Origin of the sequence: Pseudomonas chlororaphis subsp. chlororaphis (assembly GCF_003945765.1) — a bacterium.
GTDB classification, from domain to species: Bacteria; Pseudomonadota; Gammaproteobacteria; order Pseudomonadales; family Pseudomonadaceae; genus Aquipseudomonas; species Aquipseudomonas chlororaphis.
On record NZ_CP027712.1, the window covers coordinates 3,118,245 to 3,175,915 of the forward strand.

At 62.4% G+C, this 57,671-nt stretch carries 33 protein-coding genes and 2 pseudogenes (1 of these 35 only partly in view); 26 read left to right on the top strand and 9 right to left on the bottom strand.

What is annotated here, in order from left to right; all coding sequences use genetic code 11:
• Positions 1 to 256: 256 nt before the first annotated feature.
• The 7 genes from gspE to C4K27_RS14490 all read left to right on the top strand — a co-directional run bounded on the left by gspE (position 257) and on the right by C4K27_RS14490 (position 32,807).
• Positions 257 to 1,678, top strand: coding sequence for a type II secretion system ATPase GspE (gene gspE / locus C4K27_RS14460; RefSeq protein WP_007928981.1), 1,422 nt, complete (start codon positions 257 to 259; stop codon positions 1,676 to 1,678).
• Positions 1,678 to 2,889: a type II secretion system inner membrane protein GspF gene (gspF, locus tag C4K27_RS14465; protein ID WP_053260963.1), complete on the top strand. Its 1,212-nt coding sequence runs from the start codon at positions 1,678 to 1,680 to the stop codon at positions 2,887 to 2,889. The genes gspE and gspF overlap by 1 nt, the downstream gene beginning before the upstream one ends.
• 447 nt (positions 2,890 to 3,336) lie before the next feature.
• A complete protein-coding gene (locus C4K27_RS14470; RefSeq protein ID WP_053260964.1) occupies positions 3,337 to 4,503 on the top strand; it encodes a substrate-binding domain-containing protein in 1,167 nt (388 codons plus the stop codon).
• Positions 4,504 to 4,716: 213 nt separating this feature from the next.
• Positions 4,717 to 17,421: a filamentous hemagglutinin family protein gene (locus C4K27_RS14475; protein ID WP_053260965.1), complete on the top strand. Its 12,705-nt coding sequence runs from the start codon at positions 4,717 to 4,719 to the stop codon at positions 17,419 to 17,421.
• Positions 17,422 to 17,669: 248 nt separating this feature from the next.
• Positions 17,670 to 19,376, top strand: a complete 1,707-nt coding sequence (locus C4K27_RS14480; RefSeq protein WP_125738026.1) for a ShlB/FhaC/HecB family hemolysin secretion/activation protein — start codon at positions 17,670 to 17,672, stop codon at positions 19,374 to 19,376.
• Between the two features lie 25 nt (positions 19,377 to 19,401).
• On the top strand, positions 19,402 to 32,484 hold the full coding sequence (locus C4K27_RS14485) for a hemagglutinin repeat-containing protein (protein WP_125738028.1): 13,083 nt from the start codon (positions 19,402 to 19,404) through the stop codon (positions 32,482 to 32,484).
• 5 nt (positions 32,485 to 32,489) lie between these two features.
• Positions 32,490 to 32,807: a hypothetical protein gene (locus tag C4K27_RS14490; protein ID WP_053260987.1), complete on the top strand. Its 318-nt coding sequence runs from the start codon at positions 32,490 to 32,492 to the stop codon at positions 32,805 to 32,807.
• Positions 32,808 to 32,999: 192 nt separating this feature from the next.
• On the opposite strand, the gene C4K27_RS14495 is transcribed toward C4K27_RS14490, so the two are convergent.
• Entirely contained in the window at positions 33,000 to 33,254 is a 255-nt protein-coding gene (locus tag C4K27_RS14495; RefSeq protein ID WP_081002275.1) for a hypothetical protein, read from the bottom strand.
• A gap of 463 nt (positions 33,255 to 33,717) precedes the next feature.
• Positions 33,718 to 34,320 (bottom strand): GNAT family N-acetyltransferase, encoded by a 603-nt coding sequence (locus tag C4K27_RS14500; RefSeq protein ID WP_053261578.1) that lies wholly within the window; start codon positions 34,318 to 34,320, stop codon positions 33,718 to 33,720.
• Between the two features lie 291 nt (positions 34,321 to 34,611).
• Between C4K27_RS14500 and C4K27_RS31745 the strand changes: the two are divergent.
• The 5 genes and pseudogenes from C4K27_RS31745 to C4K27_RS14530 form a co-directional block, all read left to right on the top strand.
• A pseudogene (locus C4K27_RS31745) lies at positions 34,612 to 34,834 on the top strand (transposase); the annotation flags it as partial.
• Between the two features lie 120 nt (positions 34,835 to 34,954).
• Complete coding sequence (locus tag C4K27_RS31465) at positions 34,955 to 35,431, top strand: hypothetical protein (RefSeq protein ID WP_238437343.1); 477 nt, start codon at positions 34,955 to 34,957, stop codon at positions 35,429 to 35,431.
• A gap of 7 nt (positions 35,432 to 35,438) precedes the next feature.
• Entirely contained in the window at positions 35,439 to 36,071 is a 633-nt protein-coding gene (locus tag C4K27_RS14520) for a hypothetical protein (RefSeq protein WP_053260989.1), read from the top strand.
• A 150-nt stretch (positions 36,072 to 36,221) separates the two neighbouring features.
• Positions 36,222 to 36,611: a cysteine peptidase family C39 domain-containing protein gene (locus C4K27_RS14525; protein ID WP_081002276.1), complete on the top strand. Its 390-nt coding sequence runs from the start codon at positions 36,222 to 36,224 to the stop codon at positions 36,609 to 36,611.
• On the top strand, positions 36,608 to 36,964 hold the full coding sequence (locus tag C4K27_RS14530) for a hypothetical protein (RefSeq protein WP_053260990.1): 357 nt from the start codon (positions 36,608 to 36,610) through the stop codon (positions 36,962 to 36,964). Before C4K27_RS14525 ends, C4K27_RS14530 begins: the two co-directional genes overlap by 4 nt.
• Before the next feature lie 65 nt (positions 36,965 to 37,029).
• Here C4K27_RS14530 and C4K27_RS14535 read toward each other — a convergent pair whose 3' ends face one another.
• Both C4K27_RS14535 and C4K27_RS14545 read right to left on the bottom strand, forming a co-directional pair.
• On the bottom strand, positions 37,030 to 37,302 hold the full coding sequence (locus C4K27_RS14535; RefSeq protein ID WP_053260991.1) for a hypothetical protein: 273 nt from the start codon (positions 37,300 to 37,302) through the stop codon (positions 37,030 to 37,032).
• A gap of 522 nt (positions 37,303 to 37,824) precedes the next feature.
• On the bottom strand, positions 37,825 to 38,427 hold the full coding sequence (locus tag C4K27_RS14545; RefSeq protein ID WP_053260992.1) for a GNAT family N-acetyltransferase: 603 nt from the start codon (positions 38,425 to 38,427) through the stop codon (positions 37,825 to 37,827).
• Positions 38,428 to 38,704: 277 nt separating this feature from the next.
• On the opposite strand from C4K27_RS14545, the gene C4K27_RS14550 reads away from it, so the two are divergent.
• The 11 genes from C4K27_RS14550 (at position 38,705) to C4K27_RS14600 (ending at position 49,760) form a co-directional block, all read left to right on the top strand.
• Positions 38,705 to 39,316 carry a transposase gene (locus C4K27_RS14550; RefSeq protein WP_007928988.1) on the top strand — a complete coding sequence of 204 codons (612 nt, stop codon included), beginning with the start codon at positions 38,705 to 38,707 and terminating at the stop codon, positions 39,314 to 39,316.
• A gap of 122 nt (positions 39,317 to 39,438) precedes the next feature.
• Positions 39,439 to 41,052, top strand: a complete 1,614-nt coding sequence (locus C4K27_RS14555; RefSeq protein WP_394325645.1) for a ShlB/FhaC/HecB family hemolysin secretion/activation protein — start codon at positions 39,439 to 39,441, stop codon at positions 41,050 to 41,052.
• A gap of 20 nt (positions 41,053 to 41,072) precedes the next feature.
• Positions 41,073 to 42,902, top strand: a complete 1,830-nt coding sequence (locus tag C4K27_RS14560) for a DUF2341 domain-containing protein (RefSeq protein ID WP_053260993.1) — start codon at positions 41,073 to 41,075, stop codon at positions 42,900 to 42,902.
• A gap of 11 nt (positions 42,903 to 42,913) precedes the next feature.
• Entirely contained in the window at positions 42,914 to 43,339 is a 426-nt protein-coding gene (locus tag C4K27_RS14565) for an ExbD/TolR family protein (RefSeq protein WP_007928991.1), read from the top strand.
• 3 nt (positions 43,340 to 43,342) lie between these two features.
• Positions 43,343 to 44,050, top strand: a complete 708-nt coding sequence (locus C4K27_RS14570) for an energy transducer TonB family protein (protein ID WP_053260994.1) — start codon at positions 43,343 to 43,345, stop codon at positions 44,048 to 44,050.
• A gap of 43 nt (positions 44,051 to 44,093) precedes the next feature.
• Positions 44,094 to 45,788 carry a putative porin gene (locus C4K27_RS14575; protein ID WP_053260995.1) on the top strand — a complete coding sequence of 565 codons (1,695 nt, stop codon included), beginning with the start codon at positions 44,094 to 44,096 and terminating at the stop codon, positions 45,786 to 45,788.
• Between the two features lie 34 nt (positions 45,789 to 45,822).
• Positions 45,823 to 46,485, top strand: a complete 663-nt coding sequence (locus tag C4K27_RS14580; RefSeq protein WP_053260996.1) for a hypothetical protein — start codon at positions 45,823 to 45,825, stop codon at positions 46,483 to 46,485.
• A gap of 20 nt (positions 46,486 to 46,505) precedes the next feature.
• Positions 46,506 to 47,042: a YbjN domain-containing protein gene (locus C4K27_RS14585; RefSeq protein WP_053260997.1), complete on the top strand. Its 537-nt coding sequence runs from the start codon at positions 46,506 to 46,508 to the stop codon at positions 47,040 to 47,042.
• A complete protein-coding gene (locus C4K27_RS14590) occupies positions 47,039 to 47,992 on the top strand; it encodes a peptidylprolyl isomerase (protein WP_053260998.1) in 954 nt (317 codons plus the stop codon). Before C4K27_RS14585 ends, C4K27_RS14590 begins: the two co-directional genes overlap by 4 nt.
• Before the next feature lie 92 nt (positions 47,993 to 48,084).
• Positions 48,085 to 49,080 carry a LysR substrate-binding domain-containing protein gene (locus C4K27_RS14595; protein ID WP_053260999.1) on the top strand — a complete coding sequence of 332 codons (996 nt, stop codon included), beginning with the start codon at positions 48,085 to 48,087 and terminating at the stop codon, positions 49,078 to 49,080.
• 161 nt (positions 49,081 to 49,241) lie between these two features.
• A complete protein-coding gene (locus C4K27_RS14600) occupies positions 49,242 to 49,760 on the top strand; it encodes a GNAT family N-acetyltransferase (protein ID WP_053261000.1) in 519 nt (172 codons plus the stop codon).
• Between the two features lie 124 nt (positions 49,761 to 49,884).
• On the opposite strand, the gene C4K27_RS14605 is transcribed toward C4K27_RS14600, so the two are convergent.
• Entirely contained in the window at positions 49,885 to 50,586 is a 702-nt protein-coding gene (locus C4K27_RS14605) for an aspartate/glutamate racemase family protein (RefSeq protein WP_053261001.1), read from the bottom strand.
• Between the two features lie 79 nt (positions 50,587 to 50,665).
• Between C4K27_RS14605 and C4K27_RS14610 the strand changes: the two genes are divergently transcribed.
• A complete protein-coding gene (locus C4K27_RS14610; RefSeq protein WP_053261002.1) occupies positions 50,666 to 51,472 on the top strand; it encodes a helix-turn-helix domain-containing protein in 807 nt (268 codons plus the stop codon).
• Between the two features lie 69 nt (positions 51,473 to 51,541).
• A complete protein-coding gene (locus C4K27_RS14615) occupies positions 51,542 to 52,033 on the top strand; it encodes a hypothetical protein (protein WP_053261580.1) in 492 nt (163 codons plus the stop codon).
• A 10-nt stretch (positions 52,034 to 52,043) separates the two neighbouring features.
• Here C4K27_RS14615 and C4K27_RS14620 read toward each other — a convergent pair whose 3' ends face one another.
• The 4 genes and pseudogenes from C4K27_RS14620 to ccoN all read right to left on the bottom strand — a co-directional run bounded on the left by C4K27_RS14620 (position 52,044) and on the right by ccoN (position 55,604).
• On the bottom strand, positions 52,044 to 52,439 hold the full coding sequence (locus C4K27_RS14620; RefSeq protein WP_007930255.1) for a hypothetical protein: 396 nt from the start codon (positions 52,437 to 52,439) through the stop codon (positions 52,044 to 52,046).
• Positions 52,440 to 53,455: 1,016 nt separating this feature from the next.
• Positions 53,456 to 53,770 (bottom strand): annotated as a pseudogene (locus C4K27_RS31470) (PAAR domain-containing protein); the annotation flags it as partial.
• Positions 53,771 to 53,876: 106 nt separating this feature from the next.
• Positions 53,877 to 54,104: a hypothetical protein gene (locus tag C4K27_RS14635; protein ID WP_007930252.1), complete on the bottom strand. Its 228-nt coding sequence runs from the start codon at positions 54,102 to 54,104 to the stop codon at positions 53,877 to 53,879.
• Between the two features lie 72 nt (positions 54,105 to 54,176).
• A complete protein-coding gene (ccoN, locus tag C4K27_RS14640) occupies positions 54,177 to 55,604 on the bottom strand; it encodes a cytochrome-c oxidase, cbb3-type subunit I (RefSeq protein ID WP_009043678.1) in 1,428 nt (475 codons plus the stop codon).
• Positions 55,605 to 56,086: 482 nt separating this feature from the next.
• Between ccoN and C4K27_RS14650 the strand changes: the two genes are divergently transcribed.
• Positions 56,087 to 57,671, top strand: the 5' portion of a protein-coding gene (locus C4K27_RS14650; protein ID WP_053261003.1) for a nitrite reductase NirA. The gene runs 89 nt beyond the window's last position; only the first 1,585 of its 1,674 coding nucleotides appear in the window; the start codon lies at positions 56,087 to 56,089; its stop codon lies off the right edge, out of view.

Below are 57,671 nucleotides of genomic sequence, written 5' to 3' on the forward strand. Positions count from 1 at the left end.
CGGCCCACGGAGCAGGACCGGAGCGAGGGAATCCGAGCCTTAGCGAGGACCGGACGCTGGGGGCAAGAGCCTTTGGTTACTTTGGGCTTTTCAAAGTGACTCGCCGTAAGGGCGAAACCCTAGGTGGCCGTTACCGCAGCAACGGATATGTACCCCGACCCCGCCGTAAGGGCGGAACCGCCAGCCGCCGTGACCGCAGTAACGGATATGTACACGGTCAAGGCCAAGCCCACGGCCAAGCCCAGGAGTTACTCCCATGAACCCCCAACTCCCTTACGCCTGGGCCAAATCCCAACGCATCCTCCTGCGCCATGGCGAGGAGGGCGCCGTACTCCTGGTCTGCCCCTCGACCCCCGGCTGGTCGATCAGCGAAGCGCGTCGCCAGTTCGGCCCGGCGCGGCTGGAGCGGGTGCGCGACGAAGAACTCGACGGCCTGCTGGCCAGCGCCTATTCCGACACCGGCAGTGCCGCCGCGGTGGTCGGCGCCGCCGAGAACGAGGTCGACCTCGACCGTCTGATGCAGGACATCCCGGAAATCACCGACCTGCTGGACACCCAGGACGGCGCGCCGGTGATCCGCATGATCAACGCCTTGCTGACCCAGGCCGCGCGGGACGAGGCCAGCGATATCCATATCGAGCCCTATGAAAGCCATTCGGTGGTGCGCTACCGGGTCGACGGCACGCTGCGCGACGTGGTCTCGCCGCGCAAGGCCCTGCATGGCGCGCTAGTGTCGCGGATCAAGATCATGGCCCAGCTCGACATCGCCGAAAAACGCCTGCCCCAGGACGGCCGCATCGCCTTGCGCGTGGCCGGGCGGCCCATCGATATCCGCGTGTCCACGGTGCCCACCGGGCACGGCGAACGGGTGGTGATGCGTCTGCTGGATAAACAGGCCGGGCGCCTGCAACTGGAAACCTTAGGCATGGACCCCCAGGTGCTGGGCAAGCTCGACCACCTGATCCGCCAGCCCCACGGCATCGTGCTGGTCACCGGCCCCACCGGCAGCGGCAAGACCACCAGCCTCTACGCCGCCCTGGCACGGCTGGACGCCAGCACCAGCAATATCCTCACCGTCGAGGACCCGGTGGAGTACGACCTGCCGGGCATCAGCCAGATCCAGGTCAACGCCAAGATCGACATGACCTTCGCCCTGGCCCTGCGCGCGATCCTGCGCCAGGACCCGGACATCATCATGATCGGCGAGATCCGTGACCTGGAAACCGCACAGATCGCCGTGCAGGCTTCGCTCACCGGCCACCTGGTGCTGGCGACCCTGCACACCAACGACGCGGTGTCGGCGGTCAACCGCCTGATCGACATGGGCGTCGAGCCGTTCCTGCTGGCCTCGTCGATGCTCGGGGTGCTGGCCCAGCGCCTGGTGCGACGGCTGTGCCCGCACTGCAAGGAAGAAGACCCGACCGCCCCCGGCACCTGGCGCCCGGTGGGCTGCCCGGCCTGCAACCAGGTCGGCTACAGCGGACGCACCGGCATTCACGAACTGTTCTGCATCGACGACGACATTCGCAGCCTGATCCACCAGGGCGCCGACGAACAGGCGCTGCGCGCCGCCGCACGGCGCGCCGGGATGTTGAGCATGCGCGAGGACGGCGAGCGCTGGGTGCGCAGCGGCGCCACCGCCCCTGAAGAAATCCTGCGCGTAACCCGGGACGCCTGATGAACCGTTATCGCTACGAAGCCGCCGACGCCCTCGGCAAGATCGAGTCCGGGCACCTGGAAGCCGACAGCCAGAGCGCTGCTTTCGGCGTGCTGCGCAGCCGTGGGCTGACGGCGCTGATGGTGCAGGTCGAGAGCAACACGCCCAAGGCCGGTGGCGGGAGCCTGTTCAGCGCCAAGCTGTCGGACAACGACCTGGCCTGGGCCACCCGCCAGCTGGCCAGCCTGCTGGGCGCCAGCCTGCCGCTGGAGGCGGCGCTGAGCGCCACGGTCGAACAAGCGGAAAAAAAGCACATCGCCCAGACCCTCAGCGCGGTGCGCGCCGATGTGCGTAGCGGCATGCGCCTGGCCGAAGCCCTGGCGGCGCGGCCACGGGACTTCCCGGATATCTACCGGGCGCTGATCGCCGCCGGCGAAGAGTCGGGCGACCTGGCCCAGGTCATGGAGCGCCTGGCCGACTACATCGAGGAGCGCAACACCCTGCGCGGCAAGATCCTCACCGCCTTCATCTACCCCGGCGTGGTCGGGCTGGTCTCGGTGGGCATCGTGATCTTCCTGCTCAGCTACGTGGTGCCCCAGGTGGTCAGCGCCTTCTCCCAGGCGCGCCAGGATCTGCCGGGGCTGACCCTGGCGATGCTCAACGCCAGCGACTTCATCCGCGCCTGGGGCTGGTTGTGTTTCGGCGTGCTGGCCGGCGGCTTCTGGAGCTGGCGTATATACCTGCGCAACCCCCAGGCCCGCTTGAACTGGCACAGCCGGGTGCTGCGCCTGCCGCTGATCGGGCGTTTCGTGCTGGGCCTGAACACCGCGCGCTTCGCCTCGACCCTGGCGATCCTCGGCGGAGCCGGGGTGCCGCTGCTGCGCGCCCTGGAAGCGGCGCGCCAGACCCTGTCCAACGACCGCCTGAGCCAGAGCGTCAGCGACGCCACCGCCAAGGTCCGCGAAGGCGTCAACCTGGCCGCCGCGCTGCGGGTGGAAAAAGTCTTCCCGCCGGTGCTGATCCACCTGATCGCCAGCGGCGAAAAAACCGGCGCCCTGCCACCCATGCTCGAACGCGCCGCGCAAACCCTGTCCCGCGACATCGAACGCCGCGCCATGGGCATGACCGCCTTGCTCGAACCACTGATGATCGTGGTCATGGGCGGGGTGGTGCTGGTGATCGTCATGGCGGTGCTGCTGCCGATCATCGAGATCAATCAGCTGGTGCAATAAAGGTGCATGGATTCGCGGGCTTCTGTAGGAGCGAAGCTTGCTCGCGATGGCCTCAGCCCCGACAACTTTTTTGCGCGGCAATCACCCACCCGAGCGCCGAATCCGCCGAACTCGGGTTCCTCGTTCTGTCATGCACAACCACCCCCAGCGCCCCCAACCCAAGACCCGCGCCGCGCCTGGCCAAGAGCTGGCAAAAGGCCCCGCGACACCTCGCTGTCACCTGCGCTGAAAAGCCCGCGCCAGGGCCCTCGAACACCCGAGAAAGTTTTTGAAAATCAAGGCCTTTCTCCCGAGGTTTTTTCCTTTATCTGTCACCGGAAACTGCGAACTTCTTAGCCATGGCCTCACCCCGCACAACGCTCTCAGAGCAGGGCAGAGGATCTGAGCGCCATGGCGTCATGCAAGAACCATTGACCTCCGTATACACACGACGAAAGGAGATTCTTCATGTTTAAGCGCACTATGATCGCAGCTTCCATGGCTGTAGCGGCTCTGGCTTCGGCCCAATCGATGGCGGCTGTTGTGGGTGGCGGCGCCACTCTGCCACAGAGCCTGTACGGCACCACTGCCGGTACCGGCATCCTGGCTTCCTCGACTCCTGGCTTCAACCCGTACATCGGCGTGGGCAGCGGTGCAGGCAAGCAGGCTTTCTTCAACAATGATTCCACCAAGTTCAACCTGGCCTCGGGCATCAACGTCGACTACGCCGGTAGCGACTCGATCGTGAGCTCGGCTGAACTTACCGCTTACAACAACAGCGCTGACAAGGGTCGTGCCACTTTCGGTCCTTTGATTCAGATCCCGGCCGAAGCCACTTCGGTGACCGTGCCTTACCACGTCACTGGCCTGACCACGCTGAATCTCACCAGCGCTCAGTTGGCCGATATCTTCTCGGGCAAAATTACAAACTGGAAAAACGTGGTCTCCGGCGGTGTGGCCGGTCCTGACTTGCCAATCAAGGTTGTCTATCGCACCGACGGCAGTGGCACCACCGAGATCTTCACCACTCACCTGAAGGCTGTGAAACCTGCTTCGGTACCTGCCGCCAGCAACAGTTTCGTCACCGCGGTAGGCTTCAACCCTGCCACCAACCCCCCAGCCGGCTCCACTTACATTGGCGCTTCCGGCAGCGGTGCCGTGGCGACAGCGGTAGCCAACAATGACGGCGCCATTGGTTACGTCAGCCCTGACTTCGCCGAGTTCAACAATGCTGCCAAGGTGGCCACAGTCAATGGTTTCCTGCCAACTGAAGTCAACGTGCAAATCACCCTCGATACTGAGTTGCCACCTACCAACCCAGCCAGCGGCAAGAACCCAGCCAACCCTCTGGATTGGGTACCGACCTTCCCCAACCCAAGCACCGGCTACCCAATCGTTGGCTACACCAACCTGATTTTCAGCCAGTGCTACAAGGACGCCGGTGACAACCTGCGTATCCGCAACTTCCTCAATGCCCACTACACCGGTGTCAACAACACTACCGTGTCGAGCCACTCCTTCATCCCACTGTCGGCTGCCTGGCAGAGCGCTGTGCACAACACTTTCTATAACACCGCCAGCGCCCAGCGTGTCGGTAACACCAACGTCTGCAACGGCATTGGTCGTCCGGCCTGATACCCCGCCATCGGCAGGGTTCGTGTAACAGCCGGCAATGGCTCAAGCCATTGCCGGCTTTCTCGTTTCCGCCTGTTGTCGCGTAGATGAACTTTGCATGACAAGAGTTCGGTCGTGCCTGCCCATAACCGCCTTAGCAGTAATCCCGCGAATGTTTTGGCGGCAACCGTCGTACCCGCCATTCGCCCGAACCGTAAGAAGGACTCGCAAGTGATGCGCTCTGAGCCGAATCTGTCTGTTTCCCGACTCATCAACGCCTCTGCTGCCAATGGACAGCCGGTGTTGCGACTCAAGCCGCTGGCGCATGCCATTGCCTTGTTGATGCTTGCCGGCACGGCCCAGGCGGCGCAGCCCCAGGCTTTCAGTTCGGGCTGGTTCGGGGCCATGGGCGCGAACCAGGGCGCCGGCGCGGCACATCCATCGGTGGCGCAGCCGGCCGGTACGCCACCGCCTCTGGCACAACAGCAGCGGGTCAGCAGTCAGCTGCAACGCTCTATGAGCAATCTCAATAACACCGTGGCCGCCATCGCCGCCCAGCAGGCCGCGCAAGCGGCCGGGCGCGCGGCGGCGCTGACTGCGCCGCAGACCCTGCACAACGGCCTGGGGGGCAATGGCCTGAATGTGCTGGTCGGGGCCGACGGCAAGCCGCTGTTCGTCAATGCCGAGGGGCCGGTGCAGACCGATGCCAACGGCAAGGCGCTGGTGTCGATCAAACAGACCGCCGACAAAGCGATCCTCAACTGGGAAACCTTCAACATCGGCCGTGACACCACCGTTGAGTTCCAGCAAAACGCCGATTGGGCCGCGCTCAACCGCGTCAACAACAGCACCTCGCCGAGCCAGATCCAGGGTGCGCTCAAGGCCGACGGCACGGTGATGATCCTCAACCGTAACGGCGTGGTGTTCAGCGGCAGCAGCCAGATCAATGTGCGCAACCTGGTGGCGGCAGCCACCAGCATCAGCGACGAGCAGTTCAACAACCGTGGGCTGTTCAGCGCCAGCGACAGCGCGCCGACGTTCAGCGACGCCGCTGGCAAGGTGCTGGTGGAGCAGGGCGCATTGCTCCAGACCCACACGCCAGGTTCTTCCACCTCCAGCGGCGGTTATGTGCTGTTGCTGGGCAAGGAAGTGGATAACGCGGGCAGCATCAATACCCCACGGGGCCAGACCGCTCTGGTCGCCGGCGACAGCTTTGTGATCAAGAAAGGCTACAGCACCGACGGCAACCCGACCTCGACCACCCGTGGTAACGAGGTCGTCGCTTCAGGCGGCGGCAAGGTCAGCAACCATGGCTCGATCCTGGCGGCGACCGGCGACATCACCCTGAGCGCCCAGGAGGTGCTGCAACAAGGCCTGGCCCTGAGCAGCACCTCGGTGGACGCCCGTGGCACCCTGCACCTGAATGCCCGGGGCAGCGACGCCAAGGTCACCCTGGGCGAGGGCAGTACCAGCGCGATCCTGATCGACAGCAGCACGGCCCTGGACAGCCAGCGGGACGGGTTGCTGACGCCAGCCTTGAACCAGGCTGGAAACGCGACGCCGGCCGATACCTATCGTCGCGACCAGTCACTGGTGGAGATCGTCAGCGGCGGCAGCGTGGACTTCCAGAGCGGTTCGATCACCCTGGCCACCGGCGGCCAGGTCGCGGTGAATGCCGGGCAGCGCAGCCTGGTGCGCGACGGTGCGGTGATCGATGTGTCGGGGGCGGTGGGCGTCAAGGTGGCGATGGAGTCCAACAGCGTCAAGGTCAATATCCAGGGTAACGAGCAGCGTGACGCCTCGGTCAACCGCGACAGCAAGAACCTCAACAACAACGATGTCTGGGTCGATGCCCGCGAGCTGGTGCTGGTCCCGGCGGGGACCAACGGCTACGCCACGGATCGCTGGTACACCGCTGGCGGCTTACTGGAGGTGGGCGGTTATCTGGGCACCCAGCCGCACAACGTCGGCGAATGGATGGCCCAGGGTGGCAGCGTACGTCTGAGCGGTAATGAGGTAGTGACTCAGCAGGGTTCGCAGATCAACCTCTCCGGCGGCACCCTGGACGTGCAGGACGGGATGATCCAGCAGACCTGGCTGCGGGCCGCCGATGGCCGGCTGATCGACTTGTCCAGGGCTCCGGGTGACATTCTCTACAGCGGGCTCTACAAGGGCTTCGAAGAACACAGCGTGCGCTGGGGCCAGACCGAGTATCACTACAACCCGTTGATCGCCCCCCGCGAGCGTTTCGAACAAGGCTACAGCGTGGGTCGAGACGCCGGCCGCCTGGAAGTCAGCACTCGCAATGCGGTACTCGAAGGGCAGATCGTCGGTGATACCTTCCAGGGCGATCGCCAGACTCAGGCCCCACGCCCGGGGCTCGATGGCTACCAGCAGGGACAAAACGCCGTGGCCCGGGGCGGGCAGTTGGTGGTGGGGGCTTATGTGCCTTACTACGTCAAGGACAGCGCCAGCCTGCAGTACGCCCTGAGTGCCGATGCCAATACCGTCAAGCAAGTGGTGCTGGGGCAGGCCGCGGCGATAGCCAATGGGCTGGACCTGGACACTGTTCTGCCCGATGAGCGCAAGGGCACCTTGTGGCTCGACACCGAGCAGCTCAACGGCTTCCAGCTCAGCAGCATCAAGGTCGCCGCCACCGGCAGCATTCTGGTTGATGGTGCGCTGCAGGTCAGTCCCGGCGGAGATATCACCCTGTATGGGCCACAGGTGCAGGTTGATGCCGACCTGACAGCCCATGGCGGCAGTCTCGCCCTGGGCAATGTGCTGCAGCAGATCACCAGCAATGGCAAGCTCGACACCACCCTGGCGGCGACGGGGGGCAAGCGCGCGACGCTGACAGTTGGCAGTGGCGTCCGGCTGGACGCCAGCGGCCTGTGGAGCAACCTGTTGCTGGACCCCGCCGATGGCAGTCGCTTGCCTTACCTCAATGGCGGCAGCGTCTCGCTGCGCAGCAGCGCTGATGTCGCACTGGAGAGCGGCAGTCTGATCGACGTGTCGTCGGGCGCGGCGCTGATGAGCGACGGCAAGACCCGCGCCGGCAAGGGCGGCAATGTCACCCTGGCGGCCAATGCCAACAGCGCGGCGGCTATCGGTACGCTCGCTTTGGACGGTGAGTTGCGCGGCTATGGCGTGAACGGTGGCGGCACCTTGAGCCTGCAGAGCGGCAAGGTGCTGATTGGTGAGCGCGCCGCCGACACTGCTGCCGACACCCTGGTGCTGGCCCCGCAGTTCTTCGACAAAGGCTTCGCCGCGTATGACATCACCGGCAATCAGGGGCTGAAGGTGGCCGACGGGGCACAGGTCGAGGTGACCCAACCGGTGTATCTGTTGGGCGATCAGGCCAGGAGTATGGCAACGGGCGCGGACCTGACCTCTGTGCTGGAGCGCTGGCTACCGGAGCTTTACCAGGAAGACCCGATCAAATCCGTACTCGGCCAGCGCCAGGGCGCGAGCATCAACCTGCGGGCCGGCACCTTGCGTTCGAGCGCGGCGGACATGGACAGTACCCAGCTGGTGGTGGGTAAGGGATCGGCCATCAGTGTCGATCCGGGCCAGTCGATCACCTTGGGCAGCATCGGTCAGTTGACCGTGGACGGTGCATTGAATGCCTGGGGCGGCGCCATCACCTTGAGCGGTATCTCGGTTGCGCCGGATGTGGCCGAAGCCGTCGAGAGCGCCGGTCATGGCCGCTCGATCTGGGTGGGGGAACAGGCGGTGCTCGATGTCGCCGCGCGGGCGGCTACCGCGACCGATGCCCTGCGGCGTCGCTACGGGAAGGTGGACGCGGGTGGCAGCATCGTGATCGGCGGGCAAATCGATCCGCAGACCGGTATCGCCAGCGCGGCCAATCAATTCGTGGTGGTGCGTGAAGGCGCGCGCCTGGAGGCTTCCGGCGCCCAGGCCATGGTCGATGTGGCGGGTCAAGGGCCGGTGGCGATTGCCAGCGGCGGCGGCAGTATTTCCCTGGCGTCGAACAATGGCTTGTACCTGGACGGCAGTTTCAACGCCCACGCTGGTGGCAGCGGCGCGGCGGGCGGCTCACTGAATGTGGCGCTGGAGACACCGCTCTACCGCACCAATGCGTCGCAGCGGGTGCGCCAGGCGCGGGAGATGGTGGTTGGCCAGAACAGCGCCGACAGCTTGCTGCCCGGCGGCGCCGGTCCCGAAGCCGCGCAAGGCGCCCTTACCTATGGTCATGCCCGGCTGGGGCTGGACAAGGTCCAGGTGGGCGGTTTCGATAACCTGTCGCTGCTCAGCAATGGCCTGATCAGTTTCGACGGCGCGCTGTCGCTGGTCCTGGGGCAGAGCCTGCAGTTGTATGCCGGCGCCCTGGCGTTGAACGATGGCGCCGCGACCGGTTCGCGGGTGCAACTGGCCGCGCCTTATGTACGCCTGGCGGGTGTCGGCGCGGTGGATGCACCTGATCGCTCGATGCGCCCTACAGTGCAGGGTGGGGTTTCGACCCAGGCTTCGACGGGCAGCCTGTTGGTCACGGCGGGTAACGTACTGGACATCCGCGATGGCGTGAGTATCGGTGCCCACGGCACCACCGCCAGCGGCCTGAGCCAGGCCATAGACCGCCGTGCCTTCGATGACACGCAACTGATCAGCCAGGGCGACCTGCGCTTCCTGGCCAGCACCGTCAATACGCGCAACACCAACCTGAGCACCCAGGCCGACCTGCGGCTGGCCGCTGTGCAGATCTACCCGGCCACCGGCGCGGTGGCGCAGGTGCTTGCGGGTTATCGGGGCAATGGCCTGGACTACGACCCGGACCGCACCCTGAGTATCGGGCGCACCGGCAGCGCCAATCCGGCGCAACCCTATTCGGTGTTCGGCAAACTGACCCTCGGCGCGTCGGTCATCGAGCAGGGCGGGGTGCTGCGGGCGCCCCTGGGCAATATTTCCCTAGGCACCCAGGAGGGGATATTGCGTTACACCAAACAACTCAGCCTGCTGCCGGGCAGCCTGACGTCGGTCAGCGCCGCGGGCCTGACCTTGCCCTATGGCGGCACGGTGGACGGCGTGACCTGGCGTTTCGACGGTCAGCAAGTGGACTTGCTGGGCGTGGGCGGCACCAGCTCCAACGCCAACCTGGTGGTGGGCGCGCAACTGCTGGGGCAGTCGATCGCGGTGCAGCAGGGCGCGGTACTGGACCTCTCCGGCGGCGGCCAACTGCTGGGTGCGGCATTCGTGTCCGGGCGCGGCGGTTCGACCGATGCGCGCTACAACCCGTTGGTGCAGTTCGGCGCCGATGGCCGCTTTACCTTACCGGGGCTGGATACCAACCCGGTGTACGCCATCGTGCCCGGGGTCCAGGCAGGCGTCGCCCCCAGTGGCGGCGAGGCGGGTGCGACAACACCCCTGGTGGGCCAGCAGATCAGCATCGACGCGGGCGTCCCCGGCTTGCCGGCGGGCACCTACACCTTGTTGCCGTCGACCTATGCCTTGCTGCCGGGGGCGTTCCGGGTCGAGATCAATGGCTTGGCCGCGCCATTCGGCGCGACCGGGCTGACCCGTGGGGCTGCCATGAGCAACGGTTCCTGGTCCAGCGCGGGCCGGCTGTCCATTGCCCAGACCGGGATTCAGGATGCCTTGACCCGACAGGTGATCCTGACCCCGGCCGCGGTGCTGCGCAGTTACTCGCAATACAACGAAACCCCGTATGCCGATTTTGTCCGTAGCGATGCCGCGCGCCAGGGCGTGCCTCGCGCCGCGCTGGAGGCCGATGGCAAAACCCTGCGGGTCAGCCTGATCGCCGGCCGGAGCGGTGCCCCCAACGGCTTCGAGTTCGCCGGGGTAGCACGTTCGGCGGTGGCCGAAGGTGGTTTTGGCGCGAGCCTGGAGGTGATGTCCGGATTCAGCTCCAGCCCCATCGAGATTCTGCCGGCCGGTGCCACTGCCAGCGGCAACGGGGTGGCGTTCCATGCCGATGATCTGAACGCCATTGGCACGGCCCGCATGAGCATTGGCGGAGCGCCGACCGTGGTGTATGGCCAGGGCGGCAATTTTGTTGGCTTCGACGCGAACCGTGCCGCCGAGTCGGTGACGTTGCGCCAGGGCGCGACCTTGTCGGCCCCCGAAGTATTCCTCGTTTCCGGCCTGCCCAGTGGCGCGATTCAAATCGAGCAGGGCGCATCGATCAACACCCTGGGGCGTGGCGAAGCGGCTTACGACTCCACCGATGGTTTCATCTACCAACCCGGACTTCGCAGTGTGCTGGCCGTCTCCAATGGTGTGCTGCAAATGCTCGCGCCGACCGAGGGCGATATTTCCCGGGGGCCTGGCAGTATCTTGATAGGGGACTGTGCACAGGCTGCCTGTCAGGGCGAAACCACGCTGTACTCCCAAGGCACCATTGCCTTCGCCACCACCAACACCTTCAGGCTGGGCGACGCGGTGCGTTACGGTACCCGTCACCTGGCGCTGGCGGTCGGTGGGATCAATGTCGGCAGTCCAGAGGCGTTGGCCGCCGCCCAGGCGCGCAATGCACTGCCGTCGGGGTTGACCCTCAACCAGGACGTGATGAACCGCTTGCTGCGCGGCGATATCGCCAGTGGGGCGCCGGCCCTGGAAACCCTGTCGTTGACCGCCGGCCAGTCATTGAATTTCTACGGCAGCACCACCCTGAGCACCCTGGACGGCAACGGTCAGTCGATGCTCGACAATCTGATGCTCAGTACCCCGGCGATCTATGGCGCCGGCGCGGCCGGCGATGTGGCGCTGATCCAGACCGGCAACCTGATCTGGAACGGCGCCGCCGGTACGCCCGCCGCGGTGATCGCCAACGGTGCCGGCACCGGCAGCGGCACCCTGGAGATCCAGGCCCGGCGCATCGAATTCGGCTATGGCCCCAACACTCAGCCCGATCCTTTGGCCGACTACGCCCGCCTGGCCCTGGGCTTTGCCAACGTCAACCTCCGCGCCAGCGAGCGGCTGACCGCTAACCATAAGGGCAGCCTGGCGGTGTACCAGTCCCAGGGTGCCTATGAAGCCGGCAAGGGCTTCGCCTACAGTGGCGGCAACCTGAATATCAGCACACCGTTGCTCACCGGCGAGGCCGGTTCGGTCAATCGCCTCACGGCGGGGGGCGACCTGCGGTTGAGCCGCGCGCCGGGTCAGCAGGCGGCCTTGCCGGCCATCGACAGCCTTGGCGCTGAAGTGTTGCTGGCCGGCAGCAACGTCGAACTGGACAGCGCCGTGGTCCTGCCCAGCGGCAAGCTGACGGTCAATGCCGAGCATGCCTTGAACCTGACCGACAGCGCGCAGCTGGACCTGGCCGGGCGCCAGGTCACCTTCAACGAAGTCAGCCAATACAGCTGGGGCGGCGATGTGATTCTGCAAAGCCGCGAGGGCGATATCCGCCAGACGGCGGGATCGCGGATCGACCTGTCGGCCCGGAACAACCACGGCGGCAATCTGAAAGTGCTGGCGGTGGGCGAGGGTGGCGGTCAGGTGGACCTGCAAGGCGCGCTGCTCGGCGCCAGCAGCGGGTATTACGACGCCGGCGGCACCCTGGTGCCCTACAAGGCTGGCAGCGTCGATATCCGCGCGCAGACCCTGGGGGACTTCGCCGCGCTCAACCAGCGCCTCAACCAGGGCCAGGTATTCGGCGCCCGCAGCTTCCAGATCAAGCGCGGCGACCTGACCATCGGCAACGAACTCAAGGCCGGCGAAGTCAACGTGTCCGTGGACAACGGCCAGCTGACGGTGCTGGGCAGCATCGACGCCAGCGGCGAGCGGGTCGGCAGCATCCGCCTGGCCGCCAGCCAGGGCCTGACCCTGGGCGGCAGTGCCTTGCTCGATGCCCATGGCACGGCCCTACGGGTCGACAGCTACGGCAAGATCATCGACTCGCCGAACCGTGCGCTGGTCGAACTCAACTCTGGCCAGGGCCAATTGACCCTGGCCGACGGCGCACGCATCGACCTGCGCCATGGCACCTCGGTCGCTGCCGGTACGGCGCCTGGCCAGTACGACGGCCAGGCCCGCGGGACGCTGGAGCTCAATGCCCCGCGCCTGGATGCCAACGATCCGACCCTGGGCGATATCGCCATCGACGCCAGTGGCCGGCTGAACATCCTGGGGGCTCGCTCCATAGCAGTGAACGGCACCGCCCGTTACACCGATGCCCCCGAGGGCACGGCGCCGGCCGCCAGCGGTCGGCCGTACCAGGTGATCGATCAGGCCTACCTGGACGCCAAGCATCAGGACAGCCAGCGCTTTATCGACAATGCCCTGGACAATGCCAGCTTAATGAACGGCAAGCTGGCCGGTTTGAACAACGCCAGCTATGCCGACGCCTTCCACCTGCGCCCGGGGCTGGAGATCGTCACCCAGGGCGATCTGGTGATCAGTGGCGACCTTGACCTCTCCGGTTATCGCTATACCAGCGTCAACCCCCATGCGCAGAAAACCGCGGTGTATGGCTCGGGCGAGCCAGGCAATCTGGTGATTCGCGCGGGTGGCAACCTGGATATCTACGGCAGCATCAACGACGGTTTCGCACCGCCACCGCCGACCCCGGACGATTCCGGCTGGGTACTGACACCTGGTCGTCAGGCCTTTGGCGGCGACGTGGTGGTGCCGGGGCCGGGGGTGACGCTGGCTGACGGCAGCCTGTTCCCGCCCGGCAAGACCCTCAACTACGCGTTGCCGATCAAGCCGGTACGCCTGGCGCAGGGGACCGTGCTGCCGGTCGAGGCGACCCTGCAGGCCCCGCTGGAACTGCCGGCCGGCACCGTGCTGCAAGCAGCGGTGCGCGACAGCGCCGGCAATCAGGTGTATGCCGCCGGCACCCTGATCCGCGAGGCCGTGACCCTGGCCAGCGGCATGACCCTGGACGCTGGAACGCGACTGCCCCGTGCGGCCTCGCTGGGCGCCATGACCTGGCCGGCCGGGGTGCCGTTGCCGAGACGCGACAGCTTTGGCCCGAACAACCCGGACGGCGTGCAACTGGCCGGCTCGCTGGCGCTCAAGGTGGGCGCGTTGATCCCGTCGGAAACCGATATCAAGTTGCCGTCCGGGGTGATTTCGGTGCCTCTGCGCACAGTGACCGGCGGGCGCCAGGGCAGTAACTGGGCCGTCGCTCCGTTGTTGCCGGAAGGCTCGTTGTCCTGGTCGATGCGCCTGGTTTCGGGGGCCGATACTCAGGCGGCCGACACCCGGGCGATCAAACCGGTGATGGCTGGCGACCTGACCTTGGCCGACACCCATTACGCGGTCCTCGAGGGGCACGAGACCATCATTATTCCGGGGACTCCGGAGCGTCCGGCGGGGGCCTGGTTCTGGAACGAACTGGGGGTGTTGATCGACCCGAGTTTCGTCGAAGGTACGCGGGTCGCGCCGGCGGATGAAACCTGGTGCGCACAAGAAATGTGCAACCGCTACAACTACGTCTGGAGCGATCTGGGGGTGTTGATCGACCCGAGCTTTATCGAGGGTACGCCGGTGACGGCGGAGTATGAGTCCTGGTGTTCGGATGGATTGTGTGTCTCGCTGGGCGAGGCCATTCCCGGCACGCCGGAGCAGGTCATCGTCGGCCCGGTGAACAGAGTGACGCCAGTCACCCAGCACTTCAGCGTATTGCGCACCGGGACCGGGGATCTGGAGCTGCTGGCGGCGGGTAATGTGGCCATGCAGTCGTCATATGGGGTCTATACCGCCGGGGCTTCGACGGCTGCACGAGCCGGCGATCTGCAGGCTGCTTTCGATCAGGCGCGCAGTCGGGGCAGCGATGGCAGTGTCCTGGGCAGTGCAGGGGCTGCTTACGAAACCCTGGTCAACGAGGGCCCAGGGAGTCTGTATGCGGCCTGGTACCCGGATCAGGGCGGCAACCTGCTGTTGCGTAGCGGTGGAAGTCTGACCGGCGATGTGTTCAGCAGCTACACCCTTCCGCGTAACGAGAATGCTCGTACTCAATTGGCCAGTTCTAACCTGGGCAATTGGCTCTGGCGTCAGGGGACGGGCGACACGGCCGGGGTTACACCGATTCCTGCCAGTTGGTGGATCAACTTCGGTACTTATGTGAGTGGCCGCGGAGGCGAGAACACCGGTAATCCCGATAGCAGCTTGATTGCGCAGTTGCCAATGCTGGTGGGCTTTACCGGTATCGGCACCTTGGGTGGCGGCAATCTGACCCTGGACGTGGGGGGGGATGCCGGCTTGCTCAGCCGTCGTGGTGCTCCGGACGCGGTTTCCTCGCCACGCAGTCAGGGGCTGGTGCTGGCGGTGGGCAGCAGCGGCCGAGTGACCCCGACAGGCGAGTTGTTGCTGACCGGAGGTGGCGATCTGGATGTGCGCGTCGGTGGCGGTCTGAACCCCGGATTGTCGGCTCGGGCCGCCACCACTACATCATCGATTACTAATCCGCTCTCCACCGACTACACCCAGCAGGATCTGCGTCTGAACGGAGTCTTGAGCAACCTGCGTGGCGCGCTCGGCCTGCAAGCCTCGAGCCTGGGGGGGATTGCCTTGAACTATGGCAGTCTCGCGCTATCCAACGACCGCAAGGAGACCCGCGCCTACGATCCGTTCAATGCGTCCCTGGGCACCGCGACAGGGGGCATGGTGTTGATGCTCGGCGACGCCACGGCCAGCTTGGCCACCCGTGGTGACCTGGTGCTGGCCGGTACGGGCGACCCAGGGCGGACGTCTACTGAAAACGCCTCGGCATTCACCTATGACGGTACTTCTTATGGAACGGGGGGCTATGGCTGGTTCTCGCTGTGGACCGATAGCACTGCGATCAACCTGTTTTCGGCGGGTGGCAATCTGACCCCGAGCGTGCAGGCCGGTGATATAGGCAGTAACGGTCAACCTATTGGCAACCGCAACAGCTCGCCGACCGATGGCCGATTCATCTTCCCTTCGCAATTGAGCGCAGTTGCCGTCAGTGGCGATGTGTTCATCGGCGGCTCGGCGTTGGGGGGTACGAGTAACAACTCGCAGTACGCGTTGCTGTTGGCGCCGTCGACCCAGGGTCGCCTGGAAGTGCTGGCCGGGGATTCGATTTATGCCGGCGGGTATTCCATCAACCAGTCTGGAGCCGCTCTGAGCGCGATGCCCACGCCTTTTACACCGGCATTCGCGGGTTGGGGTATGGACCCTAATAACCCCATAGCTAACCCCATAGTGACTAATCTGAGCAGCGATGGCATTACGATCCCGAACACCAAGGCCGAGTTTTCGCTGTTTGCCTTTGGTTCCAACACCGCCAGCAATCAGTTTGCCAGCCGTGACGCGGCGCGCTTTTATGCGGTTGGCGGGGATATAGTCGGGTTGCGCAGTGGTGAAATACTGAACTTCGCCGCCGGTTCACGGCTTGGACAAACCTGGTACGAAGCGGCCGGGCCGGTGTGGATGAAGGCGGGGCGCGATATTGTCAACTCGGGAACTGCTTTGGGCGAGCCGACAGGGGTCCCCGGCATCATTGCCAGTTCCCTGGGGAATATAATGCCCGATGTCGGCACCAGCAGCGGCAACCTGTTTGTCCATAACAACCCCAACGATATCTCCATCGTTTCCGCCGGACGCGACCTGCTGTTCAGCTCCTTCAACGTCGCCGGCCCCGGCACGCTGGAGATCAGCGCCGGACGCAATATCCTGATGCAGGACAAGGCCTCGGTGAGCAGTCTCGGTCCGGTGGTGGCCGGCGACTCGCGGCCTGGCGCCAGCGTCGTCATGCAGGCCGGTGTCGGGGCCGCCGGCCTGGATTACCTGAAGTTCGTCACGCCCTACCTGGACCCGAGCAATCAGGCCGAGGCCGGCGTGCCGCTGGCCGAGCAACGGGGCAAAGTCGCCAAGAGCTATGAAGCGCAATTGTTGCAGTGGCTCAAGGAGCGCTTTGCCTTCGAGGGTTCCGGCGACGAGGCGCGGGGCTACTTTGCCAGCTTGCCGGCGGAGCAGCAGCGGGTTTTCGCCCGTCGCGTCTACTTCGAGGAACTGCGTGAGGGCGGCCGCGAATATAACGACGCCAACGGCCCGCGTTTCGGCAGCTTCCTGCGCAGTCGCAACGCGATTGCCGCCTTGCTGCCGAGCAAGGATGTGGCGGGTAACCCGATCGTTTACGACGGCGACATCACGATGTATGGCGGCGCAGGCGTACATACGCTGTTTGGCGGCGATATCCAGATGCTCACCCCGGGCGGGCAGCAGGTATTCGGCATCGAAGGCGAGGCGCCGCCGGCCAGCGCCGGGGTCATCACCCAGGGCGCCGGCGATATCCAGTTATATTCCCAAGGCAGCATCCTGCTGGGGCAGAGCCGGGTCATGACCACCTTTGGCGGGTCGATCCTCGGCTGGTCGAACGCCGGCGACATCAACGCCGGGCGCGGCTCCAAGACCACCGTGATTTACACCCCGCCCAAGCGGATCTACGACAACTGGGGCAATGTCACGCTGTCGTCGAACGTGCCGAGCTCGGGGGCGGGGATCGCCACCCTGGCGCCGATTGCCGAGGTGCCCGCCGGGGATATCGACCTGCTGGCGCCCTTGGGCACCATCGACGCCGGCGAGGCGGGGATCCGGGTGTCGGGCAACGTCAATATCTTCGCCCTGCAAGTGGTCAACGCGGCGAATATCCAGACCCAGGGCAAGTCCTCGGGGATACCGGTGGTGGCGTCGGTCAATACCGGGGCCCTGACGTCGGCCAGTTCGGCGGCGTCTTCGGCGACCCAGGCCGCCGAGGATGTGGCGCGCCAGCAGCAGGCGGCGGCGCGGCAGAATATGCCGTCGGTGTTTAGCGTGCAGGTGCTGAGTTTCGGCCAGGAACGCCTGGCGCCGACCCAGGATGGCGCCAGCCGGGCCAACCCCGGCTACAACCCGGACAGCCCGGTGCAAGTGCTGGGCGCCGGGCCGCTGAGCGATCAGGCGCGTCAGCAGTTGACCGAGGAGGAGCAGCGGCAACTGACCTTATAGGTTCTCTCGTGGCAACACGCTTGGGGGCGATCATTGATCGCCCCCTTTTTTTGCAGACCTGCCACACAGGTGCCCATCACCCCTTGAGACCTAGGCGAAGGCTCTAGTCCGCGGGTTTGCCATTTTCTGCCCGGATCCATGGATAAGACCGGCGCCTATCGGCCGGCCCGACGGATGATTGACGGCAAAATAATGGCAAATTAACATCGCGCCACTATTTTGATATCAGCTGTCTCGAGGGACCGAACATGTACTCACCCGCCCTCGCGGGGAGGTTGTGCCTGGCTTTGCTGTGCCTGACTCCACTGCACCTCGTTCATGCCGCTCCCACCCCCGGTGACACCGACCTAATCCGCGAACGCCAGGACCGCCTGCTCGAAGAGCAGCGCCGGCGCCTGGAAGAACTCAAGGATTTGCCCGGTAAAGAGGCTGCCCCCACGGCGCCGACCGCACCTGCCGACATCCGCTGTTTCCCGATCAAGGACATCGAGCTCAAGGGCGCCGACAGCCTGTCCGCCGCCGAGCAGGCGCGCCTGCTCAAGCCCTATATCGGCCAGTGCCTGGGTGTCAGCCAGCTCAACGAGCTGCTCAAGGTCATCACCGATCACTACCTCGAGAAGGGCCTGGTGACCAGCCGTGCCTACCTGCCGCAGCAGGACCTGTCCGGCGGCCACTTGAAAGTGCTGGTGGTCGAGGGCCGGCTCGAAGGCTTGAAGGGCGCGGCCGACAGCCAGCTGTCCGAGCGCGAGCTGGCCATGGCCTTTCCCGGCCAGGTCGGCGAGCGGGTCAACCTGCGGGAAATCGAACAACTGGTGGACCAGCTCAACCGCCTGCCGTCGAACCAGGCGCAAATGGAGCTGGCGCCCGGCAAGGAGGTCGGTGGCAGCGAAGTGCTGGTCAAGAACACCGCGCAAAAGCCTTGGCGCGCCGGGCTGTCGCGCAGCAACGACGGCCAGCGCAGCACCGGCGAGCAGCAGTGGGGCACCACCTTCGATTGGGACAGCCCGCTGGGGCTGGCCGACCAACTGATGTTGCGCGGTGGCCACGATGCCATGAGCGACCACCAGCACAGCTCCAACAACGCCATGCTCTATTACAACCTGCCCTGGGGCTGGTGGAACTTCAGTTACACCTACAGCCAGAGCGAGTACCGCTCCCAGGCCCAGGCCAATGGTTTCAGCTTCAAACAGACCGGCGACAGCCAGAACCACCAGTTGCGCGCCGAGCGGGTGATCCTGCGTGATGCGGTGAGCAAGACTTCGCTGAATGCCGGCCTGGCCTACCTGCGCACCAATAACTTCATCGAAGACAGCAAGCTGGCCTTGAGCAGCAACCGCCTCAGCGAAGCCCAGTTCGGCATCAACCATGGCCGGCGCATCGGCGGTGCCTTCGTCAACCTCGACCTGGGTATGCAGCACGGCATTGGCGCTTTCGACGCCCAGGACAATGGCCACCCGGGACCCGGCGAACCGAATGCGCGCTACCGCAAATACACCGCCACCCTCAGTTACCTGCAGCCGTTCAAGCTGTGGGGCGAGTCGTTCAGCTTCAGCAGCCTGATGACCGGCCAGCGCAGCGAAGACGTGCTGTTCAGCCCGCAGCGCACCAGCCTGGGCGGGCAGTCGTCGATTCGCGGGTACAAGGACCAGTCGCTGTCCGGCGACAGCGGCGGTTACTGGCGCAACGACCTGCGCTGGAGCCGTCCGGTGACCTGGGCCTGGCTACAGCCTCTGTTCACTGAGTACGGCAGCAGCCTGGGCTACGACCAGGGCGTCATCCGGGGCGATCGCTACAACGGCGAGCAGCACGGGCGCCTGTCGAGCAACTCCCTGGAGCTGTTCGCCCGCGGCCGGCACCTGGCGACCAGCGTGACCTTCGCCCATTCCCTTGAACGCCCGGATGTCCTGAGCGAGCGCGAAGCGCCGATCTACTTCCGCCTGGACTTCTTCCTCTGATTCGCGTTTTTCCGAGACCTTCGACATGGATGTTCGCCAATTCGCTTTCCTGGCCCGCCAGCCTTCTGCCGCCCTGAAAACCCGCGAGCACTTCTGCGGCCTACCCAAGCGCGGCCTGGCGTTCATCCTGGCCAACGCCATGTTCTGGCAACCGCTGTGGGCCCAGGCGGAAGGCATCGTGGTCAGCGCGCCGGGCACCAGCCTGGGGCAGGCGGGCAACGGCGTACCCATCGTCAATATCGCCACGCCCAATGGCAGCGGCCTGTCGCATAACCAGTTCCACGACTACAACGTCGGCCAGCAGGGCGTGATCCTCAACAACGCCACCGACCGCACGCAGAGCACCCAACTGGGCGGGATCATCGTCGGCAACCCGAACCTCAAGGGCGTCGCGGCGCAAACCATCCTCAACGAAGTCAACGGCGGCAGCCCCAGCCAGCTGCGCGGCTACACCGAAGTGGCAGGGCAGTCGGCCCATGTGATCGTCGCCAACCCCTATGGCATCAGTTGCAACGGCTGCGGCTTCATCAACACCCCGAAAGCCACCCTGACCACCGGCAAGCCGGTGATCGAAAACGGCCAGCTCACGCGCTATCAGGTCGATCAGGGGCAAGTGACCATCGACGGCGCCCAGCTCAACGCCAGCAACGTCGACCGCTTCGAAATCATCACCCGCAGCGCCAGGATCAACGCCGAGATCCAGGCGAACAACCTGACCATCGTCACCGGCCGCAACGACGTCGACGCCCGCACCCTGAACGCCACGGCGCGCGCCGACGACGGCAGCACCAAGCCGGAATTGGCCATCGACTCCTCGGCCCTGGGCGGGATGTACGCCGGGGCGATCAGGCTGGTGGGCACCGAGGCCGGGGTCGGGGTAAAACTCGACGGCAAACTGATCGCCAGCGGCGGCGATATCCAGCTCGATGCCAACGGCCAACTGCGCATGGTCGACGCCTCGGCGGCCAATGGCGCGGTCAAGGTCAAGGCAGCGAGTCTGGATGCCCAAGGATCGGTCCATGCCGGCAGCGCACTCACAGTGCAAACCCAGGGCGACCTGAATAACCGGCAAAACCTGACCGCGCGCGACAGCATCACCCTCAGCGCCGGTGGGCAACTGAGCAACAACGGCATCATCGAAGCCGGGGTCAATGCCGATAACAGCCGCAATGCCAATGGCGATGTCAGCCTGAGCGCGCAGAGCCTCAATAACAGCGGCAAGAGCGTGATCGCCAGTCGCAATCTGAGGGTGAACGCGGCACAGGCGCTGAACAACCAGGGCGGCACCTTGAGTGCGGGGCAGAGCGCCAACGTCAGCGCCGCGACCCTGGATAACCAGAGCAAGGGCCGGGTGCTGAGCAGCGGTAATCTTGATCTCTCGGCCGGTCAGGTGCTCAACGCCAATGGGGTGATCAACAGTACGGGCAATTTGACGGGCACGATCGGCCAGTTGAATAACAGCAATGGCGAGTTGACCAGCCTGGTTGATGCAACCCTGAACATGGCGTCGTTGGACAACGTTACCGGTCTGGTGATGGCTGGACATTCTCTGGATATCACGGCCAGTGGCGTGATCAACAATGTCGACGGCACTCTCAGGGGGAAAAGTGGCCTGACTGTCCGGGCACAAGACCTCGACAACAGCCAACAAGGTGAGCTGAGCAGCGAAGGTCAACTGACCACCCGGATCGGCGCTCAGCTCAATAACCAAAAAGGCCTGATCCAGGCCAATGGCGCAATGGATGTGCAGGCTACTACTCGCCTGGATAACCGCGGCGGCAAGATTTCCAGCCTCAATACCCTGACCGTCAGCAGCACCAACACCGACAACCGTGGCGGGGTGATTCGTGCGGATCAGGCGGTGAAGTTGTCGGTCACCGAACTGGATAACCGCGATAAGGGGCGCCTCGAAAGCAAGGCTGCACTGACCTTCGATGGCAACAAGCTGGACAACCGCAACGGTGGTCTGCTGACGGCCAATGGCTTGGTCAGCCTGAAGTCCAAGGAGGTTACCAACGACGCTGGCCGGATCTCCGGCAAGGGCGACGTTGAGGCGAACATCGACTCTCTCAGTCAGCAGGGCGGTGAACTGGTTGCCGAAGGCAATCTGAAACTCGCTGGCAAAACCCTGAACAATCAGAAGGACAGCCTCGTCGCGTCCCTCAAATCGCTGACGGTCAACGTTGAGCAGGTCGACAACCACGGCGGTTCGTTGTCCAGCCAGGCCGATATGCAGATCAGTGGCAAGCGCCTGAGCAATAGCGACGGCGGCAAAGTGTTATCCGACATGACTCTGGCACTGAAGGTCGATCAGATCATCAACCAGACCACAGGCCTGATCTTCAGCAAAGGCGCGAGCACGCTCAACGGCGTCGGACTCAACAATGTCGCGGGCAAAATTGTCAGTCAGAACAGCCTGGTGCTGACCTTTGATGGTGCGATGGAGAACCAGCAAGGCCTGATCAGCAGCGAAGGTACCCTGACGCTCACAGCAGACTCTCTGGACAATCGACTGGGCAAACTGTCCAGCCTCGAGGCCATGGAACTCACCACGACGGCCGCGTTGCAAAACCAGGGCGGATTGATCGCCTCGCAAAAAGGCCTGACGCTGGCCAGCGGCAGCCTCGACAACAGTGACACAGGTATCATCAGCGCCAAGGCCGATTCGACCTTGGCCACCGGCGAGTTCAAAAACCGTCAGGGCGGCAGTCTGGCCACCGACGGCACGCTGCTGCTGACGGCCGCGCACGTTGACAACTCCGGTGGGCAAATCGGCAGCCAGCAGCAACTTCATGTGTCGGTCACGTCGCTGGATCAGGACGGTGGCGAGTTGTTCAGCAACAGCAACCTGACCCTCGACCTGAACAACGGCCTGCTGAATAACCAGCTCGGCAATATCCATACGCCGGGTCAGTTGCTGCTGAAAAACCTCAACGAGGTGAACAACAACGGCGGCGAAATCTCCGGTGCCAAAGCCTGGAGCCTGAACGCGCAAAGCCTGAACAACGATGGCGGCAAGCTGCTGAGCAATGAAAAGCTCAGCCTCGTCGTCGATCGCGCGCTCAGCAACATCAAGGGCTTGATCGCGTCCGCCGGCCTCGACAGCCGCAGCGCCAGCCTGGACAACGCCAACGGAGAAATTCGTGGCCGTGGGGATGTCGATCTCACGGTTGCCGAGTTCTTTGACAACCAGGGCGGCGTGGTCATCGCCGACAACGGTCTGACGATCCAGGCGGCAAAGCTGGATAACCGCCAGGAAGGCCTGGTAGGCGTGACAAAAGTGCTGAAACTGACCGTCGACCGTCTCGATAACCGCACTGGCGAATTGTCGAGCAAGACTGACGTGACCCTGACGGGGGCCTGGCTCGATAACAGCGACAGCGGTTACGTTCTGGCCGGCGGCAACCTGGCACTGACCGTGGGACAGGTCATCAACCGCAATAAAGGCCAGCTGTCCGGCGACACGGGGCTGACGCTGACTGGACAGACTCTGGAAAACAGCGGCCGCCTGACCACACAACGTGACCTCGCGATCAACCTCTCTGCGGATCTGAACAACGATCAGGGCAGCCTCGTCAGCGAAGGTGCACTAACAATCAATGCCCAAAGCCTGAGCAACAACGGCGGCACGGCCTCCAGTGCCAAGGCCCTCACCATCGACACTCGCGGCGCCATCAGTAACCAGGATGGCAAGCTGTTGACTGACACGACGCTCGCGATCAACAGCAGCGCGCTGGACAATCAATACAAAGGCATCGTCAGCAGCAAGGGTAACCTGAGCATCACCACCGGTACGCTAATCAACAGCCAGGCCAGTATCTACTCCGACGACCAGTTGGAAATCAGCGCCGGTCAGGTGACCAATACCGCTGGCAGCCTCGGTGCGGCCAATTCACTGGTGGCCAATATCCGGGGGCTCGACCAGCAGGGTGGCAAGCTGTTCAGCAAGGGCAACCTGAGCCTCAACCTGAACGGCGGTGCGCTGAATAACCAGGACGGCTTCATCAATGCGCGGGGCCAGTTGTCGCTGAAAAATCTCGCCGATGTGAACAACCGCAATGGTGAGGTTTCCAGCGAACAGGCCTTTGATCTGCTCGCCAAGTCGCTGGACAACAACAGTGGCCAACTGCTCAGTAATCAGAAACTCACCCTGAAAATCGACAACGCGCTGACCTCGATCAAAGGCAAGATCGCTGCTGCTGCGTTGCAGATTCGTGCAGCGAGCCTGGATAACAGCGGTGCGGGTGTGTTGCTCAGTGATAGCGATCTCGACGTGACCGTCGACGGCTTGTTGAGCAATAAGGACAAAGGCACCGTCAAGGCCGCGCAACAACTGACCATCGCCAGCAACGGTTTGAACAACCAGGGCGGCACGTTGCTGGGGCGGGCGGGCATCAGTATCGATCTGGGAATGACACCGGCGGACCTGAATAACCAGGATGGCCTGATCAACACCAAAGGCGTGTTGAGCATCACCCATCTGCGTGACCTCAATAACCAGAAGGGGGAGATTTCCAGCGTCAACAGCTTCAGCCTGACCGGCAACAGCCTGGACAACCGTGGCGGCAACCTGATCAGCAACGATCGATTGAGCCTCACGGCAGCCGAGATGAAAAACCAGGGTGGCCTGGTGTCCGGCTGGAACGCTGTGACTGTCAACGGCGGCACTCTTGATAACAGTCAGGAAGGTACGGTTTCCAGTTTGCTCGGCAACCTGGACATCGACCTCGGTAGTGCGCTGATCAACAACACCAAGGGTGGCCTGGCGGGTAAAGGCGTCGTGACCATCACTGCCGCCAGCCTCGACAACAGCAACGGCATCGTCACCAGTGGCGGCAAGCAGACGTTGACGATGATTCAGGGCGCGATCAACAACACATCGGGTGGCTTGATCGAAAGCAGCGACACACTGGATATCAGTGCGGTCTCCTTGAACAACGCATCGGGGAAAGTCACCGCTAACAAAGCGCTGACTTTTACCGGAACGAGCCTGGATAACACCAATGGCAGTGTGGTCGGCGCGGACAGCGTCACCCTTGACCTGCTCGGTACGCTGACCAATATCAAAGGTGCGCTGGGGAGTACGGGGTCGCTGGTGATCAAGCGTTCCAGCAGCATCGACAATCAGGGCGGTCAGATTCTCAGCCAAAGTTTGTTGAGCTTGTTGACCGGTAGCCTGAACAACAGCCAAAAGGGGACGGTGTCGGCCAATGCTCAGCTCGACCTCACCGCCACCGGCAGTGTTCGCAACGACGCCGACGGCATGATCTACAGTCGTGATGCCGGCGTTAACGTCAAAGCCAGTTCCCTCAACAACGCCCAAGGCGCGCTGCAAAGCCAGGGGGCCTTGACCCTGGACGTGAAGGGCGGCGCCATAGACAACCAGGGCGGCAAGATCATCGCGCAGAGCGGTAATCTGAACATCACCGCCGCCAGCCTCGACAGCCGCGCCGGTGTGCTGTCGAGCCTCAAAGGTTTGCTGCAGACTCGCCTGATCGGTGTATTGCGCAACGGCCAGGGCGGCAAGATCGAGGGCAACCGTCTCGACCTGCAAGCCCTGGGTGGAATCTATAGCGACGGCGGGCGCATTGCCGCCAACACCGGCGACATTCTGCTCAACGCTGGTGGCGCCACTATCGATAACAGCAACGGCGGGATCTACGCCAAAGGCTTGGTCAAGGTTATTGGCGGCACGCTGGACAACAACGCCGGCAAGATCAGCGGCGATGGGATCGACGTTGTTCTCGATAGCCATCTCACCAACCGCGGCGGCCTGATCGAAAGCGCCAATACCCTCGCAGTACGTGCTACCAGTCTCGATAACCAGACTGGCAAGTTGCGTGCACTGGGCACCGGCGGGAAAACCAACTTCCAGATTGGCAGCCTGTTCGATAACCGCAATGGCGTGGTGGAAACCGCCAACACTGATCTGACGCTGGCGACGCCGAGCTTCTTGAATACTGGCGGGACTGTCACCCATGTGGGCGTGGGTGAGTTCGATATCTCGACGGCCAATGTCATGAATGCCGGTGGCACGCTGGTGACGCGCGGCGGGCTGACGTTGAATGCGGACAGCTGGACCAATAGCAGCGTGATTCAGGCGGGGCGGTTGACGGTTAACGTCAACAACTTGGTGCAAACCACAGCTGGGCAGTTGTTGGGCTCTGACAGTTTCATCGGTCGTGGGGTCAATTGGTCCAACGAAGGCCTGCTGGCCAGTAACGGTACCTTCAGCCTCGACTTGAGCGGAGCGTACGGTGGCAACGGCCGGGTCAGCAGTGTCGGGAATCTGGGGCTTACGGCCTCGCAGATCGATTTGACCACTGCCGCCAGTATCACTGGCGGCACCACCGCAACCATCACCAGCCGTGGCAGCTTGACCAATCTGGGACGGCTCACATCGGCTGGCAGCCTGACCGTCAATGCCGTCTCGCTGACTAACAACGGAACCCTCGGTGGTGCCGGTAACTTGCGTATCAGCAGCAACTCATTGCTCAACCAGAACGGGCTGATTTTCAGTGGTGGCGACATGGCTCTGCGCGTGGGGACGCTTACCAACCGCTACGCGGATATCTATGGTCTGGGCAATATCAGCATTGCCCGAGATGACAGCAATGGTTGGAGTTCATCGATCAACAACCTTTCGGCAACCATCGAAAGTGTCGGCGACATGACCCTGGCGGCCGACCATATCGAGAACCGCAAGGATGTATTCGAGGTAACGGGGGGCGGTCTGGTCTCGGGAGCTATCGGGGTCCGGTGTTACAGCTGTTCATCGTTTGGTGAAATTAGTAATACCCAATCCCCTGGGTATCTGGTTTGGGTGGAAAACTACCGATCGCAGATCGTTCAAGACTCGGCGTCTGCCAGTTTGACGGCAGGTCGAAACTTCACGGGTAATGGTCGAGAGCTACTGAATAACGCCTCCACTATCAGTGCAGGAAACGACCTGTCGTTAAATCTGCAGAACTTCACTAACCAAGGGGCGGCGGTTGGTGATTACAGCATAAGACGCTCGCTTAATGCCCCGGGCACAGAAATAAAATACATGCGTCGATGGCTCGAGATCATGAATTACAACGCGGCCAATGACCCTTCTTATGATTCGAGTCCCTACGCATATAGAGACGGGCGTTTTGTCTACCCTAGCTTGCATGTATGGAATAGCGAAGGTGTTGAGGCTCTCACCCGCGTGAGAAGCCGTAGTGGTGGTGAGGCCACCCCTTACACTGCGTTTGGATCAATATGGGTAGAAGCATCGGGTAGTCCCTCCAGTTTTGCGCCTCCGAGTTACAGTAGTGGGGTACGAAGCGAGGCTCCTGACTTTGTCAAAAACGCCGCCTTCTTTGAAAACACCATCACTTACAATGGCCCGTCGAGCTACGCCAATGCTGTCGTTCAGGCCGGTGGCAAGGTTTACATCAACGCCACTCAGAACCTGACCAACAGTGTGGTTCGTGAGGGGATCGCCGTAGGGGCCGGTGCCTCTCGTCTGGGATCGACGCAGCTCGCCGGTCAAGTCACCCCGACCGTCATCAGTATCAACTCGCAGTTGTCACCGGACCTGGCCCAGCAACAGGTCAACCCGTTGACGCTACCTGGCTTCACCTTGCCAACTGGCGATAACGGTCTGTTCCGCCTTAGCGGTAAAGGCGGCACCGAGCAAGCGATCGTGCCTGGACAGAGTTGGACCATCGGTTCCGTTTCTGCCGGTACCACACAGCGTTCGGACGGTATGCCTGCCGTGCGTGCAACCGAATTCCAGTTCGACAAGAACGACCCGGTCTCGGTCAAAGCTCGTGAGCTGGCCCTGGCCAGTCGTCCGTCGGTGAACCTCAACGACAAGACCGCTCAGATCAATGTCAAAGCCGCTGACGGTGACGGTCCGGTTGGTATGTCGTTGCCCAACGGCGGAAGCGCTTCTTTCAATGTGCCGCGTGTGCAGGGGCTGCCTGACACCAGCGTACGTTCCAACCCGCACAAGTACCTGATCGAAACCAACCCGGCACTGACCAACCTCAAGCAATTCATGAGTTCGGACTATCTGCTGGCGAACCTCGGTTACGACCCGGACACCAGCGCCAAGCGCCTGGGCGACGGCTTGTTCGAGCAACGTCTGATCCAGCAAGCGATCGTCGCCCGCACAGGGCAACGCTTCCTCGACGGCCAGACCTCCGACGAAGCGATGTTCAAGTACCTGATGAACAACGCCATCGCCAGCAAGGAGCAGTTGAACTTGTCCATGGGCGTGACGCTGACTTCCCAGCAAGTCGCGGCGTTGACCCACGACATCGTCTGGCTCGAAGAGCACGTAGTGAACGGTGAAAAAGTCCTGGTGCCCGTGCTCTACATGGCTCAGGCGAATAATCGTCTAGCACCCAATGGCGCATTGATCCAGGGCGGCGACATGACCCTGATCGCGGGCCAGGACCTGAACAATGCCGGCACCCTGCGCGCTACTAACAACCTCTCGGCCGAGGCCGGCAACGACCTCACTAATACCGGCTTGATCGAGGCGGGTGATCGACTGACGTTGAAGGCGGGTAACAACATCGTCAACAAATCGGGCGGCATCATTTCCGGTCGTGACGTGACACTGACGGCGACCAAGGGCGATGTGATCAACCAGCGTGACGTGACCGGTGTTGATGTCCGCCGGGGTGGAAATCTGCTCCATCGTGATTATCTCGACAGTGCCGCGCGGATCGAGGCAACCAATGACCTGACGATCAACTCCGGTCGTGACATCAACAACATTGGTGGGGTTTTGCAAAGCGGTCGAGACATGACGCTCGACGCTGATCGCGATGTCAACATCACCTCGGTTCAGGATCGCCGCACGAATTCACGTGGCAGCAATTTCCTCAATCAGACCATTACTCAGCAAGGCGCTGAAGTGAAATCCGGGCGGGATTTGTCGATCAGCGCCGATCATGACGTCGCCATCGTTGCCAGTCGCCTGGACGCCAAGCGTGATATCGGTGTCGATGCTGGCAACGACATTGTGGTCACCTCAGCAGCCAACGAGAGCGATTACGTCTCGCGCAGCAAGAGGCGAGCGCAGGAAACCCATAGCACCACTCAGCAGGCTTCCGTACTGAACGCCGGGCGCGACATTGCCCTGAATGCAGGCAACGATCTGGGCATCATCGCTAGTCGGATCAAGGCCCAGGAAGACGTCAGCCTCGATGCGGCTCAGGACATCACCGTCGCCTCCGCAAAAGACGAGAGTTCCTCCTACTACTACAAGAAGAAAAAAGGTTCGTTCGGCCGTAGCAGCACTACTCAGAAAGAGAGCTACGACAGCAGCAACGTTGCATCTGTGATAGAGGCTGGACATGACCTGACCGTCAATACCTCCAAGGATGAAGATGGTGCAGTCAGTCTCGATGGTGGGCGTAACGTCACCATTATCGGTAGCCAGCTGAAGGCGAGTAACGATCTGGTGGTCGGTGCGACCAACGATGTTGCGGTGCTTTCGGCCACAGAAGAAACCGGGGCTTACAGCAAGAAGACCAAGACCGGTCTGTTCGGCATGTCGGGCAGCGGCAAGAGTCAGTTGCAGACCACCGTTACCCAGATCGGTAGCGAGTTGAATGCGGGCCGCGATGCGGTGGTGGTCGCGGGGCGCGATGTTCGCCTGAACGCTAGTGAGGTCACCGCCGACAACGATGCCGAACTGCACGCTGGGCTGGTGGATAAAACCGGTGATATCACGCTGTCGTCTGCCGATGACCAAGCCTACAGTCGTGCCGAGGAGTACAAGAAGAAGCTCGGCCTGTCGCTCAAGGACACCATTGGTTTGTTCGCCGGTACACCAGGCGCTGGCGCCGACCTTACCCTCAACTCTTCGCACAAGGGAGGGCGCGAAGTCATCAGTTCCAACAGTGTTGGCAGCCAGGTCAACGCTGGACATGACGCCATTCTGAATGCTGCCCGTGACATCAATATCATTGGCAGCGGTGTCAGCGCCGATAACAACGCGAAGCTGGATGCCGGACGCGATGTCAACGTTGTTGCGTCTACCGATCAGCAGCGCAGCAACAGCTGGGAAACCGACAAAAGCTATGGCCTCAAGCAGACCATCGATAGCAACGGATTCACCACGTTCGTCGGTAATGAAACCATCAAGCATGGAGTGGATAGCAGCGGCTATACCGCGGCGGGCAGCTCCATCGATGCAGGGCAAAACCTCAAGGTGACTGCTGGCCGCGACATTAACCAGCAGGGGTCTGACCTGGCCGCCGAAAACAACATCAAGCTCAAGGCCGGTCACAACATCAATATTGATGCGGTGGAAGAAGCCAGCACAGTCACTACCCGTGACAGTGTGAAACGTACCGGTACCACCACTACTGTCGCTTATAACTTTGGCAACACCATGGATGGCCTCAAAGGCGCTGGTAAAGGTGAGGATGGGGTCAGCAAGGGTTCCAGCGTTCTGAAGTCGGTCGATACCCTTGATCAGTTCTTTAGCGGACCGAAGTTCGATGGCCATGCGGGCTCATCAAGTATTGGTTCGACTCAGACCCAGACCTCCGTGACAAACCGTCCATCCAGTTTGTCGGCCGGTGGTGATATCACGCTTGACGCTGAAAATGATGTCAACGTGAAAGGGAGTCAATTCGATGCCAGGCGCGATATCAATGTCACCGGCCGCAACATTACCTTCGATGTAGCCCACGGCGCCGAGAGCAGCGATGGGAATCAGACCCAAAGCAAAGGAGGACTCAAAGGCGGAACCACTGGCGGTTTCAAAATCGGCGTAGGTGTCAGCAATGTCGGCAGCAAGTATGAGTCGAACCACGGCACGTCCACCCCGACCCAACTCAATGCCGGTGGCAGCATCAATCTGGACGCGAAAAATGACCTGACGCTGATCGGTACTCAAGTCACCGCCGAACGGGATATCAAACTCAAGGCTGCCAACGACCTGAACATCCTGTCGGCGCAAAATGCCTCCAGCAGTGAGCACGACCGCCGCAGTTGGGGGGCGGAAGGCGGCCTGATCCTTGGCAAAGACGGGTTTGGTATCTACGGCTCCGCCAATATCGGTATTGGCGATCTCAATCGTGAAGGCATTCAACAGCAGGAGGCCTATCTATACGCAGGTAATAAACTGGACTTCGAAAGTGGTCGTGATACCAACATTGCAGGCGCCACGTTACGTGGCGACGAAGTGATCGGTGATGTCGGACGCAACCTTACTGTGACCTCTGTGCCCAATACCGGCAAAGTGCGCGGGCAAGAACTGGACCTGAGCATCACCGGTTCCTTTTATGGTGTCAGTGGTTCGGTTGGTTATGGAAAAACCACCGGCAAAACCAACTGGGTTGAGAACCAGACAGTAATCAGTGGCAAAAACGCAGTCGATATTCGCACCGAAAACCACACACAGCTTGATGGTGCGGTGGTGTCGGCTGATAACGGCAATCTCAAACTGGACACGAACACTTTGGGATTCCGCAACATTACCGGCAAGGACAACGAACACGGTTACTACCTTAATGTCAGCGGCAGCTATGGTGGCCAAGGCGGCTCCCAGGCCGACAAACCCAACAACGACATGGAAGCCCCGGATAAAAACAGTTGGGCAGTAGAGGGTTACAACTACACCAAGGATCGTGAGCAGACGCTGAACGCCACAGTGGGGGCGGGCGAGATTGTCGTACATCACGACAAGGCTACTGGGCAGGACTCCACAGCCGGGCTCAATCGTGATGTGAACAAGGCTTACGAGGTGACTCGTGATCAGGAGCATCGGACGGATCTATATGCCAGCAGCTCTTCGATTGATGCGGTAAGGCATCCAATCGATACCGTGAATCGTTGGACCGATAGTGCCGTCGACTTCCCCAAAAACCAGAAGGAGCAAATCAGCCGGGTCTTCAATGCTATTACCACCACATGGAACGATATCCAGGCTCAGCACGTGGATAGTAGCGATGTACCGGAAAAAGTTCGTGCAGTGTTTGACGACGAACGCGCCCTTACGATTACCAAGAATCTCGTTCGTGCCGGCGTTGATCCGAAAGCGCTTGAATCACTCGATGAGAATGTGCTGAAGGCATTAGGTGATTTTGCCACTCAAGCGGCTAGCTATGATGGACAGCTCCATATTCTCAACGACAACCCAAATGGCACTGTTAACCCATCGCCTGGTTGGAGGCCGGGTGATGTGGTGGAGATCGGAGAGACAGGTATTGACCTTCTCCCACGCAACGCGGGCGAGGCCATGCTCAATCCGCTCGTAAATGTGTTGAAACTTGCCGGTAAACTTCCGGCAGAACAAATGCAGGCTATTTCACTGTCTCTTCAGGCAATCATGGGGCCTTTAAAGCTTGCGGTCAGCCTGGCAGCCAACGCGGCGATCAACCAAGTGCTTGGGGACAAAGTCGAGGAAGTGAAAGAAGCTGCGGCGATCGAGTTGGCGGCCGCGCTGACCGACCGTACTCCCGAGTTCATGAAGGATGTGCACGAGGAGGCCAAGTCGAACGCCGACAGCGTTCTGAAAGGCGAGCCTTATGTTGTGGCTGCCGAGTTCTTGATTGATGCTGTGCTGGGGGAGGTCAAATCTCTTGGTATAAGAGGTGCTGGAAGGGTACTGGCGGTCGGTGAAAAAGGGTGGGGCAACAGGGTTGCGTCGAGTGGTGAGCAAGGCTCTAATACATCGGGGAATGGAGGTGGTGCAAAAGGAACTGTGCCTAGTGGGTTTGCGAATGTAAAAGAGTTTTCTAATTTCGGTGCTAGTATCAGAGATGGTTTGTCGAAAGCAGGTTATGGAAATGTTGAGCCCATTCTTCAGGGGAGCGCAATAACAGGTAAAAGTTACCGAACTGGACAGGCGTTCGATGTTGGAAGGACTAGTGATTTTGATATTGCGCTGGCAAGTTCAGAGCTTTTGAAAAAAGCAGAGTCTTTGGGGGTTGGGCTAAGAAGTGGCGGTGCGCGAACAGGCCCACTAAGCACAAGAGACCTAAAAATATTAGGTTTAAATGATCTGGCTAGTCAGCTAAGTAAACAAGCCGGTCGAGATGTTAACTTTATGATTTATGGCTCGACATCCACAGCAATAAGTCGAGCTCCGAGTATTATTTTGCCCAAGTGATTAAAATGACTGCTTATGATTTGTATGGTTTCAAGAGTCTGTCTGTTTTGGAGGCTAGATCAAAGATTGAGGAAAGGTTAGGTTTTTCTTTTGAGGAGAGAGAGAGCTCATATCAAGGAGGGGACTACTATAAGTTTGGTGATAAGGGGGAGGAAAGCTTTGTTCTGAAAAGAAATGTTGATCCTTTTGATGGAGAGCCTGTTGAGCAAATTTTCTCTGAGTATCCGGTTTTGCTCTATGTAGATATGACACTACGTTCTGAAGAGATAAAGTCGTTATTAAGTACAGAGTTTTATTTGCTCAGGCATGAGTTGCTTGACTAAAAATATCCCCGGGCACGCCGGGGATATTTCCTCGCTCAAGATGAATAGAGAGCCTTAAGAGATTCGTTTTTGATGTCTGTGCATCCTGAATTCTTATTGGCTTCTCTTTGAATGGCAGGCAATAGCGTGTACCGCTAGCTGATGCCTGCCATTGACTGCAGTGACGCCAAAGTTCTACTGCTGGAGTTGCATTTACAGTCTGCGTCCCAGCACATCCATCAAATCACACCCATCGCGCAGCATGATGCTGCAAACCAGCGTCAGTTCCTGAAGCAGAACAGGTTCGTGTCGAGGGGCATCCGCTACCGAAAAACTTTCCAGTAGTTGGGTCACTGCGCGTATGCGATAAGCGGCCGCATCGTGCAGCACATCGATAGGCGCTTGGGTATCTATAAGCAAGGAAGGGATGTTGCAGTCGTGGCCGGTAATTGGCACGTAACGGTTCATAAACTCACCTCTGGTTGATTATCTGAGCTGTCACCCCATCGTCGCCAAACGAAAAGGGTGACGGCTGTACGCAGGTTGGCGAACCGACACCAGAAGTAAAGCCGGCAGACCCGAAGATCTCCCACGCACAGCCGTCATCAAGCGGTCGTGCGGATGCAAAAGTACCTGCAAGCAGGAGGTTTTGCATCAGTTCTGGTGTCAGGTCGCCAAACCCGGTCGCCATTTGGGCGACTAGTCGAAGGTAAACCGGCCTGTGCTGGGCGGGAATAAGGCGAGTTCACCGCCGCTTGTAAGGCTTTTCTGGTTATCAACGCAGCAGGCAGTTCTGTTTGATCTAGTCCTTCTCAAGGCATGACGACGTCGCGGCCGTTCCGGCCGATCGCAGCCTGCGGCAGCGGCTACGGGGGATCGCGCTCGATGCCTGCTGCGCAGCAGCGGCCTGCCCATCACCCCAGCCCTGTCACTACAAAAACTGCCCATCCGGCAGGGCGAGGTCGATGACCCCGTGGGTCAATACAGAGGCTGCCGCGATTGCCTTGGGTGAAAACAGGCGCAACAGAACGACTTTGCCCAGCGTATCGCTGCGTAACGCCATTTCGTGTCGATTGCCGATCAGCACTACGTCGGGCGCAATGGGCCAGCCGCCTGCCCGGGCATAGAAACGCGCCAGCGGTGGGTCGCAGGTGAAGACGCCGATATCGAGATTGCTGTGTTCCATGCAGCGCGTAGCCGCGGCGACGGTCCTCAGGCCCAGGCCTTGTCCCTGGCAAGCGGGATCGGTCATGACGCAGCTGAGCCCGGCGATCTCGAATGTGTGGCCGGCATGCTCGATCGTCTTCATGGCGACAGCGGCGTAGCTGAGCACCCGGTCGGGTGCGCGGATGTAGAACGAGAAGGTGTCGAACACGGGAGCGTGCAGCGGGGCGGCTTCGGCGTCTTCAGGCTCGTCCGGCTCGGGATAGACGCGCCGCTGCAGCAAGGCAAATTCTCGCTGCAAGACCGAGGAGGCCCGTTTGTAGGCGATGGCGTCGACAGTCCCGGGTTCCGTGGGCCTGAGGTCTGTCATGGGGGTGTCCTTGTCTGAAATAGCCTGGTTGAGGATCGATATTCTCGCATGCCGGCCACCTGGCATTCACCGCGCCACCGCTCCCCACCTTTCCACTCCATATTTCCGGGCCAGGCGCCCTGGCGCCCTCAGACCTGTCCTGGCCGAACCTTCCTGGAGTGAATGAAGCTTTGTGACAAAAGTTCGGTAGCACTTCGCCAGTCCCGTCATGGATATGTGACGCGCTTGAGGGGGCCTTCTGGCCACTGTTCTGAGCCGAGGCGGGACGCCGGGAGTGAGGTGATGGGGACTATGGAACGCTACGCGAAAGTGGGCATGCAGGAGCTGGACCAGCGGCTGTCGAAGATCGTCGAAGCCGCGCGCAAGAAGCCGGTGTCGGTCTATCGCTACGGGGCGCCGTGGGTCTGGATCGTTTCCCAGGATGACTGGCAGAGCGCCTTGAAGGAGGTGTCGAGCTATATCCCGCCGGGCCATTCGCTGGTGTTGCTGCGTCCGCAGATCGACGCCTTGCTCGACCAGCACCGCGACATTCTCCAGGGCCTGGATGCCGAGCCCGGCACGCTTATCGCCCCACGCACGGTGATGCACATCCTGCTGTTGCAGCTGCTGTATTCGGTGCCCGGCGAGCAGCAGTGTGCGCAGCGATAACGATTTCAGCGCAACAGTCAACGGAAACGGCAAACCCAAAGCGTATATCAATGAAAACGGCGATTTGGTTCCACCCAACATCAATGGGACTGGCAGCGTCCAAACGCACGTGCGTGGTGGTAACCCTGAGAATTCGCCGTATATATCTGTTACTGATCCAAGTGCAACGTCGAATCCGAAAAATTATGGCACCGATAAAATTGAGATCGACGTAAAGCGCTTGCAGAAGGACATTGATTCCGGTGTACTTCCAGATACCAAGTTTTTGACGAATCAACAGGTGGCAGCAGAATTGCAATCGAAAGTGGATGCGGCTCGTGCAAGGTATACAAACAACCCATCTCGAAATAACAAAGATTCGTTGATTAACGCGGAGAGAGATTTGGGGAACGCTACGCGCGATGGTGAGTGTTTGATCAAGGGCTGTGTGCCGGCCGACTATATTAAAACGGTAAAAAAATAGGTTTTTTATGGAGCCGAAAACATACGAACTTTTGAATCACATTCCAGAACATGCGGATTATGCCGTGAGTGCAGGAGATTTGGATCCAGAGGATATTCCACAGGATAGAGTTGACGCCGTGCTGGATTTGCTTCGTCATGCGAATAACGATGAGGAGCACTTCTTGGCTGCGAAGTTACTGACCAGTTGGGGCATCCATGAAGGGTTGATTGCCTTGGAGGGGAGAATGGACAAACCTGGAGGCATCGAAGGAGTCTATTTCCATCGACTACACGGATACGACGACACTTATCACCAAATACTCTTGGCTGTGACTCGGTATTTTGCCAACGTGGCTGATCGTGGAGATATCGAGGCTGCGAGAGTCCAGATCTATTCCCTCCTATCGAAAATCATTGCTTTGGCGAGTAGTGAACCGTTTGAAATAGCCAAAATTTTTGATTTCGCGAGTAGTGAAAACTACTCAGAGTATGTGCCTCTTGTTGAAAAGCACCTTGTCGCCATAATTGATCATCCCGAAATACATCGCTGGAAAATTTATGATGCTATTGAATTCTTGATGGTTTTCAATCCCGGTTTCGTTGCGTCTCTATTGAAAGAGAAAAACAAGACGATTGATGATTTTAGGCCTGTGACATAAGGGCGATAGCCTCGGTGCAAAAGGAACCGTGGTTGCCGGAGAAGCTGCTGGTGCAGGCCCTAAAAACCCACTCCTTGCTGATTCGATATCACGAGATGGTGATCGTTTGGTTCTGAACCAAGGACCAATACCTACATGTGGTCATAACTCTTGTGGAATGGTTTTGGATACGATGGGAAAAAGGTTGATGTGGAGAGCCTTATTCAGAAACTTGCACCTTCTAAAGACGGTATTTTTCCTCAGGATGTTGCTAGCCTCATGAAGTCTGAAGGCGTTCCCGCAAGTGCCTTTAGGAGCAGAAATGTTGCTGACTTGGCCAGATACACTTCAGACGGAACTCCAGTGGTTGTTCAGGTGGTTGACAAAACTGGAGGATCTGGCTTCTCTCACTTTGTTGTAGTAGATGGGGTTACAACTAGGAATGGTGTTTCTGTTGTTGCAATTCGTGATTCGCACGGTAGTCAATATTTTAGTCCTGTTACTACCTTTGAAAAGAATTTTACGGGTGAGGTTGTCGTTCCTAGGAGTGCTTTGAAATGAAATTGAATATTAGATTTCCTAAGAATCTAGCTACTGATGCTTTACTTGGGCAGAAGTTAATTCCTTGTTTGTGCAAAGTGTCTAAAGAGTTTGAGGTTTCTTTTCTTGATCCTATGCCTGAGGTTTCGGGAATTGTTTCTGAGTGGGATCGTAAGGAATTAGAATTAAGAGCTATTGCAGGAGTTGGGGGGCAGTATACGCACTACGCATTCGGCCGGATAACTCTGAAAGAAGTTGAGCTTGATGTTTATCAGGTTATATATCTTGAGATGTTTTACAGGATTTTTGGCTGGTGTGTGATCTTGAAAGATGGTGAGTATGCGCCGCCCGGGGATTTCTGGGACGAAGAGTAGTCGGTTGTACGTTCAACTATCTAATGGATTAAATAAATGGGCGGCCTAACGCCGCCCACTACTACTTAAGCTGAAAGCCCTTCTTGTAATTTTCTCCCAGCCACATCCATCAAATCACACCCATCGCGCAGCATGATGCTGCAAACCAGCGTCAGTTCCTGAAGCAGAACAGGTTCGTGTCTAGGGGCATCCGCTACCGAAAAACTTTCCAGTAGTTGGGTCACCGCGCGTATGCGATAAGCGGCCGCATCGTGCAGCACGTCGATAGGCGCTTGGGTATCTATAAGCAAGGAAGGGATGTTGCAGTCGTGGCCCGTGATGGGCATGTATCGATCCATGATCAGACTCTCTACTTGATTGCTGAGGTCATCACTCAATCGTCGCCAAACGAAAGGGTGACAGCTGTACGCAGGTTGGCGAACCGGCAGTAGAGAAAACCGGCAGACCCGGAGGTCTCCCGCGCACAGCCGCCATAACGCGACTCTGCGGACGAGCGGACGGCTGCAAAAAAGCCATCAGCTTGCGCATTCTCTACTGTCAGGTCGCCAAACCCGAATCGCCATCTGGGCGACCGGCGGACTATAAGCGCGGGCCCGGGGGCAGGCAAGCCGGGGTTTTGTACAAATCGTGTAGATGATCTTCGGCGTTTATGAAACCGTCGCGGCCGTTCCGGCCGATCGCAGCCTGCGGCAGCGGCTACGGGGATTGCATCGGTCCGGCGTTTTTTTGTCGGGCATGGGGGCCTTTGGGCTTGGCCGCTCAACGGCCGAAGCTTGCGAGAAAATGCCATGAAGCCCAGCACCTTCCGACATAGCCGGTCGTTATTCAGCCGTGGAATGCCCCTCTCACCGACACGGTCCCTATAAAAACTGTCCATCCGGAAGGTCGAGATCGATGGTCCCGCTGGTCAATGCAGACGCCGCGGCGATTGCCTTGGGTGAAAACAGGCGCAACAGAACGACTTTACCCAGCGTATCGCTGCGTAACGCCATTTCGTGCCGATTGCCGATCAGCACTATATCGGGCGCAATGGGCCAGCCGCCTGCCCGGGCATAAAAGCGCGCCAGCGGTGGGTCGCAGGTGAAGACGCCGATATCGAGGTTGCTGTGTTCCATGCAGCGCGTAGCCGCGGCGACGGTCCTCAGGCCCAGGCCTTGTCCCTGGCAAGCGGGATCGGTCATGACGCAGCTGAGCCCGGCGATGTCGAATGTGTGGCCGGCATGCTCGATCGTTTTCATGGCGACAGCGGCGTAGCTGAGCACCCGGTCGGGTGCGCAGATGTAGAACGAGAAGGTGTCGAACACGGGAGCGTGCAGCGGGGCGTCTTCGGCGTCTTCAGGCGCGTCCGGCTCGGGATAGACGCGTTGCTGCAGCAAGGCAAATGCTCGCTGCAAGGCCGAGGAGGCCCGCTGGTAGGCGATGGCGTCGACAGTTCCGGGTTCCGTGGGCCTGAGGTCTGTCATGGGTGTGTCCTTGTCGGCAATAGCCTGGTTGAGGGATCGACATTCTCGCATGCCGACTGTGTGGCGTTCACCGCGCCACCACCTTTCCACTCCATATTTCCGAGCCGAGGACCCTGGCGCCCTCAGGCCTGTCCTGGCCGAACCTTCCTGGGGTGAATGAAGCTTTTGTGACAAAAGTTCGGTAGCACTTCGCCAGTCCCGTCATGGATATGTGACGCGCTTGAGGGGGCCTTCTGGCCACTGTTCTGAGCCGAGGCGGGACGCCGGGAGTGAGGTGATGGGGACTATGGAACGCTACGCGAAAGTGGGCATGCAGGAGCTGGACCAGCGGCTGTCGAAGATAGTCGAGGCCGCGCGCAAGAAGCCGGTATCGGTCTATCGCTACGGGGCGCCGTGGGTCTGGATCGTTTCCCAGGATGACTGGCAGGGCGCCTTGAAGGAGGTGTCGAGCTACATCCCGCCGGGCCATTCGCTGGTGTTGCTGCGCCCGCAGATCGACGCCTTGCTCGACCAGCACCGCGACATTCTCCAGGGCCTGGATGCCGAGCCCGGCATGCTTATCGCCCCACGCACGGTGATGCACATCCTGCTGTTGCAGCTCTTGTACTCGGTGCCCGGCGAGCAGCAGTTGTACGAGCAGCTCAATTACAACCTGCTGTTTCGCTGGTTCGTCGGCCTGGACCTGAACCACAAGGTCTGGAGCCTCGGCGTGCTGAGCCGCGATATCGCCACGCTGTTGAACGACGCGCGGGCGGTGCTGCTGATCCAGAAAATCATCGGTGAAGTGTTCTGTGGCGCCTTGCTGCAAATGCCCGAGTTCTCGTTGAACTTCGCGTTGCTGCACAGCTGGCTGGCCAAGCACGCCACGACATCGACCTTGAGCAATTGAGGCGGCCAAACGCCGTACAGACGGCGACGGCGGTTTCGACGCGGTTGGACATTCTTGGAAATCTAGGGGGCGGTGTGGAGCATCTGTTCGATAGGGGGCGGCTGGGGCCGACCAGGCGCTGGCTGCCGGTGTGCGGCTGGCTGGCGCTGGTCGCGCTGAGTCAGCCGTTGTTGGCCGAGGAGGGCGGCCCGGTGGCAGGCGAACCGGTGCAAGGCAGCGCGGCGCCAGGCGAGGCCGCGCCCGCGCGGCTGGTGGATGTGAATGAGTACTTCGTGCGCGGCAACACCGTGCTCGATGCCCGGGCCATCGAAGAAGCGGTGTATCCCTTCCTCGGCCCGCAGAAAGCCCTGAGCGATATCGAGGGCGCCCGCGACGCCTTGCAGAAGGTCTACCAGGCCCGCGGCTACCAGTCGGTGTTCGTTGAGCTGCCGGAGCAGAAGGTCGAGGACGGCATCGTCTACCTGCAGGTCAGCGAGACCAAGGTCGGGCGGGTGCGGGTGGTGGGGGCCAAGCATTATTCGCCGGTGGAAATCCGCGACGAGGTGCCGGCGCTGCAGGAAGGCAAGGTGCCGGACTTCGCCAAGGTCCAGGGCCAGCTGGCGAGCCTGAACAAGACCCCCGGGCGCCAGGTCATGCCGCTGGTCCGCGAAGGCCAGCGCCCCGGCACCATGGACGTCGACCTGCAGGTGGAAGACCAGAACCCGTGGCAGGCCAGCGTCGGCCTGAACAATGACTACAGCGCCGACACCAAGCACCTGCGGGCGGTCACCAGCCTGGGCTACAACAACCTCTGGCAACTGGGCCACAGCATTTCCCTGACCTATTTCACCGCGCCCGAGGACCAGGACAACGCCAAGGTCTGGTCCGGTTCCTACACCGCGCCGCTCAACGAGCGCTGGAGCCTGCAGTTCGCCGGCTACCAGTCCGACAGCAACGTCGCCACCATTGGCGGCAGCAACGTGCTGGGCAAGGGGCATTCCTACGGCCTGTCGCTGATCTACAGCCTGCCGGCCAGCGGCAGCTGGGCCAATTCGTTCTCGGTCGGGGTGGATTTCAAGGACTTCGAGGAGGAGCTGAGCCTGGGCGGCGACAGCGACAAGGTGCCGCTCAAGTACGCGCCGTTCACCTTCGCCTACAACGGTTTCCGCTACACCGAGACCTCCCAGCTGGGCCTCGGCCTGAGCCTGGTGGCCGGCACCCGCAGCCTGTTCGGCTATGGCAGCTCGGACGAAGACTTCGACTACAAGCGCTACCGCGCCAACCCCAGTTTCGCCGTGCTCAAGGGCGACCTGAATTACACCTACACCTTCGCCAACGACTGGCAGACCGGGTCCAAGGCCGCCTTCCAGCTGGCCTCGGGGCCGCTGGTGTCCAACGAGCAGTTCTCCGCCGGCGGCGCCACCTCGGTGCGCGGCTACCTGGCGGCCGAGCGCACCAGCGACGACGGCTACCTGTTTTCCCAGGAGTTGCGCACGCCGTCCCTGGCCAAGTACCTGGGCGGTTATGTCAACGAATGGCGCTTCTATGCCTTCGCCGAAGGCGCGCGGATGTACCTGCGCGACGAGCTTCCCGACCAGGAGGCCGACTACAGCCTGGCCAGCGTCGGCCTGGGCACCCGCGCCAGCTTGAGCAAATGGCTTTCCGGCAGCCTGGACTGGGGTTACCCGCTGCTTGATGGACCGAACACCCAGAAACAGGACTCGCGCGTGCACTTCAGTGTGCAGGCGACGTTTTGATCTTTCACGGAGTAACTTTCATGCAGCGCTTACTGATTTCCCTGTTGATCTGCCTGGGCTTGGTGCTCCCGGCGACCGCCCAGGCGTGGTGGCAGGACGACTGGCACTACCGCAAGCAAATCTCGATCGACACCACGCCGCAAGGCGCGGCCATCAACCAGGCCCTGGGCCGCACCGCGCTACTGGTGCGCCTGCACACCGGCAATTTCAGCTTCGACGGGGTCAAGGAAGACGGCTCCGACCTGCGCTTCGTCAGCGCCGATGACAAGACCGTGTTCAACCACCAGATCGAAAGCTTCGACCCGCTGATGGGCATGGCTCTGGTCTGGGTCGATGTGCCGAACGTGGAGGGCGGCCAGCGCCAGGACATCTGGATGTACTACGGCAACCAGAAGGCCCCGGCGACCGCCAACGGCCAGCTGACCTTCGACCCGAACTACATCGCCCTCTATCACTTCGACGGCGCCAACGGCACCCCGGCCAAGGACACCACGGCCTACGGCAACCATGCGCAGAACGCCACCGGCGCGAGCATCGACGGGGTCATCGGCCGGGCCTTGCAGTTCAACGGCCAGCCGCTGTTGTTGCCGGCCAGCCCGTCGCTGCAACACAACGCCGACGGCGCCTTTACCTTCAGCGCCTGGCTGCGCCTGGACCAGGCCAGCGGCGAGCAGTTGCTGCTGGCCCGGCGTGAGGGAGCCAGCAGCCTGCTGATCGGGGTCAACCAGGGCGTGCCTTTTGTCGAGGTCGACGGCCAGCGCGCGGTGTCGACCCAGCCGCTCAATCCCGGGCAGTGGCAGCACCTGGCCCTGACCGCCCAGGGCAGCCAGTTGGCATTGTTGGTCAATGGCCGCGAAAGCGCTCGCCTGGCGGTGGCGCTGCCGGCGTTCAATTCGCCGCTGGCCATCGGCGCCGATTTGCCGCCGGCATCAACGCCAGGGGCAGCGGCCGAGGCCGAGGCCAGTGCCTTCCTGCCGTTCAATGGCGCCATCGACGAGCTGCGTCTGTCCAAGGTGGCCCGTCCCGCTGGCCTGCTGCTGGCCGATGCCGCGGCCCAGGGCGCCGAGTCGAAGCTGGTGGTGTACGGCGTCGATGAAGAACAGTCGGGCTTCGGTTTCGGCAGCCTGGGCTTTTTGCTCAAGGCCGTGCCGGTGGACGCCTGGGTGATCATCGCGGTGCTGGTGCTGATGATGTTCCAGTCGTGGATCATCATGATCCGCAAGAGCCGCATGGTCGGCCGCGTCAGCAGTGCCAACCAGCTGTTCCGCGAGCAGTTCGCCCGGGTCGGCACCCGCCTGGAAATGTTCGCCGACGACCGCGAGCTGGCCCAGCGCCTGGAGCATTCCTCGCTGTGGCGCCTGTACCAGGTGGCGGTCCAGGAGATCCGCACCCGCCGCGAGCAGGGCGCCGACACCTCGTCGGTCTCGGCGGCGACCATCGAGGCCATCCGCTGCTCCATGGACGGCGTGCGCACCCGCGAGAACCAGCAGCTCGGTTCCAAGCTCTCGACCCTGTCCAACGCCATCGCCGGCGGGCCCTACATCGGCCTGCTGGGCACGGTGCTGGGGATCATGGTGGTGTTCCTCGGCACGGCCATGGCCGGCGACGTGAACATCAACGCCATCGCCCCGGGCATGGCCGCGGCCCTGCTGGCCACCGCCATGGGCCTGTTCGTCGCGATCCCGGCGCTGTTTGGCTACAACCGGCTGATCACCCGCAACAAGGAAGTCAGCGCCGACATGCGGGTGTTCGTCGACGAGTTCATCACCCGCCTGGCCGAGCTGCATGGCGCCAGCCAGTCCAGTGAAGCCGCGCCCGCGCGGGCTCATAACGCCAGCGTGCCGGCCTGAGGAGAAACGTCATGGCTTCTGTGAACGCCTCCCACGACGACGATGACGACGCGCCAGTGGACAGCATCAACATCACGCCCCTGGTGGACGTGCTGATGGTGGTGCTGGTGATGTTCATCCTCACCGCCACCGCCCAGGTCTCGGGGATCCAGATCAACCTGCCCAAGGCCAGCGCTTCGGTGTCGCTGTCCGAGGCCAAGACCAAGGCGATCTCGGTCAACGACGGCGGCCAGGTGTTCCTCGACGCCTACCCGGTGACGCTGCCGGAGCTGGAAGAACGCTTGCGCATGGAAAAGGCCCTGAACCCGGACTTCCCGGTGATCGTGCGCGGCGACGCCACGGTGCAGTACCAGAAGGTCATCGAGGTCCTGGACCTGTTGCGCCGGCTGGAGCTGTCCCAGGTCGGGCTGGTCACCGGCAAACCGAGCCAGGGCTGAGCCATGACCGCACAACAACCTATCCAGTTGCCGCCAGTGAAGAACCGCACGGCGCCGCGCCTGCTCAAGTGGGGCGTGGGCCTGCTGCTGGGCGCCGGCGCCGCCTGGCTGCTCTGGCAGTGGGCCAACGACATGAGCGGCGTGCGCCGTGAGGCGCCCAAGGTGCCGACCATCATCCCGCTGCCGCCACCACCGCCACCGCCGCCGGAGAAACCCAAGGAACCGGAGCCGCCGGTCGAGGAGAAGGTGCCCGAACCGGAACCGACCCCAGAGCCGGAGCAGGTCAAGCCCGAGGAAGAGGCGCCGCCGTCGCCGGTGGACGACCTGGCTAACCCGATGCAGATGGATGGCGATGCCCAGGCCGGCAGCGACGCTTTCAACATCGGCGCCGGCAAGGGCGGCGGCATGGCCGGCTCCGGCGGTGGGCGCCTGGGCAACGGCACCTACAGCCAGTTCCTGGCCTTCACCTTCCAGCGCGTGCTGCGGGAAAACCCGGACCTGCGCAACCAGGCCTTTTCGCTGCAAACCGACGTCTGGCTGAGCGCCGTCGGCGAGATCACCCGGGTCGAGCTGGTCAAGTCCAGCGGCAACCCGCAAATCGACACCCAGGTGCTGGCCGCCTTGCGCGGCGCGGCGCATTTGACGGAGCGGCCACCGGCCTCCCTGACCCTGCCTGTACGCCTGTCCCTGCAGGGGCGGCGTCCGGGTTAACCGAACGACTGATGCAAGTTTTGCCAAAAGGAGCTGTGTGCAAATGATTTCCAACGTGAATCGATTGTCCCTGGCGATCGGCATGGTCATCGCGACCCTGGTGGGACCGGTAGCGGCCGCGCCCGCTGCGCCCTCGGAAAACGCCACGATCAATCTGATCCGTTTGCTGGTGCAGCAGGGCGTGCTGAAACAGGAACAGGCCGACGGCCTGATCGCCCAGGCCGAGCGCGAAGCGCAGCAGGCGCGCCAGGCCAGCACCGCGGTGGCGGCAGGCCCGGCGGCAACGCCGGGGGATGTACGGGTGCAATACGTGCCGGCCATCGTCCGCGACCAGATCCGCGACCAGGTCAAGGCCGAGGTCATGGCCACCGCCAAGCAGGAAAACTGGGCCCAGCCCAACACCTTCCCGGACTGGGTGTCGCGCATCAGTTTCGACGGCGACATTCGCCTGCGCGACGAGTCGCGCTACTACTCGGGCAGCAACAGCAACGAAATCGTCGACTTCGCCAAGCTCAACGACAAGGGCCCGTACGACGTCAACCCCAACAGCAGCTCCAACCTGCCGCCCTTGCTCAACACCCGCGAGGACCGCGAGAACCTGTTCCGCCTGCGCGCCCGGCTGGGCATGAAGGCCCAGGTCGCCGAGGACTGGACCGCCGGCATCCGCATCGGCACCGGCTCGGACAACAACCCGGTGTCCACCACCCAGACCCTGGGCGGCGGGTTCGGCAAGAAGGACATCTGGCTCGACCAGGGCTACCTGACCTGGAAGGCCACCGACGAGCTGACCCTGACCGGCGGGCGGATCGCCAACCCGTTCTTCTCCACCGACCTGCTGTATTCCAACGACCTGAACTTCGACGGCGTGGCGGCGATCTTCAACCACAAGCTCAATCGCGATTGGGGCCTGTTCGGCACGGTCGGTGCGTTCCCGGTGGAGTACACCAACGACACCTCCACCAGCAACGGCTTCGACAAGGAAGAGAGCGACAACAAATGGCTGTACGGCGCGCAGATCGGCGCCAACTGGGCGATCAACGGCAACCACCGGCTCAAGGGCGCATTGGCCTACTACCGCTTCGACGACATCGAGGGCCAGCGCTCCGGTGCCTGCGAACCCTGGGCCGGGGCGCCGGGCTGCGACAGCGACGGCAGCCGCGTGGCCTTCATGCAGAAGGGCAACAGTGTGTTCCTGTTGCGCGACATCACGCCCAACCCGCTCAACCCGGCCGCCACCGCGCAGCCGCAGTTCGTCGGCCTGGCTTCGGAGTTCAACCTGCTGGACCTGAACCTGGTGTGGGACGCCGATCTGCCGGAGAACTTCAAGCTGCGCAGCCAGGCCAACTACATCCACAACCTGGGCTACGACGAAGGCGAGATGCGCAAGCGCTCTGAAGGCCAGATCGTCAACAACCTGGACAGCAATGGCGAGCTGGAAAGCGGCGCCAACGCCTGGATGGTGCAGTTCACCCTGGGCAACAGCCTGGAGCTGGCCAAGCAGGGCGACTGGAACCTGTTCGCCGGCTACAAGTACATCCAGCCCGATGCGCTGCCTGACGGCTTCAACGATTCCTCGTTCCACCTCGGCGGCACCAACGCCAAGGGTTATTTCCTCGGCGGCAACTACGGCCTGGCCAAGAACGTCTTCGCCACCGGCCGCTGGCTGAGTTCCGAGGCGGTGTACGGCGCGCCGTTCGACATCGATGTCTTGCAGCTTGAAATCAACACGCGCTTCTAGGGCGCAAGGGTGCATTGCTATGAACAGTCTCGATATGAACACGCGAGCCAGGGCAGGGCGCTGCCTGTGGTTGGGGCGCGGTCTGTTGTTGACCCTGGGCGTGCTGATGGCCAGCGGGGCCAGCGCCGAAGGCATGGAGGAGCGCTTGCGCACCCAGTTGCGCAGCACCACCCAGCAGTTGCAGGCCCTGCAGAGCGAACAGGCCCAGGCCAGCGCCGCCCGGGTCGCCGCCGAGAACCAGGCCAAACAGGCGCAGGCGCAGATCAAGCAACTGAGCGCCGACCTGGCCAAGGCCCGCGGCGTCGCCGAGCAACTGGCCGGCCAGCAGCAGAACCTGCACAGCCAGGCCCAGGCGCAGATGGCCGCCAGCAGCGAGCAGATCGGTAAGTTCAAGAAGGCCTATGACGAGTTGCTGGTCATGGCCCGGGCCAAAGAGGCCGAACGGGCCAGGCTTGCGGCGCAATTGAGCGAGCGTGACACACAAGTGCAGCAATGTTCGGTCAAGAATCAGCAGATGTATGGCGTGGCCAAAGAGATCCTCGCGGCCTACGAGAAGATCGACGTGGCGCAGGTGATGAAAATCCGCCAGCCCTTCGCCGGCGGCGCCCGGGTCAAGTTCGAGGAACTGGCCCAGGGCTTTGGCGACGAGCTGTACAAAACCCAGTTCGATGCCCCCCGGGCAGCGAGCACCCACTGAATATCAGGGAAGAATCGAGCATGACTGAACAAGCGCAACTGATCGCCAGCGTCACCCCGCAGAGCCTCACCGAGCTGCTGCAAGGGGCCGGCTACCGGGTCAACCAGACCGACCAGAACGGCATCGTGCAACTGCTCAGCGCCAGCCAAGGCATCGGCTACGCCGTGCGCTTCGGCAACGCGGCGGGTGCTGGACAGGGCCGCTATGTGGACTTCACCTTCAGCTGCGCGCTGCGGGTCCAGGGTGAGTTGCCGGCGGGCCTGGCCGAGCTGTGGAACGCCTCGCGACGCTTTGCCCGGCTGTCGGTGCAGGGCGAGTTCCTGGTGATGGAAATGGACGTGGTGGTGGCCGGGGTTGGCCACGATCACCTGCGCAGCCAGCTGGAACTGTGGGACCGGCTGTTGCAGGAGTTCATCGTCTACCTGCGCGACTACAGCCAGCACGCCGCGCGCCTGCAGGCCCAGCCTGAAGCCACGCCGCAAGCCACGCCAGAAACCATGCCTGAAGCAGCGCCCGAGGCCGTCGCCGAGGCTGTCGTTGAGGTGCCTGGGCAGTGAAGAAGCCAAGCCTGGTGGTCGGTGTCGGCGCCCTGGCCCTGGTGGCGCTGGCGGTGTGGCTGGGCGTGCGTCCGGGCAGCGACCCGGTGGCGGCGCAACAGCCCAGGGTGGCGCTAGCCAGCCCGATCGATGACGGCCCGGCGGTGGCGCGCCTGGGCAACCAGCGGGTGGCGCCGGAGGAGCTCAAGGCGCTGTTCGCGGCGTTGCCCGAGGCGTCCCGCGAGCAGCTGCGGGGCAATCGCCCGGCCCTGGAAAACTGGATTCGCACGCGCCTGGCGGAAAAGGCCGTGCTCGAACAGGCCGATGCCCAGGGCTGGCGCCAGCGTCCGGAGGTGGCCTTGCAGACCAAGGTGGCCACTGAACAGATCGTCTTTCGCGACTACTTGCGCTCGGTCAGCCAGGTCCCGGCCGGCTACCCGAGCGAGGCCGAGTTGCAGCAGGCCTACGACGCCGGCAAGGCGCAGTGGCAGACCCCGGCCTTGTACCGGGTCAGCCAGATTTTCCTCGCGGTGAATGACCCGCAGGCGCTGGAGGCGACGCGCAAGCAGGCCCAGGAACTGAGCAAGAGGGCCCAGGCCGCCCCCGGCGAATTCGCCGCCCTGGCCAGCCAGTATTCCCAGGACCCCGACAGCGCCCGGCGCGGCGGCGACTCCGGGTTGCAGCCGTTGCAGCAACTGCTGCCCGAGGTCCGCGGCGCGGTGGCGCGCCTGAAGGTCGGCGCGGTGTCCGATGCGGTGCAGAGCGCGGCGGGTTTTCATGTGCTCAGGCTGACCGAGCAGCAACCGGCCCGCACGGCGACCCTGGACGAGTTGCGCGAACGCCTGACCCAGGCCCTGCGGGCGCAGCGCCAGGAACAGATCGCCAAGGCCTACCTGGAAGGCATGCTCGACACCGCGACCCTGAGTATCGACGGTGCGCAGTTGAACAAGGTGCTGGAGGAGAAGCTGTAGGGGGCGGTGTGACCGATACCGCTATGGACGGCAACGCCGTCGCTTGAGCAACGTGCAATGGATGCCATCACCCACACGACAGGGAGTCACTCATGTCCTTTCTCGAACCCGTCCCGATCTCGGGCATCACCCCCTACATCGCCCAGGCCGAACCCCGGGAAGCCTGGCTGGCCCTGGCCGCCGGGATCGAGCCGGAGCTGGCCCAGTATTTCCTGGTCACCGCCCGTTGCGGCTGCTTCATGCAGGCGGCGCGCAGCCTGAACATCAAGTCGACGCTGTTGCGTAAACAGCTGGCACACCTGGAGGAACAGTTGCGCCGCCCCTTGTTCAGCTTCCAGGGCAGCGCCCTGAGCCTCAGCCGCGAAGGCCAGCAGCTCAAGGCGCAGCTGATCGCCCTGGCCCACGAGCGCATGCTGCCGGTGCTCGAACAGCCGCTGCTGCGCCTGGCCGTGGCCGAGTCGATCCTGCACGACATCCTCGGTCGCGACCTGATTGCCCTGTTGCGGCGCAACGCCAGCGTGCGCCTGGAGATCATCTCCATCGACAGCGAGCTGTCGCTGCGGGCCCTGAGCGCGGACGTGGTGGTGTGGCTGGGCGGGGTGGATTCACCCAAGCCGGGGCCGAGTTTCGTCACCAGCGCGCCGCAGCCGCTGGTGCGCCTGGACTACCTGCCGCATATCGCCAAGCGGTATTCGCGGGTCGCGGCGCGCCCCGACAGCCTGGACGATCTGGCCGACTACATGCTGGTGCAATGGCAGCAGGACCGTCAGGTCGAGCCGCTGCGGCCATGGAACCAGCTGGTGGAGCAGCGCCTGGCGGGGGTGGTGCAGGTGCATTCCTACGAGCTGATGCTGGAGATGATCCGCTGCAGCGCCTGCATCGGCCTGCTGCCTCATTACATGAGCCGCTTCGACCGTGGCCTGACGGCACTGCCCGGGCTGTTCGACGAGGCCATGGCGCGCCAGGTGTGGATGGCGGTGAACGCCGAAGTGGAGCACGACGCCGAAGTACAACAACTGGTCGACCTGATCCTCAACACCTTCCGGGAACGCAGCGAGTGGTTCGACTTCGACGGCACGCCTCCGTAGGAGCGAAGCTTGCTCGCGATGGCGTCCTGCCTGATACACCGCGGCGCAGGCATCGCCAGCAAGCTGGCTCCTACGGAGAGAATCCCTGTGTCCGGCGCTCGCCATCCGCTGCGCTGGCGCTCTACACTCATCGGCCGTATCGCATGAACCAAGGAAGACTTATGCCCGCCGAGACCCCAACCATCGTCATCGAACGTTTCAGCGAAGCCCATGTGCAGGGCGTCACCGCGCTGTACAACGACCCTGCGGTCGCCTGTCAGACCCTGCAAATGCCGTTTCAACCTTCGGAGGTCTGGCGTAATCGCCTGGCGCCGAACAACGAACGGCTGGTATCGCTGGTGGCGCTGCACCAGGGCGCGGTGATCGGCAGTTGCAGCATCGAGCAGTACTCGCGCATCCGCCGCGCCCACTGCGGCGGCGTCGGCATGGGCGTGGCGGTGGAATGGCAGGGCCAGGGCGTCGGCAGCCGCTTGTTGGCGGCAGTGCTGGACGTGGCGGACAACTGGATGAACCTGCATCGGGTAGAACTGACGGTGTTCGCCGACAACGAAGCCGCCCTGGGCCTGTACCGCAAGTTCGGCTTCGAGCGCGAAGGTTTGCTGCGTGATTACGCCGTGCGCGACGGCCAGTACGTCGACGTCCTGAGCATGGCGCGCCTGCGCCGCACGCCCCAGGCCTGACTCGCCCCTGTAGCCGCTGCCGCAGGCTGCGATCGCCCGGAACGAGCGTGGCGATCTTCCGGGCGCCAGAGGTCCTACGATCAGCGTGGCCCGGACCATCGCAGCCTGCGGCAGCGGCTACAGATCATGTCTCTTGATCGCCCAGGGCAAACGCCACCGCCGCCCGCGCATGCAGCTCGGTGGTGTCCAGCAGCGGCAGGGGGCTGTGTTCGGGCTTGAGCAGCAGGCCGATCTCGGTGCAGCCGAGGATGATGGCCTGGGCGCCGCGCTCCATAAGGGCCTGGATCACCTGCTGGTAGCGCTGGCGCGAGGCCTCGCTGATGACACCCACGCACAGCTCGTCGTAGATGATCCGGTGCACGACCTGGCGGTCCACGGCGTCCGGCACCAGTACCTTGAGGCCGCGATCGAGCAGGCGCTGCTTGAGGAAATCCTGTTCCATGGTGAAGGCCGTGCCCAGCAGGCCCACGCTGAGGGTGCCGGCCTCGAGGGCGGCTTCGGCGGTCGGGTCGGCGATGTGCAGGAAGGGCACCGACAGCACGGCCTGAATCTCGTCGGCGACCTTGTGCATGGTGTTGGTACAGAGCACCACGCATTCGGCGCCAGCGGCCTCCAGGCGGCGCGCCGCATCCACCAGGATCCCGGCCGCGAGGTCCCAGCGCCCGGCGTGCTGGGCCTGTTCGACAGGCCCGAAGTCGACGCTGTACATTAGCAACCGCGCCGAACGCAGCGGCCCGAGACGGTCTCGTACCTGTTGGTTGATAAGGCGGTAATACTCGGCGCTGGACTCCCAGCTCATGCCGCCGATAAGGCCGATGGTGCGCATACACAGCTCCTGTTGCTGACAAACCTGAATGCCGAGAGTGTCCCGTGACGCAGCCCCGCGATCTATCAAGAAATTTCACATGCCCGGCGTGCTGAGCAGCAAAGTCCAGGATCACGAGCTGCTGCGCCGCGAACTGCTGGGCGGCACGCTCGACCTGCAACTGCTGCCGCGCGCGGCCTACAGTGCGCGCGATCCGCTGCAGTGGCAAAGCCTCGGCGTGAGCCTGGAGCGTCAGCAGGGCGTGCATGCCATCGGCAGCGACCGGCGCGAGGATTTCGACAGCTGGCCGGGGACCCTGGCCTTGACCCCGGCCGGGGTCGAGGTGTTTTCCGAGTCGCCCCAGGGCGGTGAATACCTGCTGCTGCGCTGGCTGGCCGACCCCCAGGCCCTGGGCATCGCCCGCGGTTCGCGACGCCTGCAACGGCCCGGACATGCCCGGGCCCTGGCGTTGGGGCGCCAGGCGCGGCGGCTGTTGCTGGAACCCGCCGGCGATCCGTTGGCCCTGGAACAATGCGCCCTGCAGTTCGCCGGCCTGGCCGCCCTCGACCCAGCACCGGCCAAGGCCGCCAGGCGCACCGAGTTCAGCCGGGTGCTGACGCTGATCGAGCAGCAGTACGCCGAGCCCCTGTCGCTTGGTGAACTGGCGGCCTGCACCGGGCGTAACGAACTGCGTTTTCTGCGCGACTTCACCCGCGCCATCGGCATGACGCCCCATGCCTGGCTGGTCGAAGTCCGGGTGCAGGCGGCGCGCCGGCTGATCGAACGCAGCGACCTGCCGCTCGCCGCCATCGCCCTGGAAACCGGCTTCGCCCACCAGTCCCATATGGGCAGCGCCTTTCGCAAGGTCCTCGGCCTGACCCCCAGCCAGTACCGCGCAGGTTTTTAGTCATACGCCAGCATCCCCCATCTGCCATGCTCAAGGTCCGCAACCGCGGTTTCTTGAAGAGGCATGAACATGGACGACGTACGGCAACTGGGCGAGATGCTTCGGCGCTATGCAGAAAGCGAAGCACACAAGAAACAGCTGTTCGAAAGCCAGAAGGTGCTCTGGGCGAGCCGTATCACCGAGCTGTTCGAGCATATCCAGCAGTGGCTGGCACCGGTGCTGATGCCGGACCTGCTGGCCTTGAGCCGGGAACCCTACTTGGCTTTCAGCCCCAGCGTCCCGGTGAAAACCTCGACCTTCAAGACCGAGAAGCTGACCATCGTCATCGCCGGCAAACCAGTGGAGTTCGTGCCCGATGTGATGGGCGCCGCCGGGCAGATTTCCCTGGCGGTCATGGGCCTGACCGCCGCGCGTTACGGCAGCGTGTCCCTGATGGGCTTAGCCGACGGCAGCTGGCAATGGCGCCAGGCCAACGGCCTGAAGGAGTCCGACGTCTTTACCTTCGACGGCAACTTCCTGGCGTCGCAGTTGCAGGCGCTGATTCCCCGGGAGCGTGGGTGAGGGCCCGGAATCAGGGCTGCGCAGCTTCCAGCACCTTGAGTTGATAGGTCCTCTGTGCTTCCTGCCCTGTGCATTGAGTACCGTAGCTGCTGGTATACGCGTTGATGGTATAGGTGCCCGGTGTCAGCGGTTTACCGGTGATCAGCGCGTAATGGGTTCTTTTCTGGTAACTCAACTCCAGCCCCTCGGGTAACGGATGGTCGGGGTGAATATAAAAACCGGTCAGTGGCGTATCGGCGCCCACCACCTCCAGCTTGACGCTGAACGGCTGGCCGACGACGGCGGTGGGCAGGGTCTCTGGCTGCATCGTGAGATCCGGGCGGGTATAGCAGCCCGGAAGAAATCCCAGCCCACAACCGCTGAGCATGAGTGAAAGACCAATAGATGAAATCAGTGCGCGCTTCATGGGAGTTTCCTGGGAGCTGTTCAAGGGATCTTGCTGAACACAAGGCCGCCATATATGTATTTGAGAATGGTCTGCAGGGTCGATCCCGCTGGGATCTGATGCAATAACTCACCCCAGGAAAAGATCATCGAGGAACTGATGGTGTCACTGGGTGCCGTGGTCGAGGTGATGGGGCCGGATAAGGTTTTCGCTGGTTGCTCCCAGGTCACCCAGTGGTTTTTCATTTGCCCTGCATTGGCTGCCAGCATCCCCGCACCGATAAGGGTCGCCATATGAGTGCCGGGGCGGATGTACTGGAACAGTTCGCTCAACTGATCCTGGTTTATATGGGACGAGAACTGGATGTTGTCGAAAAGAATCTCGGCTCCCGCTTGTTTGAACCATTTTCCGAGCCCGGCGGGCAGGGTGATCCCGGAGAACATGTCATCCGGCTCGTCATAGGCGAACAGCAGGTTTTCACTGTCGCGCAAGCAGGCCAGGGTGATCCAGTCGATAGCCCAAATGCGGTCGCCTTCTGTGCCACGGCTGAAGTTTTTCGGATTGCAGGTGCCGTGGCTCGGCTTGATGTGCAACTGCCCGATGGTGGTTTCACCCGTTTCCCATAGCTCGGTGATGGCTTTTGCGTACAGGTCGGGACGGTCCATCAGCAAGGCATAGAAGAAGGTGGCCGGACCGCAGAGGCTGGTGTCTTTCTGGTCGGGGTAGGGGCTGATTGGATGAAAACGTTTCAGGCTGCCGCCTTGCGCCTTTGCCAGGCGAGCCTCAATCTGCTCGTGAATCTTGCTCTTCTCGAACGGGTCTTGCGGGGTGCCCATGGGGTGAGCCTGATCGTTGAAAATCCGCTCCTTCATAGGCGCCGCTTGAAAGTCGTCGAGAATTTTTGCTGCCGCTGCCCGCGGATCAGCGACGACCGCCGGGATGGTCGGAGCCAGTGCCGCCACGGCTGGCGCGCCAGCCAGCGCTGCGGCCTGTGGGGCAGCGGCAGGCACTAGGGCCGCTGTGGCCGCCGCCAGGTTCGGCATCGCCGACACCGCGCTGACCGGCGCCGCTGTAACGGTATCGCCAATGATCACACTGCCCGAACCGCCGACGATAATGCTGCCGTGGCTACAGGTACTGCTCTGTACCGCTGCATTACGGCCATTGATGAAGACGGTTGCCGACACCCCACCGACGATCGCCGCGCCGCAGGCGCTCTGGTCGTCGCGCCGGGCTGCGGCCAGGCCGTCGAACAGGACATCGGGAGAGCCGCTGACGATGGGGTTGGTGCCATGGCCCGGCATCGGGCAGGAGGTCGGGTCGGTTACCCGGGCTGCTGGTTTTCCGCTCATTTTCGAAACGTCCGTGTTTAGTCAGCGGCGAAGACTAAGCGAAACCCCGGCCGCTGGCCAATCGGTTGTCCTTGGCGCGCAGTGGCGATCAGGCCGCGAGGCGGGGTCAGACCTCCATATTGCCCCAGCCGGGCCTGGCGGTTTGCGGTTCCGGCGCCACGGCGTCGATTTTCTTGCCGGTGGCCAGTTCCACCCGGCGCGCCACGTCCGGGTCGTCGGCGAAGGGGATCAGGCTGGCGTCGTCGAGGCTCTTGGCCGATTGATGGCGCAGGCAGTAGCCGATGCTGAGGTAGAGGAAGGTCACGCCGAGCAGGTCAAGGGCGAATTCGATCATCGGGGGGCTCGCTGTGCTGCAGAGGGATGAGCGACGCGGGCCGGGTGTGGCCCGCGTCGTGCTCTTGGGCGATCAGGCGATCTGGGCGTCGCTGAGGGCCAGGCGCGGGTCGGCCACGCGCACGGTGCGCCAGGTGTTGTAGGCCATCAGCAGCATGCCGCTGAGGAAGAACACGCCCCCGGCGAAGCGCACGATAAAGCCCGGGTGGCTGGCCTGCAGGGCCTCGACGAAGGAGTAGGTGAGGGTGCCGTCGTCGTTGACCGCGCGCCACATCAGGCCCTGGGTGATGCCGTTGACCCACATCGAGGCGATGTAGAGCACGGTGCCGATGGTCGCCAGCCAGAAGTGCAGGTTGATCAGTGGGATGCTGTGCATCTGCTCACGGCCGAAGACCTTGGGCACCATGTGGTAGACGGCACCGAAGGTGATCATCGCCACCCAGCCCAGGGCCCCGGCGTGGACGTGGCCGATGGTCCAGTCGGTGTAGTGGGACAGGGCATTGACCGTCTTGATCGCCATCATCGGCCCCTCGAAGGTCGACATGCCGTAGAAGGCCAGGGACAGCACCAGGAAACGCAGGATCGGGTCGGTGCGCAACTTATGCCAGGCGCCCGAGAGGGTCATCATGCCGTTGATCATGCCGCCCCAGCTCGGCGCCAGGAGGATCAGCGACATGGCCATGCCCAGCGATTGCGCCCAGTCCGGCAGGGCGGTGTAGTGCAGGTGGTGCGGACCGGCCCAGATGTACAGGGTGATCAGCGCCCAGAAGTGCACGATGGACAGGCGATAGGAATACACCGGACGCCCGACCTGCTTGGGCACGAAGTAATACATCATCCCGAGGAAACCAGTGGTCAGGAAGAAGCCCACGGCGTTATGGCCGTACCACCACTGGACCATGGCGTCGGTGGCGCCGGAATACACCGGGTAGGACTTGAACCAGTCCACCGGAATCGACAGGTGATTGACCACGTGCAGCATGGCTATCACCAGGATAAAGGCGCCGAAGAACCAGTTGCCGACGTAGATGTGTTTGGTCTTGCGCTGCACCACGGTGGTGAAGAACACGATGCCGTAGACCACCCAGACCACGGCCATCCACACCGCGCCGGAGAATTCGATTTCCGCGTATTCCTTGGTGGTGGTGTAGCCCAGCGGCAGGGTGACCAGCATGATCAGGATCACTGACTGCCAGCCCCAGAAGGTGAAGGCGGCGAGTTTGTCGGAATACAGCCGTACCTGGCAGGTGCGCTGGACCGCGTAGTAACTGGCGGCGAACTGGGCGCTGCCGGCGAAGCCGAAGATCACCAGGCTGGTGTGCAGCGGGCGCAGGCGGCCGAAGCTGGTCCAGGGCAGGTCGAGGTTCATTTGCGGCCAGACCAGCTGGGAGGCGATCCACACCCCCATGGCCATGCCGATCACGCCCCAGACCACGGTGGCGATGACGAATTGGCGTACCACCTTGTAGTTGTAGGCCGGTTCCATTGTTGCTGTGCTCATGGTCAATGCTTCCACGGTTGCAAAGGCTTGCCAGGCCACCCGGCCTGGCATGCCATGCACTGTAGAAAGCACGGGCGAAACAAAACAGGCTCAGAAAAACTGCATTAATACGGATCAGATTGACCGCCTGCCAGCACAGGTCCGAGAGCTGCTGATACGGTTTTTTAGTGTTTACCTGAATCTGTAACGTCCTGAGCTGCAAGTGCATAGTCACCGCCACACCAAAACCCCCCGGATCACCCCTGGAATGCATAACCCCGTGGCCCTGTAGCCGCTGCCGAGCGCAGCGAGGCTGCGATCGGCTGCAAAGCAGCCGCAAGACCGGCACATGCGTGCTGTCTTCCAGACCGCATAGCCTGGATTGCGAGCGCTCAGTCGGGATGCCGCCCAACTCGGTCGCAGCCTCGCGCTGCTCGGCAGCGGCTACAGGATTACAGCGGCTTCAAGGGCGGGATCGGGGGCAGCACTGATGAGGCCGTGACATGTATCACTATGACGAGTACGACCGGGCCCTGGTCTTTGAACGGGTGGCGCAGTTTCGCGATCAGGTCGAACGCTTCATGGCCGGCGAGCTGAGCGAAGAGGAGTTCCTACCGCTGCGCCTGCAGAACGGCCTGTACATGCAGAAGCACGCCTACATGCTGCGGGTGGCCATTCCCTACGGCACCCTCAGTGCGCGGCAGATGCGCACCCTGGCCAGCATCGCCCGCGACTACGACCGCGGCTACGGCCACTTCACCACCCGGCAGAACATGCAGTTCAACTGGATCGAGCTGGCCCAGGTGCCGGACATCCTCGAACGCCTGGCCAATGTCGAGATGCATGCGATCCAGACCTCCGGCAACTGCGTGCGCAACATCACCACCGAAGCCTTCGCCGGGGTGGCCGCCGACGAGCTGATGGACCCGCGGCCCCTGGCGGAGATCCTGCGCCAGTGGTCGACCATCAACCCGGAATTCCTGTTCCTGCCGCGCAAGTTCAAGATCGCCATCTGCTCGGCCCGCCAGGACCGGGCGGCGATCATGATGCATGACATCGGCTTGTACCTGTACCGCGACTGGCGCGGGCAGATGCTGCTGCGGGTGATGGTCGGCGGCGGCCTGGGGCGCACGCCGATCCTCAGCCAGCAGATCCGCGACGGCCTGCCGTGGCAGCACCTGCTGTCCTATGTCGAGGCGGTGCTGCGGGTGTATAACCGCCACGGCCGACGCGACAACAAGTACAAGGCGCGGATCAAGATCCTGGTCAAGGCCCTGGGTATCGAGGCCTTCGCCAAAGAGGTGGAGGAGGAGTGGCAGCACCTCAAGGACGGCCCGGCGCAACTGACCGAGGCCGAATACCAGCGGGTCGCCAGTGCCTTTGTGCCGCCGCTCTACGAACGCCAGCCGGCCACCGATCTCGACTACGGCAGCCGCCTGGCCGAGGAGCCGGCCTTCGAACGCTGGGTGGCGCACAACGTGCAGCCGCACAAGGTGCCGGGCTATGCCAGCGTGGTGCTGTCGACCAAGCCCGGCAGCGCCTCACCGCCCGGAGACGTGACGGCGGCGCAGATGGAGGCGGTGGCCGAGTGGTCCGAGGCCTTCGGCTTTGGCGAGATCCGTATCGCCCACGAACAGAACATCGTCCTGCCGGACGTGCCCAAGACCGCGCTGCATGAACTGTGGCGGCTGGCCGGCGAACAGGGCCTGGGCTGCGCCAACGTCGGCCTGCTGACCGACATCATCGCCTGTCCCGGCGGCGACTTCTGCGCCCTGGCCAACGCCAAGTCGATCCCCATCGCCCAGGCGATCCAGGCGCGTTTCGACAACCTCGACTACCTGCACGACCTGGGCGACATCAGCTTGAACATCTCCGGCTGCATGAACGCCTGCGGCCATCACCACATCGGCAATATCGGCATCCTCGGCGTCGATAAGAACGGCAGCGAGTGGTACCAGATCACCCTCGGCGGCGCCCAGGGCAAGCACAGCGCGCTGGGCAAGGTCATCGGCCCGTCGTTCAGCGCCGAGCAAGTGCCGGGGGTGATCGAGCGCATCATCGCCACCTTTGTGCGTTACCGGGAGAGCG

Excerpts from the sequence above, each read along its gene's own strand:
- gspE (WP_007928981.1), top strand. The coding sequence starts at position 257 with ATGAACCCCCAACTCCCTTACGCCTGGGCCAAATCCCAACGCATCCTC.
- gspF (WP_053260963.1), top strand. The coding sequence starts at position 1,678 with ATGAACCGTTATCGCTACGAAGCCGCCGACGCCCTCGGCAAGATCGAG.
- C4K27_RS14470 (WP_053260964.1), top strand. The coding sequence starts at position 3,337 with ATGTTTAAGCGCACTATGATCGCAGCTTCCATGGCTGTAGCGGCTCTG.
- C4K27_RS14475 (WP_053260965.1), top strand. The coding sequence starts at position 4,717 with ATGCGCTCTGAGCCGAATCTGTCTGTTTCCCGACTCATCAACGCCTCT.
- C4K27_RS14480 (WP_125738026.1), top strand. The coding sequence starts at position 17,670 with ATGTACTCACCCGCCCTCGCGGGGAGGTTGTGCCTGGCTTTGCTGTGC.
- C4K27_RS14485 (WP_125738028.1), top strand. The coding sequence starts at position 19,402 with ATGGATGTTCGCCAATTCGCTTTCCTGGCCCGCCAGCCTTCTGCCGCC.
- C4K27_RS14490 (WP_053260987.1), top strand. The coding sequence starts at position 32,490 with ATGACTGCTTATGATTTGTATGGTTTCAAGAGTCTGTCTGTTTTGGAG.
- C4K27_RS14495 (WP_081002275.1), bottom strand. The coding sequence starts at position 33,254 with ATGAACCGTTACGTGCCAATTACCGGCCACGACTGCAACATCCCTTCC.
- C4K27_RS14500 (WP_053261578.1), bottom strand. The coding sequence starts at position 34,320 with ATGACAGACCTCAGGCCCACGGAACCCGGGACTGTCGACGCCATCGCC.
- C4K27_RS14520 (WP_053260989.1), top strand. The coding sequence starts at position 35,439 with ATGGAGCCGAAAACATACGAACTTTTGAATCACATTCCAGAACATGCG.
- C4K27_RS14530 (WP_053260990.1), top strand. The coding sequence starts at position 36,608 with ATGAAATTGAATATTAGATTTCCTAAGAATCTAGCTACTGATGCTTTA.
- C4K27_RS14535 (WP_053260991.1), bottom strand. The coding sequence starts at position 37,302 with ATGGATCGATACATGCCCATCACGGGCCACGACTGCAACATCCCTTCC.
- C4K27_RS14545 (WP_053260992.1), bottom strand. The coding sequence starts at position 38,427 with ATGACAGACCTCAGGCCCACGGAACCCGGAACTGTCGACGCCATCGCC.
- C4K27_RS14550 (WP_007928988.1), top strand. The coding sequence starts at position 38,705 with ATGGGGACTATGGAACGCTACGCGAAAGTGGGCATGCAGGAGCTGGAC.
- C4K27_RS14560 (WP_053260993.1), top strand. The coding sequence starts at position 41,073 with ATGCAGCGCTTACTGATTTCCCTGTTGATCTGCCTGGGCTTGGTGCTC.
- C4K27_RS14565 (WP_007928991.1), top strand. The coding sequence starts at position 42,914 with ATGGCTTCTGTGAACGCCTCCCACGACGACGATGACGACGCGCCAGTG.
- C4K27_RS14570 (WP_053260994.1), top strand. The coding sequence starts at position 43,343 with ATGACCGCACAACAACCTATCCAGTTGCCGCCAGTGAAGAACCGCACG.
- C4K27_RS14575 (WP_053260995.1), top strand. The coding sequence starts at position 44,094 with ATGATTTCCAACGTGAATCGATTGTCCCTGGCGATCGGCATGGTCATC.
- C4K27_RS14580 (WP_053260996.1), top strand. The coding sequence starts at position 45,823 with ATGAACACGCGAGCCAGGGCAGGGCGCTGCCTGTGGTTGGGGCGCGGT.
- C4K27_RS14585 (WP_053260997.1), top strand. The coding sequence starts at position 46,506 with ATGACTGAACAAGCGCAACTGATCGCCAGCGTCACCCCGCAGAGCCTC.
- C4K27_RS14595 (WP_053260999.1), top strand. The coding sequence starts at position 48,085 with ATGTCCTTTCTCGAACCCGTCCCGATCTCGGGCATCACCCCCTACATC.
- C4K27_RS14600 (WP_053261000.1), top strand. The coding sequence starts at position 49,242 with ATGCCCGCCGAGACCCCAACCATCGTCATCGAACGTTTCAGCGAAGCC.
- C4K27_RS14605 (WP_053261001.1), bottom strand. The coding sequence starts at position 50,586 with ATGCGCACCATCGGCCTTATCGGCGGCATGAGCTGGGAGTCCAGCGCC.
- C4K27_RS14610 (WP_053261002.1), top strand. The coding sequence starts at position 50,666 with ATGCCCGGCGTGCTGAGCAGCAAAGTCCAGGATCACGAGCTGCTGCGC.
- C4K27_RS14615 (WP_053261580.1), top strand. The coding sequence starts at position 51,542 with ATGGACGACGTACGGCAACTGGGCGAGATGCTTCGGCGCTATGCAGAA.
- C4K27_RS14620 (WP_007930255.1), bottom strand. The coding sequence starts at position 52,439 with ATGAAGCGCGCACTGATTTCATCTATTGGTCTTTCACTCATGCTCAGC.
- C4K27_RS14635 (WP_007930252.1), bottom strand. The coding sequence starts at position 54,104 with ATGATCGAATTCGCCCTTGACCTGCTCGGCGTGACCTTCCTCTACCTC.
- ccoN (WP_009043678.1), bottom strand. The coding sequence starts at position 55,604 with ATGAGCACAGCAACAATGGAACCGGCCTACAACTACAAGGTGGTACGC.